Origin of the sequence: Amycolatopsis sp. Poz14, assembly GCF_006704225.1 — a bacterium.
GTDB lineage: Bacteria > Actinomycetota > Actinomycetes > Mycobacteriales > Pseudonocardiaceae > Amycolatopsis > Amycolatopsis nivea.
The window spans coordinates 1,974,383-2,030,811 of the sequence record NZ_JACLHD010000001.1; the positions used below are offsets into that span (position 1 = coordinate 1,974,383).

At 69.3% G+C, this 56,429-nt stretch carries 54 protein-coding genes (1 of these 54 cut by a window edge); 19 read left to right on the plus strand and 35 right to left on the minus strand.

Annotation, left to right across the window (positions count from 1 at the left end):
* The 3 genes from FKO37_RS09750 to FKO37_RS09760 form a co-directional block, all read left to right on the plus strand.
* Positions 1-221, plus strand: the final stretch of a protein-coding gene (locus FKO37_RS09750) for a hypothetical protein (protein ID WP_199817904.1). It extends 325 nt beyond the left edge of the window; 221 of the gene's 546 nt are visible here — the last part of the coding sequence; the start codon falls outside the window, past its left edge; the stop codon is at positions 219-221.
* A gap of 85 nt (positions 222-306) precedes the next feature.
* Positions 307-963 (plus strand): hypothetical protein, encoded by a 657-nt coding sequence (locus FKO37_RS09755; protein WP_037816736.1) that lies wholly within the window; start codon positions 307-309, stop codon positions 961-963.
* Positions 964-1,065: 102 nt separating this feature from the next.
* Positions 1,066-2,223, plus strand: coding sequence for a cystathionine gamma-synthase (locus tag FKO37_RS09760; RefSeq protein WP_238604284.1), 1,158 nt, complete (start codon positions 1,066-1,068; stop codon positions 2,221-2,223).
* Between the two features lie 690 nt (positions 2,224-2,913).
* Here the strand turns inward: FKO37_RS09760 and FKO37_RS09765 are convergent.
* Positions 2,914-3,177: a hypothetical protein gene (locus FKO37_RS09765; RefSeq protein WP_037816731.1), complete on the minus strand. Its 264-nt coding sequence runs from the start codon at positions 3,175-3,177 to the stop codon at positions 2,914-2,916.
* Between the two features lie 95 nt (positions 3,178-3,272).
* Between FKO37_RS09765 and ilvA the strand changes: the two genes are divergently transcribed.
* Positions 3,273-4,478, plus strand: a complete 1,206-nt coding sequence (gene ilvA, locus FKO37_RS09770) for a threonine ammonia-lyase (RefSeq protein ID WP_037816730.1) — start codon at positions 3,273-3,275, stop codon at positions 4,476-4,478.
* A gap of 5 nt (positions 4,479-4,483) precedes the next feature.
* Here ilvA and FKO37_RS47520 read toward each other — a convergent pair whose 3' ends face one another.
* The 7 genes from FKO37_RS47520 to hppD form a co-directional block, all read right to left on the minus strand.
* A complete protein-coding gene (locus FKO37_RS47520) occupies positions 4,484-6,184 on the minus strand; it encodes a hypothetical protein (RefSeq protein ID WP_308196520.1) in 1,701 nt (566 codons plus the stop codon).
* 40 nt (positions 6,185-6,224) lie between these two features.
* Entirely contained in the window at positions 6,225-7,103 is an 879-nt protein-coding gene (locus FKO37_RS09780; RefSeq protein ID WP_238604285.1) for an immunity 49 family protein, read from the minus strand.
* Positions 7,100-7,657 carry a hypothetical protein gene (locus FKO37_RS09785; protein WP_238604286.1) on the minus strand — a complete coding sequence of 186 codons (558 nt, stop codon included), beginning with the start codon at positions 7,655-7,657 and terminating at the stop codon, positions 7,100-7,102. The genes FKO37_RS09780 and FKO37_RS09785 overlap by 4 nt, the downstream gene beginning before the upstream one ends.
* The gene (locus FKO37_RS09790) at positions 7,657-11,673 is read right to left on the minus strand and encodes a hypothetical protein (RefSeq protein WP_238604287.1); all 4,017 of its coding nucleotides are present in this window, start codon (positions 11,671-11,673) and stop codon (positions 7,657-7,659) included. Before FKO37_RS09790 ends, FKO37_RS09785 begins: the two co-directional genes overlap by 1 nt.
* Positions 11,673-11,978, minus strand: coding sequence for a type VII secretion target (locus FKO37_RS09795; RefSeq protein ID WP_037816726.1), 306 nt, complete (start codon positions 11,976-11,978; stop codon positions 11,673-11,675). The genes FKO37_RS09790 and FKO37_RS09795 overlap by 1 nt, the downstream gene beginning before the upstream one ends.
* A gap of 30 nt (positions 11,979-12,008) precedes the next feature.
* Positions 12,009-12,572, minus strand: a complete 564-nt coding sequence (locus FKO37_RS09800; RefSeq protein ID WP_238604288.1) for a YbaB/EbfC family nucleoid-associated protein — start codon at positions 12,570-12,572, stop codon at positions 12,009-12,011.
* 199 nt (positions 12,573-12,771) lie between these two features.
* Positions 12,772-13,971 carry a 4-hydroxyphenylpyruvate dioxygenase gene (gene hppD / locus FKO37_RS09805; RefSeq protein ID WP_037816724.1) on the minus strand — a complete coding sequence of 400 codons (1,200 nt, stop codon included), beginning with the start codon at positions 13,969-13,971 and terminating at the stop codon, positions 12,772-12,774.
* Positions 13,972-14,092: 121 nt separating this feature from the next.
* Here hppD and FKO37_RS09810 point away from each other — a divergent pair, with 121 nt between their 5' ends.
* Positions 14,093-14,563 carry an Lrp/AsnC family transcriptional regulator gene (locus FKO37_RS09810; RefSeq protein WP_009083170.1) on the plus strand — a complete coding sequence of 157 codons (471 nt, stop codon included), beginning with the start codon at positions 14,093-14,095 and terminating at the stop codon, positions 14,561-14,563.
* On the opposite strand, the gene FKO37_RS09815 is transcribed toward FKO37_RS09810, so the two are convergent.
* The 3 genes from FKO37_RS09815 to FKO37_RS09825 form a co-directional block, all read right to left on the minus strand.
* Positions 14,547-15,350 carry an MBL fold metallo-hydrolase gene (locus FKO37_RS09815; RefSeq protein WP_037816723.1) on the minus strand — a complete coding sequence of 268 codons (804 nt, stop codon included), beginning with the start codon at positions 15,348-15,350 and terminating at the stop codon, positions 14,547-14,549. The two genes, FKO37_RS09810 and FKO37_RS09815, sit on opposite strands and share 17 nt — an antisense overlap.
* A 97-nt stretch (positions 15,351-15,447) precedes the next feature.
* Positions 15,448-15,948 (minus strand): transcription elongation factor GreA, encoded by a 501-nt coding sequence (gene greA / locus FKO37_RS09820; protein ID WP_037816721.1) that lies wholly within the window; start codon positions 15,946-15,948, stop codon positions 15,448-15,450.
* Positions 15,949-16,135: 187 nt separating this feature from the next.
* Entirely contained in the window at positions 16,136-16,555 is a 420-nt protein-coding gene (locus FKO37_RS09825) for a DUF4307 domain-containing protein (RefSeq protein WP_238604289.1), read from the minus strand.
* A 216-nt stretch (positions 16,556-16,771) separates the two neighbouring features.
* On the opposite strand from FKO37_RS09825, the gene mca reads away from it, so the two are divergent.
* A complete protein-coding gene (mca, locus tag FKO37_RS09830; protein ID WP_238604290.1) occupies positions 16,772-17,686 on the plus strand; it encodes a mycothiol conjugate amidase Mca in 915 nt (304 codons plus the stop codon).
* Positions 17,683-18,024: a hypothetical protein gene (locus FKO37_RS09835; protein WP_238604291.1), complete on the plus strand. Its 342-nt coding sequence runs from the start codon at positions 17,683-17,685 to the stop codon at positions 18,022-18,024. Before mca ends, FKO37_RS09835 begins: the two co-directional genes overlap by 4 nt.
* Positions 18,025-18,043: 19 nt before the next feature.
* Here FKO37_RS09835 and FKO37_RS09840 read toward each other — a convergent pair whose 3' ends face one another.
* From FKO37_RS09840 to FKO37_RS09865, 6 genes are all read right to left on the minus strand, one after another.
* On the minus strand, positions 18,044-18,754 hold the full coding sequence (locus FKO37_RS09840) for an ESX secretion-associated protein EspG (protein WP_238604292.1): 711 nt from the start codon (positions 18,752-18,754) through the stop codon (positions 18,044-18,046).
* 21 nt (positions 18,755-18,775) lie between these two features.
* On the minus strand, positions 18,776-19,936 hold the full coding sequence (locus FKO37_RS09845) for a PPE domain-containing protein (protein ID WP_238604293.1): 1,161 nt from the start codon (positions 19,934-19,936) through the stop codon (positions 18,776-18,778).
* Complete coding sequence (locus FKO37_RS09850; protein WP_238604294.1) at positions 19,936-20,529, minus strand: DUF3558 domain-containing protein; 594 nt, start codon at positions 20,527-20,529, stop codon at positions 19,936-19,938. Before FKO37_RS09850 ends, FKO37_RS09845 begins: the two co-directional genes overlap by 1 nt.
* A 17-nt stretch (positions 20,530-20,546) precedes the next feature.
* Positions 20,547-21,008, minus strand: a complete 462-nt coding sequence (locus FKO37_RS09855) for a hypothetical protein (protein ID WP_238604295.1) — start codon at positions 21,006-21,008, stop codon at positions 20,547-20,549.
* A gap of 170 nt (positions 21,009-21,178) precedes the next feature.
* The gene (locus tag FKO37_RS09860; protein ID WP_238604296.1) at positions 21,179-22,726 is read right to left on the minus strand and encodes a glycoside hydrolase family 55 protein; all 1,548 of its coding nucleotides are present in this window, start codon (positions 22,724-22,726) and stop codon (positions 21,179-21,181) included.
* A gap of 87 nt (positions 22,727-22,813) precedes the next feature.
* Entirely contained in the window at positions 22,814-23,734 is a 921-nt protein-coding gene (locus tag FKO37_RS09865) for a phosphotransferase family protein (protein WP_238604297.1), read from the minus strand.
* A gap of 96 nt (positions 23,735-23,830) precedes the next feature.
* Here FKO37_RS09865 and FKO37_RS09870 point away from each other — a divergent pair, with 96 nt between their 5' ends.
* The 4 genes from FKO37_RS09870 (at position 23,831) to FKO37_RS09885 (ending at position 29,131) form a co-directional block, all read left to right on the plus strand.
* Positions 23,831-25,822, plus strand: a complete 1,992-nt coding sequence (locus FKO37_RS09870; RefSeq protein ID WP_238604298.1) for a thioredoxin domain-containing protein — start codon at positions 23,831-23,833, stop codon at positions 25,820-25,822.
* 94 nt (positions 25,823-25,916) lie between these two features.
* Entirely contained in the window at positions 25,917-26,471 is a 555-nt protein-coding gene (locus tag FKO37_RS09875; protein WP_037816711.1) for a hypothetical protein, read from the plus strand.
* A gap of 58 nt (positions 26,472-26,529) precedes the next feature.
* A complete protein-coding gene (locus FKO37_RS09880; protein ID WP_238604299.1) occupies positions 26,530-28,425 on the plus strand; it encodes an acyl-CoA dehydrogenase in 1,896 nt (631 codons plus the stop codon).
* A gap of 19 nt (positions 28,426-28,444) precedes the next feature.
* On the plus strand, positions 28,445-29,131 hold the full coding sequence (locus FKO37_RS09885; RefSeq protein ID WP_238604300.1) for a class I SAM-dependent methyltransferase: 687 nt from the start codon (positions 28,445-28,447) through the stop codon (positions 29,129-29,131).
* 13 nt (positions 29,132-29,144) lie between these two features.
* Here FKO37_RS09885 and FKO37_RS09890 read toward each other — a convergent pair whose 3' ends face one another.
* Together FKO37_RS09890 and FKO37_RS09895 are read right to left on the minus strand one after the other, a co-directional pair.
* Complete coding sequence (locus tag FKO37_RS09890; protein WP_037816872.1) at positions 29,145-29,435, minus strand: hypothetical protein; 291 nt, start codon at positions 29,433-29,435, stop codon at positions 29,145-29,147.
* A 26-nt stretch (positions 29,436-29,461) separates the two neighbouring features.
* Positions 29,462-30,136 (minus strand): hemolysin III family protein, encoded by a 675-nt coding sequence (locus FKO37_RS09895; RefSeq protein ID WP_199817900.1) that lies wholly within the window; start codon positions 30,134-30,136, stop codon positions 29,462-29,464.
* 105 nt (positions 30,137-30,241) lie between these two features.
* On the opposite strand from FKO37_RS09895, the gene FKO37_RS09900 reads away from it, so the two are divergent.
* Positions 30,242-31,000 carry an isoprenyl transferase gene (locus FKO37_RS09900; protein WP_037816707.1) on the plus strand — a complete coding sequence of 253 codons (759 nt, stop codon included), beginning with the start codon at positions 30,242-30,244 and terminating at the stop codon, positions 30,998-31,000.
* Positions 31,001-31,105: 105 nt separating this feature from the next.
* Here the strand turns inward: FKO37_RS09900 and FKO37_RS09905 are convergent, their stop codons facing one another.
* On the minus strand, positions 31,106-31,354 hold the full coding sequence (locus FKO37_RS09905; protein WP_037367894.1) for a hypothetical protein: 249 nt from the start codon (positions 31,352-31,354) through the stop codon (positions 31,106-31,108).
* Positions 31,355-32,089: 735 nt separating this feature from the next.
* On the opposite strand from FKO37_RS09905, the gene FKO37_RS09910 reads away from it, so the two are divergent.
* Positions 32,090-33,376: a PhoH family protein gene (locus FKO37_RS09910; protein WP_107051135.1), complete on the plus strand. Its 1,287-nt coding sequence runs from the start codon at positions 32,090-32,092 to the stop codon at positions 33,374-33,376.
* Between the two features lie 58 nt (positions 33,377-33,434).
* On the opposite strand, the gene FKO37_RS09915 is transcribed toward FKO37_RS09910, so the two are convergent.
* Positions 33,435-34,874, minus strand: a complete 1,440-nt coding sequence (locus FKO37_RS09915) for a GuaB1 family IMP dehydrogenase-related protein (protein WP_037816703.1) — start codon at positions 34,872-34,874, stop codon at positions 33,435-33,437.
* A gap of 67 nt (positions 34,875-34,941) precedes the next feature.
* Here FKO37_RS09915 and FKO37_RS09920 point away from each other — a divergent pair, with 67 nt between their 5' ends.
* A complete protein-coding gene (locus tag FKO37_RS09920) occupies positions 34,942-35,409 on the plus strand; it encodes a DUF309 domain-containing protein (RefSeq protein WP_037816701.1) in 468 nt (155 codons plus the stop codon).
* 469 nt (positions 35,410-35,878) lie between these two features.
* Here the strand turns inward: FKO37_RS09920 and FKO37_RS09925 are convergent, their stop codons facing one another.
* Entirely contained in the window at positions 35,879-36,502 is a 624-nt protein-coding gene (locus tag FKO37_RS09925) for an MBL fold metallo-hydrolase (protein WP_037816697.1), read from the minus strand.
* A 94-nt stretch (positions 36,503-36,596) separates the two neighbouring features.
* Here FKO37_RS09925 and FKO37_RS09930 point away from each other — a divergent pair, with 94 nt between their 5' ends.
* Positions 36,597-37,817: an NADH:flavin oxidoreductase/NADH oxidase family protein gene (locus FKO37_RS09930; RefSeq protein ID WP_037816694.1), complete on the plus strand. Its 1,221-nt coding sequence runs from the start codon at positions 36,597-36,599 to the stop codon at positions 37,815-37,817.
* Here FKO37_RS09930 and FKO37_RS09935 read toward each other — a convergent pair.
* The 5 genes from FKO37_RS09935 to FKO37_RS09955 all read right to left on the minus strand — a co-directional run bounded on the left by FKO37_RS09935 (position 37,777) and on the right by FKO37_RS09955 (position 44,776).
* A complete protein-coding gene (locus tag FKO37_RS09935) occupies positions 37,777-38,424 on the minus strand; it encodes a Pr6Pr family membrane protein (RefSeq protein ID WP_037816692.1) in 648 nt (215 codons plus the stop codon). The two genes, FKO37_RS09930 and FKO37_RS09935, sit on opposite strands and share 41 nt — an antisense overlap.
* 116 nt (positions 38,425-38,540) lie before the next feature.
* Entirely contained in the window at positions 38,541-39,845 is a 1,305-nt protein-coding gene (locus FKO37_RS09940) for a S8 family serine peptidase (RefSeq protein WP_238604301.1), read from the minus strand.
* 157 nt (positions 39,846-40,002) lie between these two features.
* Positions 40,003-41,574 carry an ATP-dependent DNA ligase gene (locus FKO37_RS09945; protein WP_051729222.1) on the minus strand — a complete coding sequence of 524 codons (1,572 nt, stop codon included), beginning with the start codon at positions 41,572-41,574 and terminating at the stop codon, positions 40,003-40,005.
* Positions 41,575-41,643: 69 nt separating this feature from the next.
* The gene (locus FKO37_RS47525) at positions 41,644-43,323 is read right to left on the minus strand and encodes a PstS family phosphate ABC transporter substrate-binding protein (protein WP_238604302.1); all 1,680 of its coding nucleotides are present in this window, start codon (positions 43,321-43,323) and stop codon (positions 41,644-41,646) included.
* A 91-nt stretch (positions 43,324-43,414) separates the two neighbouring features.
* A complete protein-coding gene (locus FKO37_RS09955) occupies positions 43,415-44,776 on the minus strand; it encodes a PLP-dependent aminotransferase family protein (RefSeq protein ID WP_238604303.1) in 1,362 nt (453 codons plus the stop codon).
* 88 nt (positions 44,777-44,864) lie between these two features.
* Here FKO37_RS09955 and FKO37_RS09960 point away from each other — a divergent pair, with 88 nt between their 5' ends.
* Positions 44,865-45,764 carry a DMT family transporter gene (locus FKO37_RS09960; RefSeq protein ID WP_238604304.1) on the plus strand — a complete coding sequence of 300 codons (900 nt, stop codon included), beginning with the start codon at positions 44,865-44,867 and terminating at the stop codon, positions 45,762-45,764.
* A gap of 3 nt (positions 45,765-45,767) precedes the next feature.
* On the opposite strand, the gene FKO37_RS09965 is transcribed toward FKO37_RS09960, so the two are convergent.
* On the minus strand, positions 45,768-47,165 hold the full coding sequence (locus FKO37_RS09965; protein ID WP_238604305.1) for a class II fumarate hydratase: 1,398 nt from the start codon (positions 47,163-47,165) through the stop codon (positions 45,768-45,770).
* A gap of 112 nt (positions 47,166-47,277) precedes the next feature.
* On the opposite strand from FKO37_RS09965, the gene FKO37_RS09970 reads away from it, so the two are divergent.
* A complete protein-coding gene (locus tag FKO37_RS09970) occupies positions 47,278-48,249 on the plus strand; it encodes an NAD(P)/FAD-dependent oxidoreductase (protein ID WP_134733426.1) in 972 nt (323 codons plus the stop codon).
* A gap of 1 nt (position 48,250) precedes the next feature.
* On the opposite strand, the gene FKO37_RS09975 is transcribed toward FKO37_RS09970, so the two are convergent.
* From FKO37_RS09975 to FKO37_RS10000, 6 genes are all read right to left on the minus strand, one after another.
* Complete coding sequence (locus FKO37_RS09975) at positions 48,251-49,003, minus strand: trypsin-like serine protease (protein ID WP_238604306.1); 753 nt, start codon at positions 49,001-49,003, stop codon at positions 48,251-48,253.
* An 18-nt stretch (positions 49,004-49,021) separates the two neighbouring features.
* Entirely contained in the window at positions 49,022-50,074 is a 1,053-nt protein-coding gene (glpX, locus tag FKO37_RS09980; RefSeq protein WP_238604307.1) for a class II fructose-bisphosphatase, read from the minus strand.
* Between the two features lie 89 nt (positions 50,075-50,163).
* Positions 50,164-50,388, minus strand: coding sequence for an exodeoxyribonuclease VII small subunit (locus tag FKO37_RS09985; protein WP_037367840.1), 225 nt, complete (start codon positions 50,386-50,388; stop codon positions 50,164-50,166).
* Entirely contained in the window at positions 50,385-50,840 is a 456-nt protein-coding gene (locus FKO37_RS09990; protein WP_238608245.1) for a hypothetical protein, read from the minus strand. The genes FKO37_RS09985 and FKO37_RS09990 overlap by 4 nt, the downstream gene beginning before the upstream one ends.
* Positions 50,840-52,105, minus strand: a complete 1,266-nt coding sequence (gene xseA, locus FKO37_RS09995) for an exodeoxyribonuclease VII large subunit (RefSeq protein ID WP_238604308.1) — start codon at positions 52,103-52,105, stop codon at positions 50,840-50,842. Before xseA ends, FKO37_RS09990 begins: the two co-directional genes overlap by 1 nt.
* Positions 52,102-52,737: a lipid droplet-associated protein gene (locus tag FKO37_RS10000; protein ID WP_238604309.1), complete on the minus strand. Its 636-nt coding sequence runs from the start codon at positions 52,735-52,737 to the stop codon at positions 52,102-52,104. Before FKO37_RS10000 ends, xseA begins: the two co-directional genes overlap by 4 nt.
* Positions 52,738-52,887: 150 nt before the next feature.
* Here FKO37_RS10000 and FKO37_RS10005 point away from each other — a divergent pair, with 150 nt between their 5' ends.
* On the plus strand, positions 52,888-53,898 hold the full coding sequence (locus tag FKO37_RS10005) for a 4-hydroxy-3-methylbut-2-enyl diphosphate reductase (protein WP_238604310.1): 1,011 nt from the start codon (positions 52,888-52,890) through the stop codon (positions 53,896-53,898).
* Positions 53,899-54,466: 568 nt separating this feature from the next.
* On the opposite strand, the gene FKO37_RS10010 is transcribed toward FKO37_RS10005, so the two are convergent.
* Positions 54,467-55,366: a DUF6542 domain-containing protein gene (locus FKO37_RS10010; protein ID WP_238604311.1), complete on the minus strand. Its 900-nt coding sequence runs from the start codon at positions 55,364-55,366 to the stop codon at positions 54,467-54,469.
* Between the two features lie 391 nt (positions 55,367-55,757).
* Between FKO37_RS10010 and FKO37_RS10015 the strand changes: the two genes are divergently transcribed.
* The gene (locus FKO37_RS10015) at positions 55,758-55,901 is read left to right on the plus strand and encodes a hypothetical protein (protein ID WP_238604312.1); all 144 of its coding nucleotides are present in this window, start codon (positions 55,758-55,760) and stop codon (positions 55,899-55,901) included.
* The last annotated feature ends 528 nt before the right edge of the window (positions 55,902-56,429 follow it).

Genomic DNA, 56,429 nt, shown 5'->3' on the forward strand with positions numbered 1-56,429 from the left:
TCGGCGCGCTGCTGCTGGAACCGGCGCTGAGCGGTTCCCCGGGGTACGCCCAGTACTTCCGGACCCTGCTGCGGTTCGAGAATTTCGCCGCGCTGGACCGCGTCACGCTGGCGGCGGCGGTGCTGCTGGTGCTCGTGCTGGCCGGACTGCCGCGGACCTTTGGCTACCTGCGCTACCGCGCACCCGTGGTGCCTGCTTCGTCACCCTCGCGACAGTGGTAAATCCTCCCCGAAAACGGGACGGAGCTGGCACGATACAAGCACTCCGCCCGCCGCCCGGCGGGACCAGATGCACCGAGGACTCCCCGTGACTTACCCCCAGAACCCGCAGGGCCAGCCGCAGAACCCGCAGAGCGGCCCGTTCCCCGGGCAGCCGTACCCGGCGAGCCAGCCGACGCCGGCCCAGCCGTACCCGGGCGCCCCGCAGCAGCCGTTCGCCCCGCCCGCCGCGGGTCAGCCGTATCCGGGGTACCCGGGCGGACCTGGCGTCTACCAGCAGAAGCCGAACGGCGCGACCGCGATCATCGCCGGGATCCTCGCGATCATCGGCGGCATTTTCGCGATCATCTCGATCATCCTCGCCGTGGTGGCGCTGTCTGCCATCCACATCACGCTGTGGCAGCTGTACGCGTCGATCGTGGTGAACGCGGTGCTCGTCGGCCTGCTGTTCTTCGGCGGCATCGGCCTGTTCCTGCACAAGCCGGCCGCCCGGCTGTGCACGATCATCGGCTGCGGGCTGGTGATCGCGTACACGATCTTGAGCGTCGTTCTCGCCGGCGTCGCGACCGCTGGATACAAGGGCAGCGCCCAGGTGCTGGGCGCGGGCATCGGCGGTGCCCTGATCGGGCTGATCCCGCCGGTCGCGACCCTGGTGCTGGCGATCGTGAAGCCGACCGCGGAATGGGTCAACTACCGCCCGGACGCACCGGTCCAGGGCGGCTACCCGGCTCCGCAGGGCTGGTGACCGCGGGGCTGCCGGTGCGGGTTTGTACCGGCAGCCTCTCCCGCATGGTGAGTTGCCTCCCAGCTGATGGGATTGTCGGGGGTGGCCCGTACCCTGGGAACCATGGCCGACGACTACTCCGTCCTGGGTTTTGAAACACGCGCGATCCACGCCGGGCAGCAGCCCGATCCCCGCACGGGTGCCGTCATCGTGCCGATTTACCAAACGTCCACGTACGCGCAGGACGGCGTGGGCGGCACCCGCGAGGGCGGCTACGAATACTCGCGCACCGCGAACCCCACGCGGACCGCGCTGGAGGAAGCCCTCGCCTCGCTCGAGGGCGCCCGGCACACGCTGGCGTTCGCGTCCGGAATGGCCGCGTCCGACGCGGTGCTGCGCACGGTCCTGCGCCCCGGCGACCACCTGGTCCTGGGCAACGACGCGTACGGCGGCACGTTCCGGCTGATCGACAAGGTGCTCAGCCTGTGGGGCGTCGAGCACACGGTCGCCGACCTCAGCCGCATCGACGAGGTACGGGCCGCGATGCGCCCGGAAACCAAGCTGATCTGGTGCGAGTCGCCGACCAACCCGCTGCTGGGCGTCGCCGACATCGCCGCACTGGCCGGTGCCGCGCACGACGCGGGCGCGCGCCTGGTCGTGGACAACACCTTCGCCACGCCGTACCTGCAGACCCCGCTGGCCCTAGGCGCGGACATCGTGGTGCACTCCACCACGAAGTACCTCGGCGGCCACTCCGACGTAGTCGGCGGCGCGGTCGTCACGAACGAGGACGAACTGCGCGAGCAACTCTTCTACCTGCGCAACGCCGCGGGCGCCGTCCCCGGCCCGTTCGACGCGTGGCTGACCCTGCGCGGTCTCAAGACGCTGGCCCTGCGGATGGAACGGCACAGCGACAACGCCGACCTGGTCGCCCGCACGCTGGCGAAGCACCCGAAGGTCACCAAGGTCTACTACCCCGGACTGCCGGAACACCCCGGCCACGAAGTAGCCGCGAAGCAGATGCGCCGCTTCGGAGGAATGGTGTCGTTCCGCGTGACGGGCGGCGAGGCAGCGGCGCTGGAAGTCGCGTCCCGCACGAAGCTGTTCGTACTGGCGGAGTCGCTCGGCGGCATCGAGAGCCTGATCGAACACCCGGGCAAGATGACGCATGCTTCGACGGCAGGCTCGACGCTGGAAGTCCCAGAAGACCTGATCCGGTTGTCGGTGGGCATCGAGGACGGACGCGACCTGGTGGCGGACCTTACGCAGGCGCTGGGCTGATCTCGGCTTGACGGGGCACCTCGACGGGGCACTGGGTTTCCGGTGCCCCGTTCTTGGCTGTGCCCCGAGCCGAGTCCGGCCTCCGAGCTGAATCGGTGGGTCGTCGTGACCGGCTTGCCTCGGAGCGCGAATCTGTGATGAGACGGGCGCTGAGGCGATTGCGTTTCGCGTGATCCCCGGCTGGCCGGTGCATCTAATCCCGCATAATCTGCCACCCGGCGAACACCCGTCTCGGCTGGCGAGCCCGGGGAAACTATCGCCGCTCGGCGAACCGCGTCCCCGTCTCGCCTGGCGAACCCGGGGAAACATTGCCGCTCGGCGAGCCACGTTCCCGTCTCGGCTGGCGAACCCAGAGAAACCCGTGCCACCCCAACCCGAGCGGCTCAACTCAGCTGGAGTTCGGCCGAGCCAGGTGGTCAGGGCTTGCCCGGCGGCACAGGTCTGACCTCTGCCATCGCTGAAACTGCCAGGGTGAGAGCCAGTTCAGAGCCAAGGGGGCGGCCGTCTTCGTCGAAGTCGCCTGCTGCGTGGCCCTGGGCTGCCTCGCTTGGCTTGGTTAAGCCGCGTCGAATCACGCATAATCCGCCACTCCGGCGGACCATTCCCAGCCTCGCCAGCCTCGCCAAACCCATGCCGCCCAAGCTCAGGCCCGGCCTCAGCCCAGCCGCAGCCCGGCCGCAACCCAGTCGGTCAGGGCTTGCTGTTCTCCGGCAGCGCATTGGCCTGCCGGGTCCCGGTCGTGGCCGGGAGGTCGGTGCCGTTGACGCAACCGCCGACCAGTTCGACGTGGTTGTCGTGCCGGATGTACTGGGCGGGGCCCCCGCAGCCGGCCGCTTCGACGGTTGCGAAGGCGGCTCCGGTGAGGGCCACGGCGGACAGGATGCCCGCGGCGAGCGGCAGCAGACCGGTGCGGGACTTGGCCCGGGGGGTGGTCCCGTGCTGCGCGCGTGCCATGGTCGCACTCCCTGATCATGTGTGGCTGCCGTAATCAGGGTACCGGTCCGGCGGGCGGCGCACCCCGGCCGTCCGTCGGTGGCATCATCGGCGCCATGGAACTGGTCAGCGTCGAGCGCATCCAGGAAGCTCGCAAGCTTCTCGAGGGCATCACCCGCGTCACGCCGATGGAGCACGCCCGCGACCTGCGCCGGCTGCACGGCGGCCCGGTGTATCTCAAGTGCGAGAACCTGCAGCGCACCGGTTCCTTCAAGATCCGCGGCGCCTACACCCGCATTCACGGCCTGACCGCCGAGGAACGTGCGCGCGGCGTCGTCGCGGCCAGTGCCGGCAACCACGCGCAGGGGGTCGCGCTGGCCTCTTCGCTGCTCGGCATTTCCTCGACCGTCTTCATGCCGCTGCGCGCTCCGCTCCCGAAACTCGCCGCGACCCGCGGTTACGGTGCGGAGGTCCACCTTCACGGCGCGGTCGTCGACGAAACCCTCGCCGAAGCCATCGCGTTCTCGGAACGCACCGGTGCGGTCTTCATCCATCCGTTCGACCACGCCGACGTCATCGCCGGCCAGGGCACCGTCGGACTGGAGATCCTCGAGCAGGTCCCGGGCGCGAAAACGATCCTCGTCCCGACCGGCGGCGGCGGGCTGGTCGGCGGGGTCGCGGCGGCGGTCAAGGCGCTGCATCCGGAGATCCGGGTGATCGGCGTGCAGGCCGAGGACGCCGCGGCGTATCCGTCCTCGCTGACGGCGGGCGCGCCGGTCCGGCTGCGCGAGGTGCACACGATGGCGGACGGGATCGCGGTCGGCGAGCCGGGCAAGGTCAGCTACGCGCACGTCGAGTCTTTGGTCGACGACGTCGTGACGGTCAGCGAGGAATCCTTGTCCCGCGCGGTACTGCTGTGCCTGGAGCGGCGGAAACTCGTCGTGGAACCGGCCGGCGCCGCTTCGATGGCCGCGCTTCTGCAGCATCCCGGCGCTTTTGAGCCGCCGGTGGTGGCGATCCTCTCCGGCGGCAACGTGGATCCCGTGCTGCTGCAGCAGATCATCCAGCACGGCATGACCGCGGGCGGGCGCTACCTGAAGCTGCACCTGCGCGTTCCGGACCGGCCGGGCTCGCTGGTTTCCGTGCTGTCCTGCGTGAAGGACCTCGGCGCGAACGTCCTCGACGTCGAGCACTCCCGCATCTCCGGCAGCCTTGCCCTCGGCGAGGTCGACGTCGCCCTCGCCCTCGAAACCCGCGGCCCGGAACACTGCAAGGACGTCGAGGCCGCCCTCGCCGACGCGGGGTTCACGATCGTCAGCTGAACAGTCTACTGTGGACTTTCCGGCAGCCGGGCGCTGAACCACAGCGGGAGATAATCCTCTTCACGCGGGTAAAGTTCCTGGTCCAGTGCGTAATCCTCGGGCCGGGGCGGCGTGTGGAAGGCCGGTTCGTCGTCCTCGTCGAAGCTGGCCAGGTAGTTCGACGGCGGGTCGATGACCAGCGAGAGCGTGTACCAGGTGCCCCGTCCTTGGACGTACTTCGCGCGCCGCAGTTCAGCCAACGGCTTCGACAGTTCTCGCGCGACGGGAACCTGTTGCGTGCTCCCGTCTGCCATCCGCGCGCCGCAGGCGAGGTTCGCGTGCCTGCCCAGCGTCATGAAGTCGAAGACGATCTGCTGCCATCCCTGCGGAGCCGCGGCGACGAGGGCCGTCGAGATCTCGCCCAGCAACTGCTCTGGATCCCTCGGAGCCGGTTCGCTGGGACGGCTTTCCTCGGCGGGCATGGTGGTCAGCGCCGCGAGCATCCGTTCCTGCGTCGCTTCGTCCACCTCAGGTGCGGCATATCCGGCCGCCCGGATGTGCTCGAGCAGCTCCGGATCCGGCGAAATCCCATGCTCGCGCAGGTAATAGGCGACCGCGCCGGGCCACACCCAGCTGCCGTCGGTCCGGAAGTTCAGCGGAACAGCGTCCGTGCGCGACCGATCGAAGGCGTCGGTGTCCTTGCTGCGCGACGCCAGGATGACCGGCGCGCTGTCGAGATAGGCGAGAACTCGCTCGCGCTCCTCCGCCGACAGCGCTTCCCGTTCGACGACCGGATTCCCCGCTTCGTCGAGCCCGTCGTAGACCCGGGGCGTACGCAGCTCGACTGCCGGACTCGCTGAATCCTCTTCGGACGCAACGGTTTCCGCCTCGGTCGGCTGTGCTTCTGCGGAAGCAGTAGTCGCCGCCGCGACCTCGCTCGGCTCGGACTGCGCCTCGTCACCAGCCGACGCCGACGCGGCCTGCTCCAGGTCGGGCAGCGGCGGCGGAGTGGCAGGCGATGGCGGAGGCGAGCTGGGCTCGTCCACGGGGAGCGCGGGAACCGGTTGTTCAGTGGCCTGTGCGGGAGGAGCGGCGGGTGGGTTTTCGGTGCCCGGCAGCGGCGGCGGAGAGGCGGGTTCGTCCACGGGGAGTGCGGGAACCGGTTGCTCAGTGGCCTGCGCAGGAGGAACAGCAGGCGGATTCTCGGCACCCGGCAACGGCGGCGGCACTGCGGGACCCGCGGCAGGAACGGGCGGCGGAACCGGCTGTCCGGGAGCAGCGGCGGGCGGAGTCGCACCAGCTCGCTGTCGCAACCACGGCGGCACGAAGCGGTCCTCGCGCGGGAAAAAGCGCAGCTCGTCCTGGAAGCCGATCGGCGGAGGCAACTGTCGCCAGCGCGGTTCGACGTCCGGCTGGTAGTCCGTGAACGGCGGCTGCTGCGGCGAAAACACCAAGGTCGCGGTCAGCCATGTGCCGCGGCCCGGCTGGTACATCCCGGTGCGCAGCACGCCGAACAGGCGTGGCAGCTCCGGATGCGGCTGGACCGGGTAGGTCCGGTTGTCCGGGGCGAGCGCGGCGACGTCGACTTCGACGTGCCGTCCCGCGGCGCGGCAGACGACCTGCAACTGTTGCCAGCCCGCGGGCAGCGCGGACGCGGCCGCTTGGCCGATTTGCTGGACGAGCTCCTGCTGCTGGGCAGCGGTGAGCGGCACCGGTGGCCGGGTCATGGGTTCAGCGGCTCCTCACCGGGCGAACGCTTCATTTCGATCAACCGTTCCGCGACGGGCGACGGCCCGCGAGCAGGGTGGCCGGCGTGTAACCGGACTGCAGGTCGAAGGTCATCCCGACCGAACGGGCGAGCACCGCGACCGCCAGCGGGGCCAGTGCGAGGAACCCGTCCGGATCGGTGGCGCGGTCCTCGGCGGTCCAGTACTCGCGATGCCGCTCCAGCGCGGAGACGAACGCCTCGGCGAACTTCTCCGAGTCCCGGCGCAGCACGCAGTAGAACATCCGGATCGGCGGGTACACGAGCTGCAGCATCACCTCGGGAGGCGTGAACCGCGCGGTGTCCGGGTCGGTGTCGTCCATCGCGGGCAGGAACATCTCCGGAGTGACCTCGCGGTGCGCGAGGAACGTCTGCAGCGTCTCGACCCACGGGTACAGGTACGCGTCGTACTCGATGCCCGACGCGCGAAGCACGTCCAGCGGTACCCCGGCCAGCTGCTGGATCAGCACGTCATCGCGCTGAATCACGGCGAGCCACGCCGCGGTGAGCCAAGCCGCCGGGTCGGTGTGCGACGTGGGGCCGGTGGCCGCGAAGCTCCGTGACCTGCCGATCACCGCCTCGACCTCGTGCCCCTCCGGCGCGCACGCCGCGGTGAACGCAGCGGCTGCGGCCTGAGCGGCGAGCTCGAGGTCGCCCCAGGTGTCCGGGTCCTCGGCGTCCGGGTCGACGACGCTGCGGTACTGCCCGAGCATCAGTTCCCGGCGCACGATGTTCGCCAGCACGCCGGTGTCCTGCGCGAGGTAGTCGAAGTAGAAAGCCACCTGCGGCGACAGCTTCTCGATCTGCTTCCACGCGACGTCGACGCCGACGGAATGCCGGGCAACGGCAGTCCCGCCCTGGTCCGCGAGCGGCACGGTCATCCGCCGACGACGATGTCCTGCGCCCACGGCGGCAGGAAATCGGACCCGGTCTCGCGCATGACCTCCAGGCGCTCGCGATACCGCTCGACGTCCGGAGTGATGGCCTTGAACCACGCGCTGACCGAAGTCCAGGCGACGCGCGCGGGCTCGTCTTCGGTGAGCAGCCAGACCCGCGGGTCGTCCTGATCGGCGTCGGCGCCGTCGACCACGTGGTAGGTGTACCCGCCGTGCGCGGCCAGCACCAGTGCGCCGTCCACATCGGACAGTTCGGCGTTCTGCGCGTTCGCGGTGGCGACGGCGTGGTTCTTGTCCTCGCCGCGCACCGCGGCCACGCCCAGCGAACTGCCCGGCAGCCACAGTCCGTGCGTCGTGCCGATGAGGCGCAGCACTTCCCTCGCCGCGGCGGGCACGGCCCGGGCACGCTGGTCTTGCGCCATCGCGTCGATCTCGGCATCGGATGCTCCGCGCACCGATTCCGCGCGCAAACCGGCTTCGACCGCACCGGCGAAGATCGCGCGAACCAGTTCCGCGCCGTCGCCCGGAGACGCCGTCATCACATCAACCTTTCACCGGCGAGGTTGACGACCTCGACCCGGACATTCGGGAAAAGCTGCTTGTACTGCAGGATAACATCGGTACAGGAGTCGCAGATCTGGTACTCGTTCGGAATCATGTCCCGCTTGGTCGACGGCAGGTCCACCACCATCCGCAGGTCGCCGCTCATGTCTTCGCGCGTCACCGGCGTGTAGGTCTGCCCGTTCTGGTGCGCGCGTTCCGCACCGCGGCGGTTGATTTCCTCGAGTGCGCCGTCCATTCGGTCCCGGGCCCGCGCGGTGTCGCCGCGAAGCCCGTCGCGGTACATGTTTTCGTTGTTGGCTTTGAGGTACGCCGCTTCCTCGCGCCGGGATTTCTCGATTTGCTTCTTGACGATGTCGTCGATTTCGTCGCGGTCGAGTCCGGAACGGGCAGCGAAATTGTGCCGCACCATTTCTTCGAGCAGCTTCGGTTCCGAGTCGTGGGTGCGGCCGAACTTGCCGTCGGGGTCGGGCATGCCGAGTTCGGGCCGGTACGGACCGGCGTCCTTGGTGCCGAACAGCCGCTCGGACTTGGGCCACTCGGGACCGTCCTTCGCCGGCGCCCAGTCGTGGGACTTCCCGCTGAAGCTGTAGAGATCGACCGTGTCGCCGTTCGCGTCGCGGTACCTCGCCGTGGTGAGGGCCCGTTCGTGCGGGCGGCGCACGTCGTCGGTGAGCGGGTTGCGGTTCCCGTTCAGGTCTCGCACGTCGTCGAGACCCTCGGCGCGGCGGTCGCGGTTCTCCTGGCGGAGATCGCGCACGTCCTGGTCCCGTTGTTCCTGGTTGAACGGCGGCTGTCCGCGGTCGACGGCGCTGTCGGCGTCGATGTCGTGCGGGTCGTGGTGCTTGCCGTCCGGGGCGAAACCGTCGTCGCCGACGTGGTGCGACGTGCCGTCCGGACGGTGCACCGACCACTCGCCGTCCGGCGGGATCCGCGGCCGCATCCGTCCGTCCGGGCCGATTTCGTAGTCGGACGAGAAGACCCGGCCGTTCGAATCGGTCCACGCCGGCTTGCTCGGGGCCATCACTTCGGTGTCGAGGTCGCGCGACAGCCGGTGCGCGAAGTCGTTCGACCCCGCGTCGCAACCGATCAGCCGGATCGGCCTGCCGTCGTAGTTCCCGTTGCGCCGCAGGATGTCCGCGAACTCTTCCGGCGTGTACAGCCGGTCGCCGATGCGCGCGTGACCGTCCGCCGTGACGTGCACGTCCACCGTGTAGCGCCCGTCCGGGTCCGGCTGGACGCGGTGCGGCAGGTCGCCGAGTTCTGGGTCGCCGCGGTGGTACGAGCTGCCCGCCGGGGTGTCTTCGGCGTGCCGGTGGTTGACCTCGTCCGGCGACAGCGGCTCGTCGTGGTGCGGCGGGGTGCCGTCGTGGTCGGGGTTGTCGTGGTGGTTCGACCCGTCCGCGTCGTGGTGCTTCGGGTCCTGGTGCTTGGGCTCCGGGTCGGCGTGGTCCGGCTTGCGCTCGGGCGCGTCGCGATCCGGTTTGTGGTCGGACTTGTCGTTGCCCGGCTTGCCTTTCCCGTCGTCGTGCTTCTTGTCCGGGGCGGTGTTCTCGGGTTTGCCGCCGTCCTTCGGCTTTCCTGGCTCGTCGGCGTTCGGTTTCCCAGTCCGTTGTGGACTGTTGGCTTCGCCGGGCTTGGCGGGCGGCGCGTCAGTGCGAGCGCCGCCGCGTGCGACGGGTTCGGGGGAGCCGTCGGGACGCCGTGCGCCGCCCGCCTCCGTGCCGCGCTGGGCACCGCCGGGACCGGTCGCGACAGCCGCCGCGGCCGGGGGTGCGGAACCGTCGCCGGACCCGCGGGTCGCCGACGAGGGCGATCCGCCGCCGGACGTCGGCGCGGGCTCCGAACGGCCGAGACCCGGATCCGTACCAGGCCGTTTGGGCTGTCCGACGTCGCCTCCGTCGCCGGGACGCTGCGGACCGCTCGACGAATCCGCCGGACGCTGCGGCGAAGATCCGCCACCGCCGGAGGAATCGCCAGAGCGCGGCGTGGAACCGCCGTCCGATGGCCGATTGGATCCGCCGTCGCCGGTTCGCGGCGTGGAGCCGCCGTCTGAAGGCCGACTGGGCCCGCCGTCGCCGGTGCGTGGCGTGGAGCCGCCGTCCGACGGCCGACCGGACCCGCCATCGCCGGTTCGCTGCGCCGGGGCCGAGGAACCGCCGTCGCTAGGCCGCTGCGGCGCGGGCCCGGAACGATCCGGAGTGCGGCTCGGCCCGCCGCTGTCCGCCGGGCTCGGGCCGCCGCTCGGCCGCCGGCCGGAAGGACCGCTGTCCGGAACCCGGTTCGGCGCGACGTCAGGAGCCCGCGACCCCGGCGTCCCGGTCCAGCCGCTGCCGGTGGGCCGAGGCGACGGACTGCCGCCGCTGGCCGGGGCGCTGGTCGGGCTGCCGCCGCCACCCTGCTGCGGGATCCCGCCGCCCGCCGGGCTCTGGTTCGGTGCCGAACCGCCGCCGTCGTTCGAGCGAATGTGCTGCGGCGGAGCGGCTTGCGGGGAAGGAGCGTCCGCGCGAGGCGGGGCGTACCCGCTCGCCGACGTCGAATCGTTGCTGCTCGAATGATGCGGGCTCGGCTCGCTGCCGCCCGAATGCGTGCCGCCGCCCGACGACGAAGACCCACCGGAATGCGGGGCCCCGCTGGAATGGCTGGGCGGAGCGCTGACCGAGGACGGGCCGTCGCTGTGCGAAGAGCTTTGCGGCGAGTAAGAACTGTCCGGGGCACTGTTTCCGACCCCGGACGTCGGGCTCGAATCGCCGGCGAACGTCGACGGGCTGGAGTCGGCGTGGCTCCCGACCGGGCTGTCGGAACCGCGCCGGGACGACGACGTCGCAGTGTCTATTGTGGACGGTCCAGCGCCGTCCGGCGACGACGAAGGCGAGCTGTCGGCCGACGGGCTGTCACTGCTGGGGCTGTCGGATCCGTTGGGGTTGCCGGAATCGCCCGAGTGATCACCGGGCGTGTCGGAGCCGTCAGCACCGTCCGAACTGTTGTGGCCGCTGTTCGGACTGTCGCCGTCCGCACCGTCCGACCCGTTGGAGCGACGCGAACCGGACGGCGAACCGGGATCCGCGTCCCCGTCGCCGGATCCGGTGTGGGGCCCGCCGCCGGAGCCGCCCGTACCGCCGCCGGAGCCGCCGCGGTGGAAGAAGCCGCCCGCCTTGATGTTCTTCGTGCTGATCACGTCGAGGCCGGTGACCTTGCCGGCCAGCTTGCCCAGCACCTTGATGATCTTCGTGAACACCTCGGCGAGCTTGCCGAGCAGCGGCGAGACCCGGCGCATCGTCTCGCACAGCTTCGTCAGCAGCTCGCTGATCTTCTCGCCCCACTTGGAGATCGCCGTGACGGCCTGCGCGACCACCAGCGGCGTCCCGAACCCGAGCGAGAACACCTCCTCCATGACCCAGGAGATCAGCTTGCCCACCAGGTCCGCGATGAGCTGGCGCACCAGGCCGCGCACGAAGGCGACGACCTGGCCCATGATCATCGTGACGGTGCCGATCGCGCTCGCGACCGTCGCCGCGCCGCCGATCGCTTCGGCCGCCTCCGCCGCGGACTTCCGGTAGGCGTCCGCGCCGTCGCCCTTCCACTCCGCGGTGCCGGTCTTGACCGCGTTCTCGAGGTCTTTCTGCCGTTCCTGCAACGCCTTCGCGACGTTGCCCCAGGTGTCGGCATAGGACTGGATCACCGGCGGGTTGCCCGCGACCGAGTCCAGCATGTCCTTCAGCGGCTGCACGTGCTCCATCAGGAACGACGCCACCGACGACATCAGGTAGCCGAACGGGTCGATCGCCGCGCCCGCGATCTCGCCGGCGAGGCTCGCGACGCCGAGACCGCCGGAAACCCAGTCGCCGTCCGCGATCCCCTTGAACGCGTCGGTGGCCGATTCGGCGATGTTGATGCCGGTGGCGTAGCCGTAATCGCCGTTGCCCTCGGTGAACGGCCCCGGTCCGTCGCCGTCCTTTTTGGACTCTGCGACCAGCGGATTTCCTTCGGGCATCAGTCGCTCGCCTTCATCGAACCGGCGGCTTCGCTTTCGTAGCTGTCGTACGCCTTCGCCGCGTCGCGCACCTTCTGCGCCTGCGCGTCCATCGCCGTGACGGTGTTCTCCAGCGCGTTGATCCCGTAGTTCTCGACCGGGTCGAGCATCATCCGGAACGGCTGGCAGAGAATGCCGTACGCGTCGGTCGGCATGCTGACCTGGTTCGCGGCGTCGACAGCCTGCTTCAGCCCGTCGGCGATCCCGTCGAGCTGACGGGCGTGCGCCTCGAGATCGCCGCCGATCTCATAACCCCTGGGTGCCATGGTTTTTCTTCCCCCTGGAACGGCTTGAAGTCAGGACAGGATCGATCCGCCGAAGTCGTCGTCATCGTCCGACGAGCTCCGGCGGCGGCGTTGCTGCTGAGGCGGTGGCGGTGGCGTCGGCGGGCCAGCCGGACGCGCCGGCGGCGGTGCGGGGGCACCGGTTTCTTCGGCGTCCTCGGGCAGAAACCGGCGCACCCGGTCGGACGCGGACTCGGCCTGCTCCTCGACCGGCGGCGCGGGGAACGTCCGCTGCGCGTCGGCCACCAGGGTTTCCGCGGTCTCGTCGCCGCCGACGGTCTCGGCCGCGGCCTGCTGCAGCAGCTCGGGAATCCGGGCTTGCGCGCGCTGCACGAGCCGCATCACCTCGGCGGAAACCTCGGCCATCTTCTTGCCTGCCGCGGAGTCCGCGAGCACCAGGTTCTTCAGCAGCCCCTTGGCATCCACGGTGACCTCGACCGCACCGTCCTTCGACCGCTCGGTGACGGTTTGGCCCTGCATGCGCTCGGCCATCGCCTGGTAGCGGGCAGCAGTCTGCTGGAGTTGCTTGGTCCAGCCCTCGATCATCTGCTCGCTGGCGTCGACGCTGTCCGGCATCGGGCCCCTTTCTCCGCGGTGACTTCTCCAGAATGACGGTCGCGCGGCCCCGTCGGTTCCGCGCGGTTCCGAATTGTCCGCACGGCGCGGTTTGGTATGTGATGTCGACTACTGTACGCGAACTTCCGGTTGCGCGCTGTGAAATAAAACGGCCCGCCCGCGAGGTTCGCGGACGGGCCGGGGAAAGGGAGGGAGCGGATCAGAGGTTGCCGCGGCGCTCCTGCTCCCGCTCGATGGCCTCGAACAGGGCCTTGAAGTTGCCCTTGCCGAAGCCGAGCGAACCGTGCCGCTCGATGAGCTCGTAGAACACGGTGGGCCGGTCGCCGATCGGCTTGGTGAAGACCTGCAGCAGGTAGCCGTCCTCGTCGCGGTCGACCAGGATCCGGTGCTCCTTCAGCGTTTCGATCGGCACGCGCACCTTGCCGATCCGGGCGCGCAGCTCGGGGTCGTCGTAGTACGAGTCCGGGGTGTCGAGGAATTCGACGCCCGCCTCGCGCATCGCGGTGATGGTGGCGATGATGTCGTTGGTGGCCAACGCGATGTGCTGGCAGCCCGCGCCCTCGTAGAACTCGAGGTACTCGTCGATCTGCGACTTCTTCTTCGCGATCGCGGGCTCGTTGAGCGGGAACTTGACCCGGTGGTTGCCGTTCGACACCACCTTGCTCATCAGCGCCGAGTAGTCGGTGGCGATGTCGTCGCCGACGAACTCCGCCATGTTCACGAAGCCCATGACGCGGTGGTACCAGTCGACCCAGTAGTCCATCTTGCCGAGTTCGACGTTGCCGACGCAGTGGTCGACCGCCTGGAACAGCCGCTTCGGCGCGCCCTCGGGCCGCTTGACGGTGCCCTCGCGCGGCTCGTAGCCGGGCAGGTAGACGCCGTTGTAGCGGGACCGGTCGATGAGCGTGTGCCGGGTCTCGCCGTAGGTCGCGATGGCCGCGCGGCGGATCGTGCCGTGCTCGTCGGAGACGTCGTGCGGCTCCTCGAGGATCGTCGCGCCCTCCTTGCGGGCGTGCTCGATGCACTTGTCGACGTCGGTGGTCTCCAGCGCGAGGTCGATCACGCCGTCGCCGTGGCGGCGGTGGTGGTCGAGCAGCGGGGAGTCCGGCTTCACGCCGCCGGTGATCACGAAGCGGCCGGAACCGGACTTGAGCACGAAGGCCTTGTGGTCGAGCTGTCCCGTTTCGGGGCCGGAGTACGCGACCAGCTGCATGCCGAACGCGACCTGGTAGAACCACGCGGTCTGGGTCGCGTTGCCCGCGATGAACACCACCGCGTCGAGGGCCTTGACCGGGAACGGGTCGGTCGAGGCGTCGTGGTCCACCAGTCCGACGAGCTGGCGGAGCTGGTCATAGCTGACGTCGTCGAGTGCGCCGTGCGGATCCATCGTGGAGGTCATGCACTGAGCATGAGTCGCGCCCGGCAAGCTGCGCAACGGTTTCCGTTTCAGCTGGACAATGTGCTCAGCTTATCCTGGAGCAGCTCGGTCATCTTGGACAACCTGCGCAGGGAGAAAACCGGTGCTTGACTCGCTCGACGCGCGACTGCTGCTGTTGCTCACCGACTCGCCGCGGCTCGGCGTGCTCGAATGCGCGCGCCGGCTCGGCGTCGCGCGCGGCACCGTGCAGGCCCGGCTGGACCGGCTCACCGAACGCGGCATCCTCGGCGGCTTCCCGCCCGAACTCGATCTGGCCGCGATGGGGTACAGCCTCACCGCGTTCGCCGTGCTGGAAATCGCGCAAGGCAAACGCGCCGGTGTCGCGGAGGCACTGGCTGCGATCGACGAAGTGTGCGAAGTGCACGCCACCACCGGACAAGGCGACCTCTTCGTACGCCTTGTCGCGCGCGACAACGACGATCTGCAACGCGTTATCGACGAAGTGGTTGGCGTGCCCGATGTTTTGCGTACGTCGACTTCGATCGCGTTGTCGACACCAGTGCCGCCGCGAGTGCGGCCGTTGCTCGAACGAACGGCTAGGACACGTACGTGAGGTAGCGCTTCGCGGAGCGCTGTACGACGTTATGGCCGTCTGTACGCACGATGGCGTCCCACCAAGCGCCGTAGATGGCGTCGAACGCGTACGGCTCCAACAGTTCCGCGGCGTGCCGTACGACGCTCGGCCGCTCCGGAATGAGGTTCGGGTAGCTGTACATGAAACCGACGTGCGTACGGTCCGGGATGACCTGCACGATGTCGCCGGTCAGCAGCGCGCCGCGGCCTTCCTCGCCGTCCGGCCAGTGCAGCACCGTGCCGCCGGCGAAGTGCACGCCGAGGTTGATCAGCTGGAGATCTGGAGAGACATCGAGCGTCGTGCCGGTCCACAGCTGGATCGACGGGTCCGGACGGCCGATCCACTGCTGGTCGTTCTCGTGCAGGTAGACCGGGACGTCGAAGGCGTGCGCCCATTCGACCATCGTCGTGTAGTAGTGCGGATGGCTGATCGCGATGCCGGTGATGCCGCCGAGTTCGGTGATCTTGCCGATCAGCTCATCGTCGAGGTAGGCGGAGCAATCCCAGAGGAAGTTGCCGCTCGCCGCGCGGACCAGCAGCGCGCGCTGGCCGATCGCGAACTTCGGATCCGAACCCACTCCGATGAGCCCTGGCCCCTGCTCCTCGACCCGCGGCTTGAGGTTGCCGTCTGCGCGGAGCGTGGCCAGGTCGGTCCACTTCTGCCCGCCCGGCGGCACGTATTGGCGCTCGTCCTCGCAGATCGGGCAGTCCGCGCGCGGGGCGGCGTACTGCATCCCGCAGGTCAGGCAGAGCGGTCGGGTGCTCATCGGTGTCCTCCAGTGGTTGTGCTGGAAGACACGCTAGACCGCCGAACGCGCGCCGGGCCACGGAAAACCGGGCGGGCGCGCGTTCGGCGGAAACGAGTCAGGACTCGCTGTAGGGCACCGCCTTGACCAGGGTGACCTTCATGGTCTTGCCGTTGGGCAGCTCGTACTCGCGGGACTCGCCCTCCTTGGCGCCGAGCAGCGCCTTGCCGAGCGGCGACTCGGGGGAGTACACGTCGAGCGCGCCCTCCGCGCCCTCTTCCCGGGTGGCGAGCAGGAACTTCTCCTCCTCGTCGTCCCCGTCGTACTTGACGGTGAGCACCTTGCCGGGGCCCGCCGTGCCGTCGTCGTCCGGAGCCTCGCCGACCTTCGCGTTGCGCAGCAGCTCCTGGAGGTGCCGGATCCGGGCTTCGGCCTGGCCCTGCTCTTCGCGGGCCGCGTGGTAGCCGCCGTTCTCCTTGAGGTCGCCCTCTTCGCGGCTGTCGTTGATGCGGGCGGCGATGACCGGACGATTCTCGATCATTTCGTCGAGCTCGTGCTTGAGCCTGTCGTAGGCATCCTGGGTCAGCCAGGTCACCTTGGTGTCGCTCACGGTCACCATCTCCTCGTAGGGCCTGCCAGGCTTGGGTGTACAAGCCGGCCACCGCGTACGCACGCGGCTGAGATAAAGGAAAAACACGGCCCGTCGGGGGCCGTGCTGGTGTACGAGCGTATCACGGCAGGACAGGTCGACGCCGGTCCATTTCACGCCGCGCGGACGCTCGCCGCGCATTTCACTCCGTTGGCCGCTACGGGGTTGACAGATAGCGTGGTATGGAATACGAGCAGCCGAACACGTCGGCGGTCACCGGGGTCCCGATGCTCTTCACCACTGTGTTCACCCTGCTGTGGCCGGCCTCGGCGGGAACCAGCACCTCCCGGCGGCCGCTTTCGGCGCCGGACTTGTCGCGCACCCGGACGACGCACACGCCGGGCTTGCTGTCGTCGTCCCGAGTGACGTTGATGGTGACCTGCATCGCGTCGCCCGGCCGCTCCTCGAAGCCGATGCGCTCCGCTTCGATCGGGGTCGTGCCGAGGTTGAGGTAGTAGACGAAGCCGATCGCGCCGCTCACGACCAGCGCGATGGCCACGTAAAGCCACCTCCGCCAGCGTTTCGACGGCTTGCCCTTGCCCGCGGTGCCGTACCGGTCCGCGGGCCGCGCCGGCACGGCGCCACCCTCGGCGGTCACGGTCTCCCCGCTCTGCAAATCCGGGCCTCCGGTCAAACTTGTCGTACCCCTGGGGACAATAGGCAGTGCGGCCGGTCCGGGGCACCACCCTGGTCGAGTATCCGCGACCCGTTCCGGCGGCGCGGAGCCGGGGCGGTTTACCGCGGCGCAACCAGGTGTCACGGAATAACAGGACAGGAAAGGGCCGTTCGGACCATGGTGGGAGCCGACGAGCTGACAACAGAAGACCGCAAGCAGCGACTGCGCCTGATGGCGGTGCACGCCCATCCCGACGACGAGTCGAGCAAGGGCGCCGCCACGATGGCCAAATACGTCGCCGACGGGCACGAGGTCATGGTCGTGACCTGCACCGGAGGCGAGGCGGGCAGCATTCTCAACCCGGCCATGGACCGGCCGGACGTGCTCGCGAACATGACCGAGATCCGCCGCGAAGAGATGGCGCGCGCGGCGAAGATTCTCGGCGTGAGCCACCGCTGGCTGGGATTCATCGACTCCGGGCTGCCCGAGGGCGACCCGCTTCCGCCGGTGCCGGAGGGCTCGTTCGCGGTGATCCCGCTGGAGGAGTCCACCGAGGCCCTGGTGCGCGTGATCCGCGAGTTCCGCCCGCACGTCATCACGACCTACGACGAGAACGGCGGGTACCCGCACCCGGACCACATCCGCACGCACGAGGTGTCGATGGCGGCCTTCGACGCGGCGGGCGACCCGGAGCGGTTCCCGCAGGCGGGCGAGCCGTGGCAGCCGCTCAAGCTGTACTACATGCACGGGTTCTCCAAGGCCAGGATGGTGGCGTTCGACACCGCGCTCAAGGAGGCCGGGCTGGAGTCGCCGTACGAGGAGTGGCTCAAGTCCTGGGACCCCAACCGTGCCGACATCATGGAGCGGGTGACGACCCGGATCGAGTGCGGGGAATACTTCGAGGTGCGCGACGAGGCGCTGAAGGCGCACGCCACGCAGATCGACCCGACCAGCCGCTGGTTCGCCGTTCCGCTGGAGATCCAGCGCGAGGTGTGGCCCACTGAGGAGTACGAGCTGAATCGCTCCCTGGTGGACAGCACGCTGCCGGAGGACGATCTGTTCGCAGGCATCAAGGAGAAGGTGAGCCCATGAGTTTCGGTGTGCCGGCCGTCGCGGTCGTCCCGCTCACCGCGTCGGCGCTGGTGCTGGCCCAGCAGCCGGACAGCGGGGACAACGGCGGCCAGGGCGAGGACTTCGGCAAGTCCTCGCCGGTCGGCCTGCTGGTGCTGATCCTGTTCCTGGTCGCGGTCGTCTTCCTGGTCCGCTCGATGAGCAAGCACCTGAAGAAGGTGCCGCAGAGCTTCGACAAGGAAGAGACCGCTTCCGAGGGTGGTTCGGCTGAGGCCGAGCCCTCCGCCGAGGCAGAGGCAGATGAGGCACCGGCCGCGGAGACGAAGCCGGACGCGGCGGCGGCCAAGAAGAGCGACTGACCTCCCGTGACGGGCTGAACTAGCTAGTCAGCCCGTCGCGGAGAGCCGCGATCTTGTCCGTGAGCAAGCTGTCCTCGCCGGGCAGCACCGTGATGTACCGGTTTCCCTCGGGCCCGGAAACCTCGAACGCGACGCGCCCGTCGGTGAGGTCGAGGTAGCTCAGCGGCCCGGCTTCCGCGCGCCCTGGTTCGCGCACGACCACGGTTATCTCGCCGACGCCGAACCAGGTCTGCTGGAACAGGGCGTCGACTGCGCGGGCGGCCGGGCTGCGATCGTCGGCGAGGTCCGCCTGGAACTCCTCCTGGGGCAGGGAGAACGCGCTCAGCCGGGCCGGCCGGTACCGCGGCAGGCTCGCGACCAGCGCACCGGCCGGAGTACGGGTTCCGTCCAGCACCTTCAGCCGCACCCGATCGCGGGAACAGAGCACCTTCACGCCGGTCCGTCCCCGCACGGCGACCAGCACGCCGTAGCGGATGTCCTGATTCTCGACGTGGGCGACGTACTCGGTGTCCGCGCGGCCCAGCGCGTACAGGACGTCCTCGAACTCGTCGACGAACCGTCCGTGCTCGAGCAGGCCCAGCCAAGCCAGCTCCTCGCGGGCCGCTTCGTCGAGCCGCTGGTCGCCGGGCGTGAACCGAAGCCGTGCCGAGAACACCGGATGCGGTTCGTCGAACCCGGCTTCCCGGAGCGCGCCGAGGAGGGCGTCCAGGGACAGCTCGGTCGCGCGCACCGCTGATTCCTCCCCGGCGGCCTAGCGGGCCGGCCGGTCCCCGATCACCGGAGGCGTCGGTGTGCCGTCGCTCCCGCCGAACACGTCCGGATCGGTCTCTCGGAGATAGTGCGGCGCGGTTCTCTCCTTGTCCTTTTCCTTGCTTTTGCCGGGCATTCCGCCACCGAGCACGCTGCCGGGTTTCCCTTGCGCGCCAGGCGTTCCTGAGGTGCCGCTGCGTGGCGGAGTTGATGCGCCGGGCGCGCGGGTGCCGACCCGGTTTCCTGCGCCGAGACCTCCGTTTGTGCTGCCGTCAGGCCCGCGGGGGACGTAGCCGCTTTCCGGATCGAATCCGCTGGTGCCGAGAGGATTGACCGGCTGACCGGACGGACCGAACTGATATCCCGGCGGCAATGCGGGCGTGCTGGGACTGGAGGAACTGGTGCGCGTCGACTCGGGTTGCTCAGCTGGTTCGGCCGACGTCGTCGAAGGCCTGCTTCCCGTCGCATCGGGCCCGCGGCTGCCGGGGTGATTCGCTGGGTGCTCGCTGCCTGTCACCGGCTTACGCGGTTTCGGAACCGGATCGGTCGGTCCTGCTGCACCAGGAGGAGGTTCGACCGCGCCCGGATGGTGACGGTCGGGAGGCCCGCCGCCGACCGGTTTGCCCGGAGCCTTGGCGAGTTCAACGGACGCGCCGGTGTCGCTTAGTTCCGCGTAGCGCGCCGGAATGCGGTCGGAGTTGGCACCGGTCGCAGAGTGGTATCCGGTGTAGGCGTCGATGTTGTGCTGGGCGTCGGTCTGCCATTGGTTCAGTTTGGCGAAGTAGGCGAGCTTTCCGTGGAGCGAGTCGTACAGGTCCAGCGCGGTGAGTTCCGGCCGGTCGCCGACCGGTACCACCGTGTTCTTGATCGCCTGGAAGGCCGCCATCTGCCCGTCCGCCGCGTGTTGGGCGAACACCAGGTTCGCGCTGTGGTCCGCGGACGCGGCGAGCAGCGGGGTGACCGAATTCGCGGCTTCCTCGGCGGAAACGCCCTGCCAGCCGGCGCGTACTTTCTCCGCGAGCCGGGCGATCTCGTCGACGCGGTCGAGCAGCCGTTCACTGAGTTCCTTGGCGGCTTGCTGAGTGTTCCCCAGCGATTCCGGGCCCTGCCCTTCGGTGATGTGGCGGTAGATTTCCGCGGGGGTCAATGATCGACCGGACATCAGCGTCCTCCTCGCAGATTGCCGAGTACTTTTTCCGCTACGTCACGGGCGGATTCACACGGATCCTTTTCTCCTTTGTGCGCGGCCGACTGGGTGATCGACACGACTACGGTTTCGCGGTCGCTGGTCCCCATCGCGACGTCGCATTCGCCGCGGCTCGCCCGGGGGTCGTCTTCGCCGTAGGCGACGACGGGATATCCGTCGATGGGCGCGAGGGGCAGAAAGAACGGGTAAGCGCGGCCTTTCGCGCGGTAGACCGAGGTCAGGCCCAGTTTGTTGATGGTGGGGTACAGGACCGCGACGGTGGCTTGGGCGAACCAGCCGCAAGCCGGTCCGACCGGGCCGTGCAGGTCTGGGTGGATCCGCGCGCGGTCGCCGAGGAGATCCGAGATTTGCGCTGAAGTGAGAGTTTCGCAGGGATTCTGCTTGAACCGCGTGATGTCGAGAGGTTTCGGCACTTTCGGCACGCCGGGACCGGGAACTTCCTCGGCCTGGGCGCTGCTGGAGGTCGGCGAACTGCCGGTGCGCGCTGCCGGAAGAGGCTGGCCAGGGGCCGTGCTCGTGCACCCGGCGGCGCACAAGGCGACGGTCATGAGCGCGAGCGCGCGTCTCACAGGCTACCCCCGGTTTTTCCGAGCTCGGCCGAATGCGCGTCCTCGGCGGCCGTGTAGGCACCGAGCGCCCGGTGGTATTTCGCCGCCTGGTCCCGGCAGTACTGCTCGCACTGTCGCAGGGAAGCCTGCAGGGCTATTCCGGATCTGTGGAAAACGTCCGCGTTGTCGGTGCTGGAAAAATCTCTCGCCGGTGGCTGGGTTTGCTCGACAACGCGCGCGTAGAGCTGGTCCAACCGGTATTTTTCGGCGAGATTCGTGTAGATTTCTTCGAGTTCCCGAAGCGTCTTTTCGTCATACGCGTACCCGTCGCCCAGCAACGGCGCGACCGCGATCGTCTCGAACGACTCGCCGCCATACCTCCGGACCGGAGGCAGATTGGACTGCTGACTGTCGGCCACGATGTACGCCTCCCCTTGCGTAGATCGTTCCGGGTCCTCCGGGCCCAGACCTGTGGTCACCCTCTGACACCAGATAGTTACTGTAGTCGCCGCGATTAAGCCTGTCTGCAACTGCAAACTGCAACTCGCAGCCGAGTTAGCGGTTTATGGGGTTGAGCAGGGCGACTGTCCTGATGCCAACAGCAAGCATCACTCGAATGTCTTAAGCCGTAGACAGCAGAGGAGGTCCGTCAGTGCCGTTCGGCCAGTTGCTCGTCGTAAAGACTCTCCGGCAGCAGATGCTTTCCCGGCGACGCGATCTCGCCGCTCCGGTGCCCCGTCGGCGGCTTGTCCTGCGTTCCGGTGCACCCGAGCGCCCAGTTGTGCGCGGTCGGCGGGTTTTCCACGAGATACGAGCCGGTGCCGCAGTTCCACAGCACCGAATTCGCGCCTGCCCAGCCCTGGCCGCTGCCCATCCATTGGCGGTCGGAGAGCTGGAGGTGGCCCGACGGCGGACTCATGGTGACGTCGTCGTAGAGGGTGCCGCTGGCCCAGCGCTGGTGCGGGCCTGCGTCGAGAATGCGCGAGCCGGTGTTGGTCGCGGTGCAGCGGCTGACCACGTTCGGGCCGGGCACCCTGGCCTGCGTGATCCAGGCGTGCACGTTGCTGCCCGTGACGACGCAGTGCCGCACCAGGGTTTCCTGGCCGCTGATCGTGTAGGCGGCGGGCTGGGCATGGATGTCCTGGGGGACGGACTCGTCGAGCGACGAGGTGCGCAGCAGGCTGATCCGCAGCGCGTTCTGCCCGATCGTGAAGGCGGAACCGAAATGATCCGCGACCACGTCGTCGACCCAGCTGTCCTGTGCGGCGTCCACGGATACCAGCTGGGAATTGAAGTAACCGTTGTCATGCCAGGCGGGGTCTTGCTCGAACGCGGCGCCGTCCGCGGACAGGTGGGCGAGGCCGGAACCGCTGATCCGGCCGGGATACGCATAGCGGGTGACGGTGGCGTGGGTGTACTGGCTTTCCAGCGCATTGGTCAGCGGCACGTCGAACTGGACGGTTTTGCCGGTGACGGCGGTGATCGTCCGGTCGAATTGCAGACCCGAGTTCGGCGTCCACTGCTTGCTCGGCGTGCCGTCCGGCCGCGGCGGGATCTTGTCCATGCCGATCGCGTGAATCCACGACTGTTCCTGCGGACGCTGCACGATGACGTGGTCGCCGACGTGCAAGGACGACGCGTCGCTGACGTCGAGCCGATCCGCGCCGACCGGGACATAGCTGCTGGCAACCGGGATCGCTGAACCGACCGAGGTGCGCGAACCGGTGCCAGCGATCGTGACCAGCGTGTGCAGCTTGCCCGCGGCGACCAGCTTGGTTCCGTTCGAGCCGCTGCCCGCGCCGCGCAATTCGACGTTGCTGGCGCTGATCCGCAGCGTGCCTTCGAGCCGGTACGCACCGGCCGTCAGCTGTACCGCGCCAGGTTTGCCGCTGTTCGCGACATGGTCGATGGCCTGCTGAATACGCGCGGTGTCGTCACCTGACGGCTGCGGGCTGAGCGTGGCCGCGACTGGCAGATCAGGCAGCGGAGCGTCGCCATTCCGGTAGCCGACGCGGGAGAAATCCGGGATCCGGTTGCCTTGTGCGTCAGTGCCGTAGGCGAGGCGGCCGTTCGCGAAGCTGATCCAGTTCGGAGCCGCGGATGCCGCAGAGGTGCCGCAACCGGACAAGCCAAGACATCCGATGAAAACGATCGCGACAACGGACTTCCGGGAGCCAGCGCCAAGGGATCGCCTCATGAAGGCGGACTGTAGCGATCTTCTGGTCAGGAAACCAAGGCCAAAGGTCGGATTTCTCAGTGTTCGCTCAGCGGATCGACCGCGGGATCACCCGTTCCGCGCAAGCCAGTCCCGGAGCTGCTGTGCGTATTCCGGCGCGAATTGCGGGGTCCAGCGCCGGAAATAGACGTGCATGTTCAGTGCGTGCAGCGCATGCGCGAGTTCCACCCGTCGCTCCCAGTCGGCCGGCAGCGGGAACGTGGCGGCGTAGGCCTGGAGGAAGACGGCCCGGCCTTCCGGGAATCCGCCGAAGATGTGCTCGCCCAGCTTGCCGAAGTCGCGGAACCGGTCCGCGTACGCAGCGTGTTCGAGGTCGAGGACGCAGGCGATCCGCCCGTCGCGCACCAGGATGTTCGGGAGCCAGAGGTCGCCGTGCGTGAGCGCGGGGACGCTCGCGGACTCGTCGAGCTCTGCCACGGCGCGGGCGAACGCGGACCGGAGGGCGTCGGCTGGACCGGCCTGTCCGGCATCCGCTTCGGGTAGCAGGGCTTCGACCTCGGCCGCGATCGATTCCCGCAGCGACGCCGCCTGGCTTCCGCCCAGCACGTCGCCGAAATGCGGTCCGGTGATGGCGTGCAGCCGACCGGTGACCTCGCCGAGGTCTTCGAGCAGGACCCTGCGCTCCCTCTCGGACAGGGACTCCCACACGTCGCTGGCCGCGTCGCCCTCTTGGTACTCCTGGATGAGCACGGGGCCGCCCAGTGCGGGCTCGTGCGGCACCAGATTCCGGTAGCGCACCACGGGAATCCCGCCCTCGGCCGCCGTCCGTGCGCTGGCGACCAGCCGCCGGAGATGGGCGGGATCCCGATCGCGTTGCGGTGCCTTCACCAGCAGCCGGCCGTCTTCGGTGTCGGCCACCCACTGCTTGCTCGTGTAGCCCTTGTCGAGGAAGCGAACCGACCTGACGTGGCTCTTCGGGTACTCCCTCTCCAGGATCTGCTTGATCGCAGTCGTCTCTTCTGTCGGCATGAAGATCAACTTAGGTGCCGCGGCGACGTTTCTTCCACTCAATTCAAGCCCGCCCGCCGCGAGTGCTCCCGACCGGAATGAGGCACACTCGGCACCATGTCGAACCGCCTCGCCGAAGCGACTTCCCCGTACCTCCTGCAGCACGCCGACAACCCGGTCGATTGGTGGGAATGGGGGCCGGAAGCGCTGGCCGAGGCGCGCCGGCGCGGGGTGCCGATTCTGTTGTCCGTCGGGTACGCCGCGTGCCATTGGTGTCATGTCATGGCGCACGAGTCCTTCGAGCACGAGGGCACCGCGACCCTGATGAACGCGCATTTCGTGAACATCAAGGTCGACCGCGAGGAGCGGCCGGACATCGACGCCGTCTACATGGCCGCCACGCAGGCCATGACCGGGCAGGGCGGCTGGCCGATGACCTGCTTCCTCACGCCCGAGGGCGAGCCATTCCATTGCGGCACTTACTATCCGCCCGCGCCGCGCCCCGGGATTCCGTCGTTCACGCAGCTGCTGGTGGCGGTCGCGGAGGCGTGGGAGGAGCGGCCGGACGACTTGCGCGAGGGTGCGAAACAGATCGTCGGGCACCTTGCCGAGCAGAGCGGTCCGCTGAAGGAGGCCGCCGTCGACGCCGACGCTTTGGCGGAAGCGGTGACGAAACTCGCGCAGGAGGCAGACCCGGTGCACGGCGGTTTCGGTGGTGCGCCGAAGTTTCCGCCGTCCATGGTGCTGGAGTTCCTGGTTCGCCACCACGAACGTACGGGTTCGGCGCAGGCGCACGCGCTCGCCGAGTCCGCTGCGGACGCGATGGCTCGCGGCGGCATTCACGACCAGCTTGGCGGCGGGTTCGCGCGCTACTCCGTGGACGCGGAGTGGATCGTTCCCCACTTCGAGAAAATGTTGTATGACAACGCGTTGCTGCTCCGAGTGTACGCGCATCTCGCGCGTCGCGGGTCGGCGTCGGCGCGGCGGGTGACGGAAGGGATCGTCCGGTTCCTTGAGCACGATCTGCTTACGCCGCAAGGAGGTTTCGCGGCTTCGCTCGACGCGGACACCGAAGGCGTCGAGGGATTGACGTACGTGTGGACTCCCGCGCAGCTCAACGACGTCCTCGGCGAGGACGGCCCGTGGGCGGCCGAGCTGTTCAGCGTCACCGAAGAGGGCACCTTTGAAGAAGGCGCATCGACCCTTCAGCTGCGGACAGATCCGGATGATTTCGACCGCTTCGAGCGCGTCCGGCAGGCATTGCTCGAAGCGCGCGCGGAGCGTCCGCAACCGGGACGGGACGACAAGGTAGTCGCGGCCTGGAACGGTCTCGCGATTTCCGCGCTGGCCGAAGCGGGCGTCGCACTGGAGCGTCCACAGTGGATCGAACTCGCTCGTGGCGCGGCGTCTCTGCTGCTGGACCTGCACGTCGTGGACGGACGACTCCGCCGCAGCTCGCGGGACGGCGCGGTCGGGACGCCGGTCGGCGTGCTGGAGGACTACGCCTGCCTCGCTGACGGTCTTCTCGCCCTCCACCAGGCCACTGGCGAACCGCGCTGGCTCACCGAAGCGACCCGGCTGCTGGACGTCGCACTGGCGCACTTCGCGTCGGATTCCGCGCCCGGCGCGTATCACGACACCGCCGACGACGCCGAAATCCTGGTGCAGCGCCCGTCCGATCCGACGGACAACGCGAGTCCGTCCGGCGCTTCGGCGCTGGCTGGCGCACTGCTCACCGCGTCCGCGCTGGCTGGGCCTGACCAGGCGGCGCGCTACCGCGACGCTGCTGAACTCGCGTTGCGCCGCGTCGGTCTGCTCGCCGCGCGGGTGCCGCGGTTCGCTGGGCACTGGCTGTCCGTGGCGGAGGCGGCGCAGTCCGGGCCGGTGCAGGTCGCGGTCGTCGGCGCGGACCGCGCGGAGCTGGTGACCGCCGCCGCGCAGCACATCCACGGCGGCGGCATCGTGCTCGGCGGCGAGCCGGACGCGTCCGGTGTCCCCCTGCTGGCCGACCGGCCGCTGGTCGGCGGCGAGGCGGCGGCGTACGTCTGCCGCGGCTACGTCTGCGAGCGCCCGGTGACCGCGGCGGACCAGCTCATCGCCCAGCTCTGACGAATTCCGCCCCTGGTGAACGCGCTACCTGCCACGGTGGAATCAGCGTAGCTTCAGTAGTGACGTAATCATGTAATCAAGGATGGTGGACGTCATGGGGCGAGGTTGGAAAGGCCGGGGCTGGCAGCAGGCCGAGGCGCCGTCGGCGGACGACGCGGCCGCGTGGTTCGGCGGACGGCTCCCGGACGGCTGGTTCACCGGCGACCCGGAAATCACCGTGGACCGGGAAGAGATCCTGATCGTCGGCGAGCTGCCCGCGCTGACCGGCGAATACGCCGACGACGCGGCCCGCGCGGCCGCCGAGGACGGGCGGATCAGCCGGTTCCGCGAGGAAACCCGCGACGAGCGGATCGAGATCGCGCGGCAGGCTGAGCACCGCTACCAGCGCAAAGTGGCGTGGGGCGCGAAGCTGGGCGGCACGACGGTGCACTTCACGACGCTGTCGGTGCCGGTGATGACCCGGCTGCGGCAGCCCGAACGGCTGGTCCTCGACACGCTCGTGGACGCCGGCGTCGCGCGGTCGCGGTCCGAGGCGCTGGCCTGGGCGGTGCGGCTGGTCGGCGAGCACGCGGACACGTGGCTGACCGAACTGCGCGAGGCGATGACCAAGGTCGACGACCTGCGGTCGAAGGGGCCCGATTTGGGCTGAGCTGCGGAAGATCCTCCGCTGCGGCAGGCTGGTGGCACCCTGCTGCATCGGAGGAACCGTGGACGTCCCTGCTGTGCCCGAGAAAGTGGACCCGGACGCGCTGACCGCAGTCCTCGACGGACGCTGGGCCGGGTTGAAGCGCGACGTCCGCGCGCAGATGAGCACGGAGAAGTTCCGGGACACGATCGGTCTCGACGTCGAGGCGCACCGCGTCCAGGCGCTGGACCAGCTGCGGAAACTCGCCGAAACCGACCGTCCCGCGCTCGGCTTCGACGCCGCCTACGGCGGGCTGAGCGACGTCGGCGGGTCGGTGATGTCGTTCGAGATGCTCGGCTACGGCGACCTGTCGCTGATGGTCAAGGCCGGGGTCCAATGGGGCCTGTTCGGCGGCGCGGTGCAGTTGCTCGGCACCGCGAGGCACCACGAGAAGTACCTGCGCCGCATCATGAACCTGGACCTGCTCGGCTGCTTCGCGATGACTGAGCATGGGCACGGTTCGGACGTTCAGCACCTGCACACCACCGCGACCTACGACCCTTCGACGCGCGAATTCGTCGTGCACAGCCCAGATCCCGGCGCCACCAAGGAATACATCGGCAACGCCGCCCGCGACGGACAACTCGCGGTGGTCTTCGCGCAACTGATCACCGGCGGCGAATCCCGTGGCGTACATGCCTTCCTGGTCCCGATCCGCGATGATTCCGGTGCACCGGCTTCTGGCGTCACCATCGCGGACTGCGGCATAAAAGCCGGTCTGAACGGCGTCGACAACGGACGGTTGACCTTCGACCACGTCCGCGTGCCACGGGAAGCGCTGCTGAACCGCTTCGGCGACGTAGCCGAGGACGGCACCTACACGAGCCCGATCGAAAGCGACGGCCGCCGCTTCTTCACGATGCTGGGCACGCTCATCCGCGGCCGCGTGAGCGTCGGCGGCAGCGCAGGATGCGCCACTCAACGAGCCCTGACGCTGGCAGTGCGCTACGGCGACCAGCGGCGGCAGTTCCAGCGTCCGGAAGGTGACGAGGTGGTCATCCTCGATTACCTGGGGCACCAACGAAAACTGCTGCCAGCCTTGGCGAAGACTTACGCTCTGCACTTCGCGCAAGAGGAACTGGTCGCTGCCCTGCACGACATCGCGTCCGACGCGCCGGAAGAAGAACAACGCGAACTGGAATCCCGCGCCGCCGGCCTGAAGGCTCTCAACACCTGGCATGCAACCGCAGCGATCCAAACCGCCCGCGAAGCCTGCGGCGGCAGCGGATACCTGTCCGAGAACCTGCTTGCCGGTCTGAAAGCCGACACGGACGTCTTCACCACCTTCGAAGGCGACAACACTGTGTTGTTGCAGCTGGTCGCGAAGGGCTTGCTGACGCAGTACAAGGAACACTTCGAAGACCTCAGCCCGCTTGCGACTGCGCGATTTGTCGCTGAACAGCTGGTGGATACCGTGAAGGAACGCTCGGCGGCGTGGAAGTTCCTGGAACGCCTGACCGAGTCAGACGATGCCTCGGTCCTCTTCGACCGCGAGTGGCAACAGCGTCTCTTCGAGGACCGTGAAGAGCATGTGCTGAGCGGTGTGGCCAACCGTCTCCGCGGAGCTGCTTCGGATCCCTTCGGCGTCTTCAACTCCGTACAGGATCATGTGCTGCTCGCTGGCCGCGTACACGTGGACCGCTTGATCCTCGACGCCTTCGCGCGCGCAGTGCCCGCGTGCCCCGACCCGGACGCTGCGGCGCTGCTGGACCGGGTGTGCGACCTGTACGCCCTGTCGACGATCGAAGCGGACCGCGCTTGGTTCCTTGAGCACGGACGGATCTCCGCAACCCGGTCCAAGGCGGTGACCGCGGCGGTTAACGCATTGTGCGGGGCTTTGCGGCCACATGCGCGGACGTTGGTGGACGGGTTCGCGGTTCCGGAGCAGTTCTTGGCGGCCCCGATGCTGAACGGCTGAACTCGGTACGCTCGGCGAAGTGTCAAAAATCTTCGGAGACCACGCCGAGCGATACACGAGTCTTGCCGAGAACAGCGGGCCGAACGCGCACTACGAACGTCCGGCGATCCTGCGTCTCGCCGGTGACGTGGCCGGGAAGCAGATCCTGGAACTGGGCTCCGCAGGCGGCGGTCTGACCGAGCAGCTGTTCGCCGCCGGTGCCGAGGTCGTGGGGCTGGACCACGACCCTCGCCTGGTCGAGATCGCGAGGAAACGTCTGGGCGCTCGGGCCAGGTTCGAGACCGCGGACCTGAACGAGCCGCTGACCATGGTCCCGAGCGCCTCGGCGGACCTGGTGGTGGCGTCGCTGGTCCTGCATTACGTGGCGGACTGGGGACCGCTCCTGGCTGAACTGCGTCGCTGCCTGAAACCGGGCGGTGCGCTGGTGTTCTCCATCCATCACCCGATCACCGGCTGGCTCCGTTCCGACCGTGCGGACTACCACCGCGTCGAGCTGATCAGCGAGGACTGGGATTGGAACGGCGTGACGGTGACCGGGCAGATGTATCGACGCCCGGTGTCCGCGGTCTTCGCCGCGTTGCTGGAGGCCGGGTTCGCGATCGACGCGGTAGAGGAGCCCCAGCCGACATCAGGGATGGAGGACGCGAAACTGGCGGAGGTTTTGCGGACAAAGCCGGTGTTTTTGTTCGTGCGGGCGGTTCGCTAGGAGTACATCGCGGTTAAGCCGGATCAGGCTCACGCCGCGCGAACGGCAGGGGCAGGTCGTGCGCACGCAGCGCGGCGCAGTACTTGTCGAGCAGGGCGTCGAGGTCCGCGAGGAGCGATGCCCCCGATTCGTGTGCCTCGGCGAGATCTCCCTCGGCGCAGGACTCGACAAGGTCGGCAAGGTCGTCGCGAAGAATCGAGAGGCTGTCGCCCTGGATCAGGACGCCGGGGAACTTGCGCCCCGGCAACCTGACGACCGCGTTGTTGCCGGGATCGGTGAACAGTTCGGCCTCGATGCGTCGCATGTCCGGCATGCAACCACGAACCGGAGCTACGAGTACATCGCCAACCAGATCGCAATATAGTGAGACACCGCAGCCAACACCGTGCACGCGTGGAAGAACTCGTGGTACCCGAACGTCTCCGGCCAATGATTCGGCCACTTCACCGCGTAAAAAACCGCCCCCACGGTGTAAAACAGCCCACCCACGCAAAGCAGCACCAAAGCCGCAACTCCGGCATGGCTCAGCAGCTCCGGCAGCACGAACACCGCGACCCACCCGAGCGCGATGTAGATCGGCACCCCGAGCCAGCGCGGTGCGTGCGGCCACAGCATCTTCATCGCCACACCCAGGATCGCGCCGCCCCAGACGATGCCCAGGACGATGTATCCCGTTGGCTTCGACATGGCCAGCAGGGTGAACGGCGTGTACGTGCCGGCGATGAAGAGGAAGATCATCGAGTGGTCGGCGCGCTTCATCCACTTGTACGCGCGCGGGCTCCACAGCCTGCGGTGATACAGCGCGCTCACGCCGAAAACGCCCAGCACGGTGAGGCCGTACACGGACGTCGCCAGTGCGGCGACCGGCGAGACCGTCGACGCGGCGAGGCTGATCAGCGTGGCGGCCGCGGCGACGGCGCCGAAGAACGACCAGAAGTGGATGTGGCCGCGCAGCCGAGGCCGGGTGTCCTCGGGCACGGGCGGGGGCTCGATCGTCACGCTCACCTCGCCAAGGCTACGGGACCGTAGGTTTTTCGCCAGCCCCCGTGGCGCGTCACACCCTTGCTCCAGGGGTGCGTACGCTCGGGCGACGTGAGCCTCCGGTCCTTCATGTCCGACGTTGTCTACAGCATCTACAGCCGCCGTCTGATCCAGCAGTCGGCAGGCCGTCATCCGCGGCATATCGCGATCATGCTCGACGGCAATCGCCGCTGGGCTCGCGAGGCCGGGTTCACCGACGTGGCCGACGGGCACCGCGCCGGGGCCAAGAAGATCGCCGACTTCCTCAGCTGGTGCCAGGAGGCCGAGGTCGAGGTCGTGACGATGTGGCTGCTCTCCACCGACAACCTCAACCGCGATCCGGACGAGCTCACGCCGCTGCTGAAAATCATCACCGACGTCACCGACGAGCTCGCCGGGGCCGAGGCGCCGTGGCGGCTGCGCATCGTCGGCGCGCTCGATCTGCTGCCGCTCGAGGTGGCGCAGAAGCTCACCGCCGCCGTGGCGCGGACCGAGAACCACTCGGGCATGGAGGTGAACATCGCGGTCGGCTACGGAGGGCGGCAGGAGATCGCCGACGCGGTCCGCAAGCTTCTCCTGCAGCACGCCGACGAGGGTACTTCGATTCGCGAACTCGCGAAAATCCTCGACGTCGACCACATCTCGGAACATCTGTACACGTCAGGCCAACCGGATCCGGATCTGATTATCCGAACATCCGGTGAACAGCGGCTTTCCGGATTTCTGCTCTGGCAGTCCGCGCATTCGGAATTCTGGTTCACCGAGGCTTACTGGCCGGCATTCCGGCGGGTCGACTTTCTCCGCGCGATGCGCGACTACGCCTGGCGGCACCGCCGGTTCGGGGCCTGACGCGGCGAACCGGCCCGGCGGACCCACCCAGCCGGGCCGGTCGACCCGGCCGCTAACGCCGCGAAGGCCCCGGAGCCGGGCTCCGGGGCCTTCGCGCAAGACGGCTCAGCCGTGGTGGTGCTCCATCGAGTGGGCCACCAGCGCCGGGGTCAGCGCGATGCCGGTGTAGGCACCCGCGACCAGCGAAGCGGCACCGTAGCCCAGCGCGCCGCCGCCCTCGATGAAGGTGGCGTAGGCGTCGCCGAACGTCGGGTCCGGAGCGCCCTGGGTGGCGGCCGGGGAGGCGAACGCCGTCCCGCCGATCATCATCAGGCCCGCGGCCGCACCGGCGACAATTCCAGCCTTCTTCAGCACTTCGCACACTCCTAGGTAGAGATACTGGGATTCGGGGCACCGGAGTGTTCCGGTGGTGTGTCCCGCAGTAAGGAAATTACCCCCGAATGGCCTCTAGCGAATGGTGCGTACGCCCATTGTGTGAGCGCTGGAAGGCCCAGTTCACTCGGTACGGTTCAGTGTCCAGGACGCGAAATGCATTCCGGTCTTGCCCGTGGTACAAGGCCCTTTACCTGGGAATTGCCTGCACTCGGTGATTAATTTTCCATGATCATCCATCTGTGCGACCCCCTGATCGCCGGACCCCGTGACGCTGAGTGAGCGCTGTGGACACTCTGTTTCGGGCGACCGACGGTGGGATGACGAATCGGCGAATCACCTGTGTGGCTGCCTGCACGACGGGGCGGACGTAGGTACCTTCCGGAATAGAGAGTTCGCGTTCCGTGCGGATTCTCGCGGGAGGCCCTGGTCGTGGCGTTGATCGAGGGGGCGGCTCAGCCGCCCACGAGATGCACGAGGGGGCCGGCACCCGGCCCTCGTGGCCGTGCCGCCTGACGCAGCCAGCGTCAGGGAGTGCGGACCCAGCCAGGGAGGTGCCCGGCCCAGCGAGTGCGGGCGTGGGGTGCACACGCCCTCGAGGGAGATGCCGTCGTGACTGCGCAGCGTTCACCCCGCAAGGCCTCAGGCCGTTCTTCGACCGGTGCTCAAGCGCCGGAGAAAGCCTCGATCTCGCCCGAATCCCCACGCATCACTTATGTGCTCGACACGTCGGTGCTGCTCTCCGACCCGTGGGCGGTCACCCGGTTCGCCGAACACGCGGTGGTGCTCCCGCTGGTCGTCATCAGCGAACTGGAGGCCAAGCGCCACCACTCCGAACTCGGCTGGTTCGCCAGGGAATCCCTCCGGCTGCTGGACGACCTCCGGCTCAAGCACGGCAGGCTCGACGCCCCGATCCCGATCGGCGACCAGGGCGGCACCCTGCAGGTGGAGCTGAACCACACCGATCCGTCCGTCCTCCCGGTGGGCTTCCGCACCGACTCGAACGACCACCGCATCCTCGCGTGCGCGCTCAACCTCGCGACGGAGCAGCCGGCGGTCGTCCTGGTGACGAAGGACATCCCGCTGCGGGTCAAGGCGGGCGCGGTCGGGCTCACCGCGGACGAGTACCGGGCGCAGGAGGTCACGCCGTCGGGCTGGACGGGCATGGCGGACGTGGACGCGCCGCAGGAGCTGATCGACGCGCTCTTCTCGGGCGGTTCGGCGGATCCGGCGGAGTTCGGTCTCGGCGAGGTGGGCGAACTGCCGTGCCACACCGGGTTGCGGCTGCTCGCGGGCAGTTCGAGCGCGCTCGGCCGGGTCACGGCGGACAAGCGGGTGCGGCTGGTGCGCGGCGACCGCGAGGCGTTCGGCCTGCACGGCCGCTCGGCTGAGCAGCGGGTGGCGCTCGACCTGCTGCTGGACTCCGACGTCGGCATCGTCTCGCTCGGCGGGCGCGCGGGCACCGGCAAGTCGGCGCTGGCGCTGTGCGCGGGCCTGGAAGCGGTGATGGAACGCCAGCAGCACCGCAAGGTCGTGGTGTTCCGCCCGGTCTACGCGGTCGGCGGCCAGGATCTCGGCTACCTGCCCGGGTCCGAGAGCGAGAAAATGCAGCCGTGGGCGCAGGCGGTGTTCGACACGCTCGGCGCGCTGGTCAGCCAGGATGTGCTGGACGAGGTCTTCGACCGCGGCATGCTCGAGGTGCTGCCGCTGACGCACATCCGGGGCCGCTCGCTGCACGACACGTTCGTGATCGTGGACGAGGCGCAGTCGCTGGAGCGCAACGTGCTGCTGACCGTACTGTCTCGGCTCGGCTCGGCGTCGCGGGTGGTGCTCACGCACGACGTCGCCCAGCGGGACAACCTGCGCGTCGGCAGGCACGACGGCGTCTCTGCGGTGATTGAGAAGCTGAAGGGACACCCGCTGTTCGCGCATGTGACCCTGACCCGCTCGGAGCGCTCGCCGATCGCGGCGCTGGTGACCGAGATGCTGGAGGACCACGGCTGACCTAGGACCGGAAAAGGCCCCTCGAGGACGTTCCTCGAGGGGCCTTTTCCAGGACTGCTTACCAGCCGGAAGGCAGCGGGCGTCCCTCGGCGAAACCGGCCGCCGACTGCACGCCCAGCACCGCGCGCTCGTGGAACTCTTCGATCGTGCGCGCGCCCGCGTACGTGCAGGACGAGCGGACGCCCGAGCAGATCGAGTCGATCAGGTCTTCGACGCCGGGCCGGTTCGGGTCCAGCGCCATCCGCGACGTGGAGATGCCCTCCTCGAACAGCGCCTTGCGCGCGCGGTCGAAGACGTTGTCCGTGCGCGTCCGGGCTCCGACGGCGCGCTTCGACGCCATCCCGAACGACTCCTTGTACGGACGGCCCTGCTCGTCGTAGCGCAGGTCGCCGGGGGATTCGTGGGTGCCGGCGAACCACGAGCCGACCATCGCCGCCGACGCGCCCGCGGCCAGTGCCAGCGCGACGTCGCGCGGGTGCCGCACGCCGCCGTCGGCCCAGACGTGTTTGCCCAGTTCACGGGCGGCAGCGGCGCATTCCGCGACTGCCGAGAACTGCGGGCGGCCGACGCCGGTCATCATCCGCGTGGTGCACATCGCGCCGGGGCCGACGCCGACCTTGATGACGTCCGCGCCCGCGTGGATGAGGTCGCGGGTGCCTTCGGCGGTCACGACGTTGCCCGCTACGACCGGCACCTTCGGCGACACCGAACGAACCGCCTTGAGCGCGGCGATCATCTTTTCCTGATGCCCGTGCGCCGTGTCGACGACCAGCGTGTCGACGCCCGCCGCCAGCACCGCTTCGGCCTTCGCCGCGACGTCGCCGTTCACACCGACCGCGGCGGCGACGCGCAGCTTCCCGTCGGCGTCGGCGGCCGGGGTGTAGATCTCCGAACGCAGCGCGCCCACCGCGGTCAGGACACCGGCGAGGCGACCCTCGGCGTCGAGACCGAGCGCGAGCCGTCCGCCGTGGCTGTGCAGGAGTTCGAAAACCTCGCGCGGCGGCGTGTCCAGCGGCACGGCGACGACAGCGGGCTCGGCGACGTCGGCCAGCCGCGCGAAGCGGTCGACACCGGCGCAGGCGGCCTCGTCCACGACTCCGACCGGCTTGCCGTCGCCGTCGACGATGACGACCGCGCCGTGTGCTCGTTTGTGCACGAGGTTGAGGGCATCGGCCACCGCGTCGCCGCCGGTGAGGACCAGCGGCGTGTCCCAGACGGCGTGTCGGGACTTCACCCAGGAGACGATTTCGGCCACCGCGGCCGTGTCGACGTCCTGCGGAAGCACGACGAGCCCGCCGCGGCGAGCGACGGTCTCGGCCATCCGCCGCCCGGCGACGGCCGTCATGTTGGCCACCACCAAGGGGATCGTCGCGCCAGTGCCGTCCACAGTGGACAAGTCGACGCCGAAGCGGGATTCCACGTCCGAACGGTTCGGCAGCAGGAACACGTCGTCGTAGGTCAGGTCGTGAGCGGGCACGTGCCCATCCAGAAAGCGCACGAGTCACCAGGCTACGTGGCTTGCGCGCGGGACGCTAACCCGGCGTGGCCCGTGGGACAATGGCGAGGTGGACAGCCGTGATCGCGACGACCAGGGGCGCGCCCGCAACGCCCGCCCTCGGGATGGCCTTGGCCGCCCGTTGCCGTACGGCTCCGACGGCGTGCCGCGCCAGCCGGAAGGCGTGCAGCGAACCCCGGAGGAGACCCTGGCGGAGGCACAGGACCTGCTGGACGCCGGCCGCCCGTTCCACGCCCACGAGGTCTTCGAGGACGCGTGGAAGACGACGGACGGCCCGGAACGCGAACTGTGGCGCGGCCTGGCCCAGCTGGCGGTGGGGCTGACACACGCGTTGCGGGGGAACGGGAACGGGGCGGTAGCGTTGCTGGAGCGGGGTGCGGAGAGCATCGCGCCGTTCGCCGAGGTACCGCCGCACGGGATCGATGTGGCCGGGCTGCGGCGGTGGGCGCAAGCGCTTGCGGCGGAGGCTCGGGAGCGGGCTCGGGTGGAGCCGGAGGTTCCTCGGCTGGCTCCGTAGGCGGGTTGCTTCGGGGGCTGATCGGGCTGGTTTGCCTGCGCTGAGGGTTTCGCTGCGGTATCTGGGCGCTCGGATTGTGCGGCGGGCTTTGGTGCGGTTCCGCGCGACGGCAGGCCGGGCGGTCGCGCGGGCTTTGTCCGACTCAGCGCGGCTGCGGTCGAGGTCGAGCGAGTATGTCGTGCAGCGCGAGCGGTAACGCGCGCTTTGGTGCGGCGGTGTGGTTCGGCGCGGCTGCCGGCCGAGGTCGGGCGGCTACGTGGCGCGGCTCAAGCGGCGACGCGGGCTGATCCGGTAGCAGGCAGCGGCCGGTCGTGAGCTGGACGGTTCGGCGGGCGCGGTTCTGTGAGGCGGCACCGCGCGCAGATCCAGGGTAGACAGGCTGGCTGGGCGCAAACGCTTCCGCCAGCCGATCTCGTAACTCGCCGGGCAGGGCGACAGCCATGCCGCCCCGCCCGGCGAGACAGGGTGGTCAGGCGGCGGGCCAGTCGGCCGATCCCGCTTTTTCCTTGCCGATGGTCGTCGCTTCGCCGTGGCCGGTGCGGACGATCGTCGCGTCGGGGAGGGGGAAGAGGCGGTCTCGGATGGACTTCACGATGGTCGGGTAGTCGGAGTACGAGCGGCCGGTCGCGCCGGGGCCGCCGTTGAACAGGGTGTCTCCGGTGAAGAGGACTTCCAGGTCGGGGCTGTGCAGGCAGATCGCGCCGGGGGCGTGGCCGGGCGTGTGCAGCACGGTGAGGTCGGTGCCCGCGACGGTGATGACCTGTCCGTCGGCCAGGTCGCCGTCCGGGGCGCGGTCCGGGTGGGTCAGGTCCCAGACGACGCGGTCGGCCGGGTGCAGCAGGATCGGGGCGCCGGTGCGGTCGGCCAGCGCGGGGGCGGCGTTGACGTGGTCGTTGTGCGCGTGGGTGCAGACAATCGCGCGGACTGTGCGTTCTCCGACTACGTCCGCGATGGAGTCCGCGTCGTGCGCGGCGTCGATCACGATCACCTCGGAGCCGTCGCCGACTATCCAGACGTTGTTGTCCACGTCCCAGCTGCCGCCGTCGAGCTCGAACACGCCCGACGTGACCAGGTTCTGCACTATGGCCGTCATGCCGCAGACCCTAGTGGCCCGCGAGGCATACCGCCGGTACCTACTTTCGAGTATCCTTACTCGCGGTAAGTTAGCCGCGACGACGGGACTGCTCATGACCGACCCCCGGGATCTGCTCGCCGAACCGCTCAAACTGCACTGCGGGGCCGTGCTGCCGCATCGGATCGCGAAGTCCGCGCTCAGCGAGCAGCTCGGCGACCGTCGCAACGCGCCTTCGGCCGAGCTCGCGCAGCTGTACCGGACCTGGGCGCGCGGGGGCGCGGGTCTGCTGGTGACCGGCAATGTGATGGTCGATCCCACCGCGCTCGGCGAACCGCGCAACGTCGCGGTGCCCGCCGAACCCGACCCGGCGGCGTACCGGTCGTGGGCGCGGGCCGTCGACGGCACGGACGCGCAATTGTGGGTGCAGCTCAACCATCCCGGACGGCAGAGCCCGCGGTATTTGTCTCGCCAGCCGGTCGCGCCGTCGGCGGTGCCGTTCGGTGGCCGAGGCGTGCGGACGGCGTTCGCCGCGCCGCGGGCGTTGACCGGGGACGAGATCGAAGCGGTGGTGGCGAGGTTCGCGGTGTCGGCGCGGACGTTCGTCGACGCCGGGTTCGCCGGGATCCAGATTCACGGCGCGCACGGGTACCTGATTTCGCAGTTCCTGTCGCCGTTGGTGAACCGTCGCGACGACGAATGGGGGCGCGACCGCAGCCGGTTCCTGCTTGAGGTGGTGCGTGCGGTCCGGGACGCGGTGGGGGATCGCGTGCCGGTTTCGGTGAAGCTCAACAGCGCCGACTTCCAGCGCGGCGGCTTCGACGAGGACGAGTCGTTGCAGGTGGTCCGGGCGCTGGGCGAGGCCGGGATCGATCTGTTGGAGATTTCCGGCGGCACCTACGAGCGGGCCGTGATGATGGGGTCCGGCCGGGCGAGCACGCAGCGGCGGGAAGCATATTTCCTGGACTACGCGGCGAAAGCCCGCCAGATCAGCGACGTCGCGCTGATGGTCACCGGCGGGTTCACCACGGCGGCGGGCATGGCGGAGGCGCTGGAATCCGGTGCGCTGGACGTGATCGGGATCGGCCGTCCGTTCACTGTGGACCCCGGCTTGCCGGGCCGGTTGCTCGCGGGCGAGGACGTGCGGGCCGAACGCCGTTGCCCGCGCACGGGAATCCGGCTCGCCGACAGCCTGCTCGAGATCCAGTGGCACACCCAGCAGATGCACCGCGTCGCCGCGGGCAAGCCGGTGGACCTGAAGCGCGGCGCGTTGCGAGCGTTCGCCCAGGCCGGGCTCAGCGATCCGCTGAACGCGTTTCGGCGGGTCCGCGCCTGAGCCGCGGGTCGGCGGCCCGGGCACCGCTGGCGAGTGCGATGAAGAAGACGCCGATGAGCAGGCAGTTCAGCGCGACCTGCCCGTAGCCGAGGTTGTCGGCGTTGACGAACGGGTACGGGTAGTAGCCGTCGATCGCACCGCGGACGAGCGTGAAAGCCAGCCACACCAAGGGATAGGCGAGCGACCACCAGACGGTGCGCCATGTCAGCACCCGCGGAGCGAAGAGCAGCCAGCCGAGCACGCACAGCACCGGGCTGACGCGGTGCAGCAGGATGTCCGCGGCGAGGCCGAGCCCGTGCAGCTGGTACAGCCCGGCGAGCGCGACCTGGTAGACGACCCCGGTCACCACGATCCCGACCAGCGCGTCGAGCCACAGCACGCGCATCAGCGGCGAGGTGCCGCGTCCGCGGGCGAAAGCCGCGCTGGTGACGAGGACGAGGACGTTCGAGATGATCGTGAAATAGGTGAACAGGTTCGCGACTCGTCCGCCGAAGCTGACGTACCGTCCCTGCGGCGGCACCAGCGCGACGATCTGGATCACGAGCGCGGCCACCACGACCACCGCGGTCACCCCGAACCACAGCCGGGCCAACGCTTTCGACGACATACCGCTGACACTACGGCTCCGGAGCGGGTCCGCCCGGCCCGACCCGACCATGTTCGGTCGAGCCGGGGCCGGGCGAACCTGCCCGGATGCCCGCCCGCGGCGCGGGGACTACCGCATCACCGCACCGCCTTCACCAAAGCGGGCACGAAGACCGACGCGTCGATCGTGCCCCAGCCGCTCGCGATGTCGTAGCCCGGACCGGCCTTGAAGCCTTCGACGTCCCACTGGCTGTTGTCGCCCTTGGTGACGTCGACGATCCCGGCCGCGGTGCCCTTCGGACCCAGCTTCGAGTACAGCGCCGGGTTGATCTGGCCCAGCCGCCCGTGGTTGGCCTGCACCGCCAACGCCAGCACGCCGGCGAACAGCGGCGCCGACTGCGACGTGCCCTGGACGCCTTCCATGCTGATGTCCGGGTACGACCGCATCGTGCTGCCGGTGATCTTCTTGACGCGGTTCTGCCAGGACGGCCGCGCGTACGCCTTCGACAGGCCCGCGCCCTCGCTGAACCCGTTGTCCGCGGCGTTGACCAGGTCGTCGGGCTGGGTGCGGACGCCGTTCGCGTCGAGGTGCAGCTGGGTGCCGCCGAGCGCGGTGACGTTCGGGTCGCTGGCGGGCCAGCTCGCCACGCGGTACGGATACCGGCCGGGGCCTTGCAGGTACGCCCCGGTCGGGCCGTCGTCGCCCGACGACGCCACCAGCGTGACGCCCGCCTTGCTCGCCCGCTCCAGCGCCGGGTCGAGGGTCTTGATCGACTCGAACGACGGGAAGTTCTCCTCGGTGGTGCCGAAGCTCATCGAAACCACGTCGGCGATGCGGTGCTCGGTCATGTAGTCGACCGCGTGCATCATTTCCGGCAGGCCGGCGAAGCCCTGCGTCTCGGCGACCGGGGTGGCGGCGACGACGATCTTCGCGCCCGGAGCCATCGCGTGCATCATCGTGACGTCCAGATCGGTTTCGCCGCCCCACGACTGGCAGGTGGCGGTGTCCACCCCGGGATCGGTGCACGCGGGCACCGCACCGGACGGCTGCAGCACCTCGACGTTCGCCGGCGGCAGACCGTGCTGCCGGGAGTACTCGTCCAGCACCTGCTTGACCTTGTCGTCGCCGAACGACACGAGCGTGGCCACGGTGGACCCGGCGCCGGTGATGCCCTGGTTCCACAGCTTCGTGGCGTTGTACGCGCCGCTTTCCTTCGGCAGCTTGGCCATCGCCGCGTTGAGCCGTGCCACCCGCTCGCGCACCGTGGTCGCGCCGACGAACGACTGCGCGGCAGCCGAGAAGTGGTGTCGCGGCGGCTGCTGCGGCGGCGCCGGCGCGGCACTGGCCGGTGCCGCCACCACGGTGGCGGCGAGCGCCACGCCCGCCAGCAGGGTCATCGGCCGCCCGAGTCCCCGGACGGCTGATTTCACCCGGAACGTCATGCTTTTCTCCTATCGACGCAGGCCAGTGCTCCCACTCTCGGGTACGCGGCCACGGGTGCGACATCGACTTTCGTCGGGCGTTTTCCTGAGCACAGCGGGGAAAACTGCCCGATGTCCGTAATGTGCCCACTCATCCGGAGGGCGGGCGCGGCGATCATCATCCGGATGCCTCCTCAGAGCCGGACTGCTCCGCCTGGCTGGCGTCCGTCGCCGGACGGCTACCGCGCAGCAGCCCGCGGACGGTGTCGATGGTGTCGGCCTCGCCGGGATCCTTGTCCGGCCGGTACCGCACCACCCGCGCGAACCGCAGCGCCAGCCCGCCCGGATACCGCGTGCTGACCTGCGCCCCGTCCAGTTCGATCTCGACCACCGTCTCCGGCCGCACGTGGACGGTCCACCGGTCGCGGTGCGTTTCGATCTCCTGGAACCGCTCGGTCTGCCAGGCCAGCAGCTCGTCGGTGAGGCCCTTGAACGTCTTGCCCACCATGATCGGCGGCCCGCCGTCCGGATCGCGCGCGCCGAGGTGCAGGTTCGACAGTTTCCCGGTGCGCCGCCCGTGGCCCCATTCCGCCGCCAGCACCACCAGGTCGATGGTGTGCACCGGTTTCACTTTCAGCCACGCGCGCCCGCGCCGTCCGGCCGCGTAGATCGAATCGAGGTCCTTCACCATCACGCCCTCGTGCCCGGCGTCCATCGCCGCGTCGAGCACCGCCGCCGGCGATTCCGGCCGGACCGAGCCCGGGATCACGTGCTCGCCCGCCACCCGGCGCAGTGCCTCGTTTCGTTCGGACAACGGCGCGTCGAGCAGATCGACCCCGTCCAGATGCAGGCAGTCGAAGAAGTACGGCCGCAGCAGCAACGCCCGCACCTGTTCGTCGCGCGTGCTGCCGAACCGGCTCATCGTTTCCTGGAACGGCCGCGGCCGCCCGTCGTCGGTGAGCGCGAGGGTCTCGCCGTCCAGCACCACCGATTCGCACGGCAGCGCCCGCACCAGCTCGACCAACTCGGCGACGCTGCCGGTGATTTCCCGCAGCGTACGCGTGTACACGTGCACTTCCGCGCCGCGCCGGTGCACCTGGATCCGCGCACCGTCCATTTTGTACTCGACGATCGCGTTCCCGTGCTCCGTCACGGCTTCCTCCAGCGATTCCGCCGGCGACGCGAGCATCGGCCGCACCGGACGGCCCAGCTCCAGCCCGAATTCCGCGAGCGCCGCCGCGCCCCCGGTGAGCGCCGCCTGTCCGGTGACCGGCAGCCGCCCGGACAGCATGAACGCACGCCGCACCTGGTCGACTTCGACCTCGGCCGCCGCCGCGACCGCGTCGACCATCACGCCTTCCAGCGCGCCCTGTCGCAGTTCCCCGGTGACGAGCCGGAACACGAACTCCTGCTCGGCCCTGGTCAGCCGGGAGAACAGCGCGGCGAGCACCTCCGCCCGGCGCTTCACCGAACCCGCGCCCGCCGCGGCCGCGACCTCGGTGAGCGCGACGTCGACCTCCGCCACCGAGACGGCAGGCGCGGCCGCGGGTTCGACGGCGAGGTCGGCGAGCGTGCGCCAGCCTGCGCCGAGCCGGTCCTGTGCGGTCTGCCCGGTGAGATACGCGATCACCGCGGGCAGTTCGCCGGGTTCGGCCGCGCGCAGCACGGCGGCCAGCACGGCGATCTTCGTTTTCCGTGACCGCGTGGCCGCCAGTTCGGCGGAGGCGGTGACGAGGTCGGTGAACAACACCCGGCCATCATCGCCCCCGCCACCGACAAAAACTCCCGCTCCAGCCTCGACTGGGTGAAAAAGAGCTGGTCAGGCATCCGGACGAGTGCAGTACTGGTCCAGCAGCCCCTGTTTTGTCACGCACGGCGTGTACCCTGCGTCCTGCAGTTCCGCCCGCGCCGTGCTGCTGCGCAGGTAGTCGAGGAACTGCTTCAGCAGCGAATCGTTCTCCGGCACGCCCTTGGTGTAGAGGTACTCCACCGTCCAGAAGCGATAGCCGGCGTCGATGCTGGTCACGTCGGGGTAGCGGTCGTCGAGTTTCGCCATCGCGACGCGGCCGCCCGCCGCGGCGATCTTGGCCGCGGGCACGTCCGCGTAGCCGATGGCGCCGGGGGTGTCGCCGACCGCGCGCAGCAGTTCGTCGGTCTTGCCGCGTTCGCAGCGCACCACGGTGGCGTGCGGGTCGCGGGTCGGGGTCCGGCAGTCGTCCGAGGACAGTCCCGGCTCTGCGGCACCCAGCACTTTCTGCTCGAAAGTCTTGCGCGTACCCGATTCCTGCCCGCGCCCGACAACCCGGATCGGGATCGACGGACCCTCGCGCAGTTGCGCCCAGTTGGTGTACTTCCCGTTGAAGATGCCGCGCACCTGCTCATTGCTCAGCCGGTCGACGCCGACGGGGCTGTTCACCACCAGGCTGTACACGAGCACTGCGACCGGTTGCGTGACTAGATCCGGCCCGGCGTCGGAAGCCTTGCCGTCGGAAAGCACTGCCATGCTGTCCTTTTGTTCCGCGGGCAACGGCCCCAGTTCGCGCACCGCGGACACGCTTCCGTCCGCTTGCGTCGTGATCGTCGCGCCAGGACACAGCTTCTGGTACTCGGTCGCGACGCTGTTCATGATGGGCGCGAACGCGCTGGATCCGTGCACCGCGAGGGATCCGTTGCCGCAGCCGGGTTCGGAGCCGCGCGACACGGCGACGAGCAGCATGCTCAGCAACGCGCCGGTCAGCAGCACCCCGATCGCTCCCGTGACCACCGGCCAAGACAGCCAGCGCTGTTTGCGTTCGTCTTTGATCCGCCCGCCGCTGAGCCTTCCAGTGACGTCCAGTTCCTTGGACAACGGCCCGCCGCGCCAGTCGTCCGGCTCGCGCAGCACGACGACGAGTTTGAACTTTTCCCGCCGCTTCAAGGAAAGCTGTTCAAGGCGGACACCGTGCCATTGCGGTGCCGCGGCTGCCGGTGCGTCGGCTTGCCGCAGCAGTGCGGTCAGCCGCTGCGGCAGCAACGCTCGCACGCCGGATAGTCGCGCGGTTCCGTTTTCCGGCGTAGGCTGATCATGAGTGAAGAATTCAAGTCCATTCCGTACCACCTCACGTAACCCGTCCTTGGCGTCGGACACGCGCGCGTCCCACACCACCCGTCTGCCGAAGGTGAACTGCAGCGGGTGTTCCCAGTCGTCCGGACCGATGTCGAAGCTGCCGGTGTTGCGGATGCGGATCACGACCACGCTGAGCGGTTCCAGCAGCTGCACGGTGCGCACGAGTTCCGGATCCGCTTGCACCGCACCGTTGTCCGAGTCGCTGAGCGTCACCGGGTTGAGGCCGATTTTGGAGTTGTAGAGCTCCCGGTAGATCACGCGCCTGCGGCGGATCACGTAGCGGTCGATGATCGGGGCGAGGATGGTCGCGCCCGCGACGACGGCGATGGGCACGATGCCGCGGCTGGACGTGAGCACGTCGGCGAGTGTTCGCACTATTTCCCCGAAGCTCACGGTCGCCTCCCCCTTGCCTGCTCCCGAGAAGGTCAACCCTAAGCGTCAGCAACGGGACCCCTCCCCGGTGCACCAGGTGTTCACCAGCGGTTCAACCGGCCGACGCGATCCGCTCGACAGCGGCGCGGAGCCGGTCCGGCGGGAGCGCGGCGTACCCGAGCACAAGGCCCGGATATCCGACTGAGGTACGGGAATAAGTCGACAAAGCCGGAGCGTGCACGCCTGCCGCGGCGAGTTTTTCCTGCAGCCGCACGTCATCGGTACCGTCGGGCAGCCGGACGACGAGGTGCAGTCCGGCGGCGATTCCGACCGGCTGCCACTGTGGAAGACGCTGGGTCAGGGCTTCGATCAGAGCGTCGCGACGAGCGCGGTACAGCCGTCGAGTGCGGCGCAGATGCCGGTCGTAGCCGCCGGTGGCGATCAGATGCGCGAGCGCGGCTTGCGGGAGCGGCGGGCAGCCGAGGTCGTGCATTTCCTTGACCCGGGCCACGGCGTCGCGCAGCCGTCGCGGCGGAATGAGCCAGCCGATCCGCAGCGCTGGCGCAAGGACTTTGCTGACGCTGCCGATGTACGCGACGTGATCCGGCGCGAGCGCGCGCATCGCGCCCAGGGCGGGACGGTCGTAGCGATGTTCGGCGTCGTAGTCGTCTTCGAGGATGAGCCCGCCGGTTTCCGCCGCCCAGGCAAGCAGTTGCCGACGGCGTTCCGGATGCAACGCGACGCCGAGCGGGAACTGGTGGGCGGCGGTGACCAACACGACGGAGCAGTCTGAAGTGGACAGTGCGTCGACGTCGATGCCCTTGTCGTCGACCGGGATTCCGACCGGGGCCAGCCCATGGTCGTGCAGGAGGTTCGCTTGGCCGTGGTGGCTGGGGTCTTCGACGGCGATGCGCTGGTCTGGCAAGGCGTCGGCCAGCAACGACAACGCTTCCGCGGCTCCGCTGGTGATCACGATGTCATCCGGGTTCGTCGGCAACGCCCGGACGCGGCCGAGGTAGGCGGCAAGTTCCGCGCGCAATGCCGGATGGCCGGTCGGATCGGGGTAGCCGAGACCGAGATCTGGCGTGGCGTTCAGGGCTTCTCGTTCGGCGGCAAGCCATTCGGCCCGCGGGAACGCCGACAAGGCGGGCAGGCCCGGACGCAGGTCGAACTCCCAGGTCGGCGTTTTCGCTGCGCTGACCCGAGGATTCGGCGCGGGACCGTCGATCGGCGCGACGCGAGTGCCTGACCCGTGCTTGCTCAGCAGGTAACCCTCGGCGGTGAGCTGCTCGTACAACGCGGTGACAGTGCCGCGCGCGACCCCGAGCTGGCGCGCGAGATCGCGGCTCGACGGCAGCCGGGTGCCGACCGCCAGCCGCCCAGTGCGGATCGCGTCGCGCAGCGCGGCCTCGACGGCGCGGCCCCGGCGTCCTCCGGTGGCGGCGGGCAGGAGCAACTCCCGGATGGTCTCCACAGCCACGACAGTACGGCCAAGTGGTCCAGTTAGGCCAGTATTGAGTGGTCCTTCTGAATAGACCACTCTCCGCTGAAGACTGAGCGGCGTGAAACGGTCGATGGTGCTTTCAGGGGTGGCCGGCGCGGTGCTGGTCGGCGGATCGGTGCCGGTCACCGGCATGCTGGACGGGTATCCGGTGATCACCGGGCAGGCGTTGCGGTACGCGCTGGGCGGGCTTCTGCTGCTGGGCTGGGCGAAGGTCGCGCGCAGTCCGCTGCCGCGGCCGAAACTGGGCGATCTGCCGACCCTGCTCGGTCTCGCCGCGACCGGGATGATCGGGTTCCAGGCCTGTCTGCTGCTGGCGCAGCGCTACGCGGAACCCAGTGCGGTGGCGGCGTTTCTCGGGGCCAGCCCGCTCGTGCTGGCGTTGATCGCGCCGATGCTCGACGGCCGTCGTCCGTCGGCCGCACCCGTAGTCGGGTCGGTACTGGCCGGGCTCGGCATCGTGGTGCTGTCCGGCGGTGGATCCGCTTCCGCGCCAGGGCTGTTGCTGGCTGCGCTGGCGATGTTGTGCGAGGCGTCGTTCACCCTGCTCGCGGTGGGATTGCTGCGCCGGCTCGGGCCGTTGGCGACCTCGACCTGGGGCTGTTTCACCGCTGCGGCAAGCGGTTCCGTGGTCGGTACGGTGGTCGATCCGGCCGGAGCCTGGCGGTGGCCGAACGGGCGTGAACTCGTCGCGTTGCTGTTGCTGGCCGTCGTGGTGACCGCGGTGGCTTTCGTGCTCTGGTACAGCTGCGTCGTCGAGTTGGGCGCGGACCGGGCGGGGGTGCTGATCGGGCTGATGCCGGTGTCCGGATTGGCCGTGGCGGTGTTGATCGGGGCGCAACAGTTCGAGCTCAAGGACCTGGCCGGGGTCACCCTGGTCGCCGCGGGAGTCGCATGTGGACTGTGGAAACGCGAAGCGGCTCGCCCGGAATTGTCCGAGCGAGCCGCTACGATCGGCTAACCGCTACTTGCCGCCACGCGCCATCCGCAGCACATCGAGTGCCTCGTCCAGCTGTGCCTCGGTGAGCTTGCCGTCTCGGACGTACCCGCGCTCCAGCACGACCTCGCGAATCGTCTTGAGTTCCTTGAGCGCCTGCTTCGCCACCGCGGCCGCTTCCTCGTAGCCGATGTACTTGTTGAGCGGCGTGACGATCGACGGCGACCCCTCGGCGTACTGCCGCGCGCGCTCGACGTTCGCGGTGACCCCGGCGAACACCTTGTCCGCCAGCAGCCGCGAAACGGCCGCGAGCAGCCGCGCCGATTCGAGCACGTTGCGCGCGATGACCGGCAGGTTCACGTTGAGCTGGAAGTTGCCCGCCGCGCCGGCGAACGCGACCGCCGCGTCGTTGCCGACGACCTGCGCGACGACCTGCAGCGTCGCCTCCGGGATGACCGGGTTGACCTTGCCCGGCATGATCGACGAACCCGGCTGCAGGTCCGGCAACGCCAGCTCGGCCAAGCCGGTGCGCGGGCCGGAACCCAGCCAGCGCAGGTCGTTCGCGATCTTGTTCAGCGACACCGCGACCGTGCGCAGGTGCCCGGAAGTCTCGACCACGCTGTCCTGCGTCGCCTGCGCCTCGAAGTGGTTGCGTGCCTCGGTGAGCGGCAACCCGGTGATCTGCGCGAGCTCGGCCGAAACCGCCGCGCCGAAACCGTCGGGCGCGTTCAGGCCGGAACCGACCGCGGTGCCGCCGATCGGCAGTTCGCCCAGCCTCGGCAGACCGGACTGCAGCCGTTCGATGCCGAACCGGATCTGCGCGGCCCACGCGCCCGCCTCCTGGCCGAGCGTGATCGGCACGGCGTCCATCAGGTGCGTCCGCCCGGACTTGACGACGTCCTGCCACTCCTCGGCGCGTGCCTCGATCGCGTCGGCGAGGTGCTCCAGCGCCGGGACGACGTCGGTGAGGACGGCCTCGGTGGCGGCGACGTGGATCGTCGTCGGGAAGGTGTCGTTGGACGACTGCGAGGCGTTGACGTGGTCGTTCGGGTGCACGTCGCGGCCGAGCGCGCGAGTGGCCAGCGTCGCGATGACCTCGTTCGCGTTCATGTTGGACGACGTGCCCGAGCCGGTCTGGAAGACGTCGATCGGGAAGTGCTCGTCGTGGCGGCCCTCGGCGACCTCGTCGGCGGCCTTCGCGATCGCGTCGGCGACGTCGGCGTCCAGGACGCCGAGCCGCGCGTTCACGCGGGCGGCGGCGGCCTTCAACAGGCCCAGCGCGCGGATCTGGGCGCGCTCGAGACCGCGGCCGGAGATGGGGAAGTTCTCGACGGCACGCTGCGTCTGCGCGCGGTAAAGCGCGTCGACCGGGACGCGGACCTCACCCATCGTGTCGTGTTCGATCCGGTATTCCTGTTCAGCCATACCTCCGATTCTGGCCCCGTTTCGCGCAACCGGCCGGGTGTTGTCGCCCACCCCGGTACGCTCGGTTGTGTTCTCGATCACCGCCACCCACCACTGGCATGGAGCGAGCCTCATGGATTACGACCTCGTCGTCATCGGAGCCGGACCCACCGGCCTCTTCGCCGCCTACTACGCGGGATTCCGCGGCCTGTCGATGGCCGTCGTCGATTCGCTGCCCGAACCGGGCGGGCAGGTCACCGCGATGTATCCGGAGAAGATGATCTACGACGTCGGCGGGTTCCCCGCGATCCGCGGCCGTGATCTCGTGCAGGGCCTGGTGGACCAGGCCGCGCCGTGGAAGCCGGATTACCTGCTCGGCCGCAAGGCGGAGAAGCTGGAGAGCGTCGACGGCGGTCTCGAACTGACTCTCGACGGCGGCGACGTGCTGCGCGCGGGCGCGGTCCTGATCACTGCGGGCATCGGCGAGTTCACGCCCCGTCCGCTGCCCGCCGGAGACGGCTGGCTCGGCCGCGGGATGGTCCATTTCGTCCCATCGCTGGCGGCTCACGCGGGCCAGCATGTCGTCGTGGTCGGCGGCGGGGATTCGGCGTTCGACTGGTGCCTGGCGCTGCACCCGGTCGCGGCGAGCGTGACCCTCGTGCACCGCCGCGCGAAGTTCCGGGCCGCGGAATCGATCGTGCGGCAGGTGCAGGAGCTGGGCGTGCGGCTGGTCACGGACGCCGAGGTGGCCCGCTTTGTCGAAGCCCCGGACGGTTCGCTGACGGCGGTCGACGTGACGGTGAAGGGCGGCGCGGACGAGCAGCTGCGTGCGGACGCGGTGGTTGCGGCGTTGGGCTTTACCGCGGATTTGGGACCGATCGAAAGCTGGGGCTTGGAAATCGATCACCGCGCGATTTCGGTGGATTCGACGATGGCGACGGCTCGGCCACGCGTTTACGCCGCGGGGGACGTGGCGGCGTATCCGGGGAAGGTGAAGCTGATCGCGACCGGGTTCGGCGAGGCGGCGACGGCGGTCAACAACATCGCGGTGGCGTTGAATCCCGAGGCGCATTTGTTCCCGGGGCATTCGAGCAACGTCGAGTGACTCAGCCGGTTTTCTCCGCGATCCACGGCTGATACGCCACCGCCGAGGTCGCGATCGACGGTGCCGATCCGCACGTCGACGAGCGGTTTCCCGGGCGGCTGACCATCCCGGCCAGCGTCCACCGGTCGCCGTTGCGGATCAGTTCCGGGCCGCCGGAATCGCCGTAGCACGAGCCGGATCCGCCGGGGCTTTCCGTGCACAGCTCGGAGGTTCCGTCGAACGCCGCCGTGCATTTCGCGCCTGGCACCAGGTGCGTGTCGAGCTGGCGCAGCGTCTTCGACACCGGGCCGCAATTCGGCGTCGCGCACGTCTGGCCCCAGCCGATCACCCGGACCGCCGAGCCTGGCGACGCCGTACCGCCGATGGCGATCGGCGCGGCCTTCACCGGGGCGGTCAGCCGGATCAGGCCGACGTCGCCGGTTTGCGTTTCGGCGTTGAAATGCGGGTGCAGCATGAATTCCGCCGCTTTCGGAGTTTCCCCGCCCTCGTCCGCGTCGTTGCTGCCGACGCGCAACCCGATCGTCGCCGGGTCCTTCGCGGACAGGCAGTGCGCCGCGGTGACCACCCAGGTCGGCGTGATCAGCGAGCCGCCGCAGAACAGCGCGCCGCCCGAGGTGTGCAGGGACACCGCGAACGGGTACGGCTGGTCCGCGTCGGTTCCGCCGACGATCGAGGGCCCGGCGAAAGCGCTGCCCGCGCTGAGCACGACTCCGGTGAGGACAGTCAGCACCAGCGCGAACAGCCGTTTCGACACCGGAAACTCCTTGGCAGATCAGGGAAGCGGAGGCACCGCGCCCTCGTCGAGTTCGAGGTTGCCGTCGAAGTTGACGGACGAGTACGCCCGCAGCTTCTCGAGCCGGTGGTAGCCGTCGATCATTCTGACCGTCCCGGACTTGGACCGCATGACGATCGACTGCGTCGTCGCGCCGCCCGCCCGGTAGTGGACGCCGCGCAGCAGGTCGCCGTCGGTGACGCCGGTCGCGCAGAAGAACACGTTGTCGCCGGTGACCAGGTCGTCGTTGAGCAGGATCCGGTCAAGGTCGTGACCGGCGGCGAGCGCCTTCTCGCGCTCCGCTTCGTCCTTCGGCCACAGCCGGCCCTGCAGTTCGCCGCCGAGGCACTTCATCGCGCACGCGGCGATGATGCCCTCGGGAGTGCCGCCGATGCCGAGCAGCATGTCGACGCCGGTGGTCGGCCGGGCCGCGGCGATCGCGCCCGCGACGTCGCCGTCCGAGATGAACCGGATCCGGGCTCCCGCCTCGCGGACCTCTTTGACCAGCTGTTCGTGCCGCGGCCGGTCGAGGATGCAGACAGTCACGTCGCTGACGCTGGAGTTCTTCGCCTTCGCCACGCGCCGGATGTTCTCCGCGACCGGGGCGGAAATGTCCACCTTGCCCGCCGCGTCCGGGCCGACGGCCAGCTTCTCCATGTAGAACACCGCGGACGGGTCGAACATCGCACCGCGCTCGGCGACGGCGAGCACGGCCAGCGCGTTCGGCATGCCCTTCGCCATGAGGGTGGTGCCGTCGACCGGGTCGACCGCGACGTCGCAGTCCGGGCCGTCGCCGTTGCCGACCTCTTCGCCGTTGAACAGCATCGGCGCTTCGTCCTTCTCGCCCTCGCCGATGACGACGACGCCGCGCATCGAGACGGTGGAGACGAGCTGGCGCATCGCGTCGACGGCAGCTCCGTCGCCGCCGATCTTGTCGCCTCGGCCGACCCAGCGGCCGGCGGCCATCGCGGCTGCCTCGGTCACCCGCACCAGTTCCATGGCGAGGTTGCGATCAGGCGCTTCGCGTCGGCTGCGGTCACTGGCGGTGGTCATGGTGGCCTCCCGGAACACGGTTCGTCAGCGGGTGCCCAGTCTGTCAGATCCCTAGACCACCTGACCGATTCAGCAACGCATGGTGCACGTCACTCTGTGTCGTCGTCGGTCTCCACCGAGGCCAGCGCGGCCTCGATCCGCTCGCGGGCGCCTTCCAGATGCCGTTCGCACACCTTGGCGAGCCGCTCGCCCTTCTCCCACAGCTCGAGCGACTGCTCCAGTGACAGCCCGCCTGCCTCGAGTTCCTTCACCACTTCGACGAGCTGATCGCGGGCCTGCTCGTAACCGAGTCCGGCGGTGTCTGCTTCGCTCACGTTCTCCGACCTTGTGGTGCACGGGGCTGTCGGCGCAGACTACCGCGCTCGGCCGACATTCCCGGGGAACCGGGTCCGGCCCGATGCGGGCCCGCGACCACCGCGCTCGCCATCGCGTGGTCGTATCCGACGAAGGCCAGCGCGAACTCCTGCCCGTCACCGTCCGCGATGGCGTCCTCGAGGTTCTCCTGCGCGCTCGCCACGCGTCGCCGATGGCCGGTCCCTTCGGCGAACCACCACCGGACGCCGACGTGCTCGGACGTCGCCTCGGACAGCCGCCTGAGCTGCGGGGCCAGCCCGCGCCGGGCCGCGGTGCCGCAGCCGGCCAGCAGGGCGGTCCAGCATTCGTCGGCGACCCGGTCGGTGACCAGGGCCTGCCGCAGCAGGAGACCGGCGTCGAGCCGGGCGGCGGCGTCCACCGTGAGCGGGAGGAACGCCGGGGCCCGGTGCATCACGGCCGGTCTCCTTCCGGTGCGGGTGTCGTCGGCTCGACGGACTCGGCCACCGCGTGGACCGCCCCGTCGGCGACCCGTACGCGCAGCTGCGCTCCGTCCTCGATCTGGGAGACGGAACGGAGCACGTTGAGGTTGCCTGCGGAATCCGTGAACTGGACGACGGCGTACCCGCGCTCCATCGTGGCCGCCGGGCCGAGCGCGGCCAGCTTGCCCCGCGCGTTCGCGACCTCCGCCTGGTCCTTGGCGAGCAGGCTGAGCATCGCGCGCCTGCCGCGTTCGCGGTGCATCTCGAGGTCGCTGAGGCGGCGTTCGATCGGGCCCAGCGGATCGGCCAGCGACGGACGGCTGCGCAGCTGGGTCAGCAGCCGCGTCTCCCGGTCGACCCAGCCGTGGAGCGCGCGCCGGCCGCGGTCGCGCATCTGCCGGACCCGCGCGGTTTCCTCGCGGACGTCCGGCACGATGCGCTTGCTGGCGTCGGTCGGAGTGGAACAGCGCAGGTCGGCGACATAGTCGAGCAGGGGAGTGTCCGGCTCGTGCCCGATCGCGCTGACGATCGGCGTGCCCGCGGCCGCGACCGCCCGGCACAGCGCCTCGTCGGAGAACGGCAGCAGATCCTCGACGCTGCCGCCGCCGCGGGCGATGACGATCACGTCGACGTCCGGGTCTTTGTCCAATATGGACAGTGCGCGGAGGATCTGCGGCACCGCCTGCGAACCCTGCACGGCGGTGTTCAGCACCTTGAACAACACGTGCGGCCAGCGTGCCTGCGCGTTCGCCAATACGTCCCGCTCAGCCGCCGACGCGCGTCCGGTGATCAGCCCGATTCCCTTGGGCAGAAAGGGAATCGGGCGCTTCCGTTCGCGGGCGAACATGCCCTCGGCGGCCAGCAGCTTGCGCAGCCGTTCGATGCGCGCGAGCAGTTCGCCGATGCCGACCGCGCGGATCTGGTCCGCGCGCAGGCTCAGCGTGCCGCGTCCGAAAAAGAACGACGGCTTGGCGTGGATGACGACGCGGTCGCCTTCGCGCAGCGGTGTCGGCAGTTCGCGCACCAGCCACATCGGACAGGTCACGGACATCGAGACGTCCGCGGACGGGTCGCGCAGGGTCAGGAACGCGGTCTGCGTGCCGGGCCGCGCGTTCATCTGCGTGACCTGGCCTTCGACCCAGACGTCGCCGAGCCGGTGGACCCAGTCGCCGATCTTGCGCGCGACAGTGCGGACCGGCCACGGATTCTCCGCGCTGGTGGCGGGGTCGTTGCTCACTGGCCTTCCGCGGGGTCGCCCGGCTGTTCCTCGGCCTTGCGTGCGTTGCCGATCCGCCGCGCGAGCATGCCGACGAACGACGCCCGGTCAGCGTGAGACTTCTCGTACTCCAGCAGCTCTTCCAGCTGGGGCACGGTCAACCGGCGCAGCCGAGCGCGCAGCTGCGGCAGGGTCAGCTCGTCGTAATTGCCCAGGCCGGCCGGGCCAGAGGAGCTGTCGTTCTCGCCCTCGGAGTGCTCCTCGGCGAGCGCGCGGGTCTCCTCGACCCACGGATCGTCGATGGTTTCCGCGGCGAGATCCGGCGGCTGCGCGCGATGGCCGTTGGTGCGCGGCTCGGGCAGGTCGTCGACCGGCACGAGCGTGGGCCGGGACGGGGCGAACTCGGGCGCGGCGTCCTCGTCGAACGTGGCCCAGCTGGGCGTGTCCTCGACCGGACGCAGCATCGACAGCGCGTCGTCGCCCTTGATGGCCAGCTCGGTGACCTGCTGCTGGACGCGCATGGACAGCTGCAGCACCTGGCTCACGACGGTGACCGGCAGGCCGGTGAGCTGCTTCGGGAGCTCACGAACCCGCTCGGCGGTGGTGACGGCGAGGCCCGCGGCGACCCGGAGGGGGAGCGGGAGTGGCTTCATGGGTCCAGCGTGCCGCATCAGGGCTGTTCTGCCCAACCGAACGGGTGGCCAGAGGCGCCGGACGTGACGCCCGGCACAGCCTGAATGGCCGCCGCCATCATCCGAACGAGGACTTCAACCCCGGATCGGCACTGCCCGTACCCTGGAGGCATGACTTCTGCGAGTCCCGGAACCGAACCCGCCGGTACCCCGACGATCTCCCGGTCCGGCGCCGCCAAACGCGTGCTGCTCGCGAAGCCGCGCGGGTACTGCGCCGGCGTTGACCGCGCGGTCGTCGCCGTCGAGAAGGCGCTCGAGCTGTACGGGCCGCCGGTGTACGTGCGCAAGGAAATCGTGCACAACCGGCATGTCGTCGAAACTCTGCGCGAACGCGGCGTGATTTTCGTCGACGAGACGTCCGAGGTGCCCGAGGGCGCGCTCGTGGTGTTCTCCGCACACGGCGTCTCGCCCGCGGTGCACGCCGAGGCCGAGGAACGGAACCTGCGCACCATCGACGCGACCTGCCCGCTGGTCACCAAGGTGCACAAAGAGGTCAACCGCTTCGCCAAGGACGACTACGACATTCTTCTCATCGGCCACGAGGGCCACGAGGAGGTCGAAGGCACGGCTGGCGAGGCACCGGACAAGGTGCAGTTGGTCGACAAGCCCGAGGACGTCGACAAGGTCGACGTGCGCGACCCGTCGAAGGTGATCTGGCTGTCGCAGACCACCCTGTCGGTGGACGAGACGATGGAACGCGTCGACCAGCTCCGCGACCGCTTCCCGACCTTGGCCGACCCGCCCAGCGACGACATCTGTTACGCCACGACCAACCGCCAGGTCGCGGTCAAGGCAATGGCCCCGGAATGCGACCTGGTGCTGGTCGTGGGCTCGAAGAACTCCTCCAACTCGAAGCGGCTGGTCGAGGTCGCTTTGAAGGCTGGCGCGTCGGCCTCGCACTTGATCGACTTCGCTTCGGAGGTCGACGAGGCGTGGCTCGAGGGCGTCTCGACGGTCGGGGTCACGTCCGGGGCCTCGGTGCCGGATGTGCTGGTGATGGACCTGCTGAAGTGGCTGGCCGAGCGCGGGTACGGACAGGTGGACGAGGTGACTACGGCGAACGAGAAGATCGCTTTTGCGTTGCCTAAGGAGCTTCGGAAGGCTGTTAAGTTGGAGTCCTGAGGTTTTCGTTCGGTGCCGCGGCAGTCGGAGCGTATGGCGCGCCGCTGAAGCTTTCGCCGCGAAGTCGTGAGAGCCGCTTCGGTCGATTTGGCCGCTGAGCCGTGCAGTAGTTCGTGCTGAGTCGCGGCCCGGGGCGAGAGAATTCCTTTAGTCGCAACGAAAAGGCCGCCGATCCCGGTGTGGGGATCGGCGGCCTTTCTCGTTTGCCTTGTGCTGCCAGCTTGCGACGTGAGTTGGGCGCCCAGCCTTCGGCGGATGGTCCGGTTCCTGCGTGGCTTGCGCGCCCGGTCGGCCGTCGTCGGGTGGTCCAGCTCCGGCCTGACTTGCGTGCTCGGTCAGGTTTGTCGAATGGTCTGGTTTCGACCTGCCCTGCGCGCCCAGTCAGTCCTCGCTGGGTGGCCCGGCTCCGGCGTGACTTGCGTGCCCAGTCGGCTCTCGTTGGGTGGTCCAGCCCGGCGTGACTTTCGTGCTCAGCCAGCTTTCGTAGGGTCGCCCAGTTTCGGCGTGACTTGCATGCTCGGTCAGCCTTCGTCGGTTCGCCCGATTCCAGCGTGGCCTGCGCGCCCGGTCAGCCCTCGTCTTCCCAAGGACGTTGACGGCGCGGCGGTTCCCTGCGAGGCGGACGCGGACGCCCGGGCGGCGGCTCGTCCCCGCGCGGCCGACGACGCGGCGGCGGTGCGTCACCCCGCGGATCGCGACGGCGCGGATCGCCCTCCGGCGGCCGGGGCCGACGCCCTTCCGGCGGCGGCTTGCGACTACCGCGCGGAGCGTTCGGGTCCATCGGCTCACGACGCGGTCGGGCACCCGGCTCGCCAGGCGGACGCGGCCGTCGCGGCGGGGGAGCGTCGAGATCCCGCGGCGGACGGCGACGGTTGCCCGGAGGCGGCGTCTGACCGGACTGCCCAGCGCGACCGGCAGGCGGCCGCGAGCGCGGACGGCTGGCGGCTTTGTCGTCGTCCTCGTCCCGAGTGCGCGGGACCTTGCCGTCCTTGATCTTGACCGGTGCGTCCGGGTCGCGTTCGCGGTAGATGCGGAAGAAGCCGAACAGCAGCGTGACACCGGTGGTGACCGCCATCGTCGGGAAGCCCTTGATCAGCGGCGTCCCGATGTTGAGCAGCTTCGACAGGGTGTCGCTGGCTTCCGGACCCCCGCCGGTCAGCAGCACCACACCCGGCACGGTGACGGCGAGCACCAGCGGCGGCTGCACCATCGGACCGAACAGTCCGCGTCTTTGCACCGCGCCGACCGCGATCACGGCCCCGAGGAAGTAGCCCGCCTTGAAAACAAAACCGAGGCTGCCGGTGGACTTCTCGTCGATGATGGCGCCGAGCACTGCCAAGCCGAAGCCCACGAGCACAGCCGCCCACCAGGGCAGGCCGCGCCTCGTGCCGACGACGAGACGCTCGTCCCACGGCACGGGGGCGTCATCGGCATCGGGATCGCTCTGGCGATCGCGTATCGCGGTCACGAGGCACACCGTAGCCCGTACTTGTCACGATCTTGTTGGCACTGCCGAGGACAGCACGAAGCAGCCACTCGACCGCATGACATTTCGTACGGTCGAGCGGTACCCGCGGTACGGCCTTCCCGCACCGCTCCGCCGAACGAGGAACCAGTGGACCAGACCTCTGACCAGCGGTGATACCGACGGTATGGTCCGGCTGCCCGTTTCCCGGCCCTGCGCTGACCCCAGGCTATGCCACCAGCCGACGACCGCGACGGCGGCGCCACCGGTCCTGTTCCGGAACATTCGCCGTTCTGGAACTTGACCGGGAATTGACGTTCCCGTGAGCCGCCTGAGCGTTCGGATCCTGCCCGCGCGACGTCGGAACCATGCCCTTTCGCTCGCCTCGGCGGCAGTGTCCAACCTGGACTTCGCCGTTCGTTCCGGGCAATCCGGACCTTGGTGCCCGCTCGCCGCACTCAGCCGCAAGCCGCCGACCGTCGGCGCTGCGGACGATGACCGCTTGGGCCGCGTCACCGTGCTGGCCACCGACGCGTGACCTCCGCCTACCGCTCACCGGGACGTCGCTGGGCACTCCTCGGACGCCTGCCGCGCCACCGCCCGAGCGAGACCACGCTCCTCCGCGAAGAGCGCCAGGGGGCGAGCCGCACCACGCCAGGCCGCGCAGCTGCTCCCTCGACCGGGCTCACTCCCTCCGGACGACGTGGAGGCAAATCGCGCCGCCGAGGCCCGCTCTGCCGGATCGCGCCATCTGACCCACGCCGCCAAAGCGCACTGCCGTGGCTGGCTCGGCCAGATCGCGCCGCCAGCGGCCATGCCGCCAGATCGCGCTGCAGGGGCTCGGCTCGTCGGGACGTGCCACCGGATTCGTGTCCCGGACGCATGCCGCCGAACCGTGTCGCCACGATCGCGCCCGCTAAGCCCGCGCAGATCGTCCCGCCAGACCAGACAACCGCAACCTCGCCCTGCCCAACGTCAACCACGCTCCACATGCGAGAGCATCAGCCCACGGCCGTCATCTGACGTCAGGAAGCCCCGTTGCGGAGCCCGCCCCGTAGGGGCACAC

Coding starts and splice junctions, on each gene's coding strand:
- FKO37_RS09965 (WP_238604305.1), bottom strand. CDS start 47,165: ATGGCTGAACAGGAATACCGGATCGAACACGACACGATGGGTGAGGTC.
- glpX (WP_238604307.1), bottom strand. CDS start 50,074: ATGACCACCGCCAGTGACCGCAGCCGACGCGAAGCGCCTGATCGCAAC.
- FKO37_RS09930 (WP_037816694.1), top strand. CDS start 36,597: ATGACCGACCCCCGGGATCTGCTCGCCGAACCGCTCAAACTGCACTGC.
- FKO37_RS09845 (WP_238604293.1), bottom strand. CDS start 19,936: ATGTCCGGTCGATCATTGACCCCCGCGGAAATCTACCGCCACATCACC.
- FKO37_RS09935 (WP_037816692.1), bottom strand. CDS start 38,424: ATGTCGTCGAAAGCGTTGGCCCGGCTGTGGTTCGGGGTGACCGCGGTG.
- FKO37_RS09865 (WP_238604297.1), bottom strand. CDS start 23,734: ATGCCGACAGAAGAGACGACTGCGATCAAGCAGATCCTGGAGAGGGAG.
- greA (WP_037816721.1), bottom strand. CDS start 15,948: ATGGTGACCGTGAGCGACACCAAGGTGACCTGGCTGACCCAGGATGCC.
- FKO37_RS09780 (WP_238604285.1), bottom strand. CDS start 7,103: ATGACCGTGCCGCTCGCGGACCAGGGCGGGACTGCCGTTGCCCGGCAT.
- FKO37_RS09970 (WP_134733426.1), top strand. CDS start 47,278: ATGGATTACGACCTCGTCGTCATCGGAGCCGGACCCACCGGCCTCTTC.
- FKO37_RS10000 (WP_238604309.1), bottom strand. CDS start 52,737: ATGAAGCCACTCCCGCTCCCCCTCCGGGTCGCCGCGGGCCTCGCCGTC.
- FKO37_RS09940 (WP_238604301.1), bottom strand. CDS start 39,845: ATGACGTTCCGGGTGAAATCAGCCGTCCGGGGACTCGGGCGGCCGATG.
- hppD (WP_037816724.1), bottom strand. CDS start 13,971: ATGACCTCCACGATGGATCCGCACGGCGCACTCGACGACGTCAGCTAT.
- FKO37_RS09795 (WP_037816726.1), bottom strand. CDS start 11,978: ATGGCACCCAGGGGTTATGAGATCGGCGGCGATCTCGAGGCGCACGCC.
- FKO37_RS09925 (WP_037816697.1), bottom strand. CDS start 36,502: ATGACGGCCATAGTGCAGAACCTGGTCACGTCGGGCGTGTTCGAGCTC.
- FKO37_RS09875 (WP_037816711.1), top strand. CDS start 25,917: ATGGGGCGAGGTTGGAAAGGCCGGGGCTGGCAGCAGGCCGAGGCGCCG.
- FKO37_RS10005 (WP_238604310.1), top strand. CDS start 52,888: ATGACTTCTGCGAGTCCCGGAACCGAACCCGCCGGTACCCCGACGATC.
- FKO37_RS09765 (WP_037816731.1), bottom strand. CDS start 3,177: ATGGCACGCGCGCAGCACGGGACCACCCCCCGGGCCAAGTCCCGCACC.
- ilvA (WP_037816730.1), top strand. CDS start 3,273: ATGGAACTGGTCAGCGTCGAGCGCATCCAGGAAGCTCGCAAGCTTCTC.
- FKO37_RS09835 (WP_238604291.1), top strand. CDS start 17,683: ATGAGTTTCGGTGTGCCGGCCGTCGCGGTCGTCCCGCTCACCGCGTCG.
- FKO37_RS09760 (WP_238604284.1), top strand. CDS start 1,066: ATGGCCGACGACTACTCCGTCCTGGGTTTTGAAACACGCGCGATCCAC.
- FKO37_RS09900 (WP_037816707.1), top strand. CDS start 30,242: ATGTCCGACGTTGTCTACAGCATCTACAGCCGCCGTCTGATCCAGCAG.
- FKO37_RS09890 (WP_037816872.1), bottom strand. CDS start 29,435: ATGCGACGCATCGAGGCCGAACTGTTCACCGATCCCGGCAACAACGCG.
- FKO37_RS09850 (WP_238604294.1), bottom strand. CDS start 20,529: ATGACCGTCGCCTTGTGCGCCGCCGGGTGCACGAGCACGGCCCCTGGC.
- FKO37_RS09815 (WP_037816723.1), bottom strand. CDS start 15,350: ATGAGCACCCGACCGCTCTGCCTGACCTGCGGGATGCAGTACGCCGCC.
- FKO37_RS09990 (WP_238608245.1), bottom strand. CDS start 50,840: ATGCACCGGGCCCCGGCGTTCCTCCCGCTCACGGTGGACGCCGCCGCC.
- FKO37_RS09785 (WP_238604286.1), bottom strand. CDS start 7,657: ATGACGGCGTCTCCGGGCGACGGCGCGGAACTGGTTCGCGCGATCTTC.
- FKO37_RS09800 (WP_238604288.1), bottom strand. CDS start 12,572: ATGCCGGACAGCGTCGACGCCAGCGAGCAGATGATCGAGGGCTGGACC.
- FKO37_RS47520 (WP_308196520.1), bottom strand. CDS start 6,184: ATGACCCGGCCACCGGTGCCGCTCACCGCTGCCCAGCAGCAGGAGCTC.
- FKO37_RS09860 (WP_238604296.1), bottom strand. CDS start 22,726: ATGAGGCGATCCCTTGGCGCTGGCTCCCGGAAGTCCGTTGTCGCGATC.
- mca (WP_238604290.1), top strand. CDS start 16,772: ATGGTGGGAGCCGACGAGCTGACAACAGAAGACCGCAAGCAGCGACTG.
- FKO37_RS09870 (WP_238604298.1), top strand. CDS start 23,831: ATGTCGAACCGCCTCGCCGAAGCGACTTCCCCGTACCTCCTGCAGCAC.
- FKO37_RS09790 (WP_238604287.1), bottom strand. CDS start 11,673: ATGCCCGAAGGAAATCCGCTGGTCGCAGAGTCCAAAAAGGACGGCGAC.